The following is a 54,520-nucleotide window of genomic DNA, read 5'->3' on the forward strand; positions in this document are numbered from 1 at the left end:
TTTGCGCCCTTGATCGCGCCGCCGGTATCCTGCGCGATCCATAGGCCATCGGCCACATCGTGTTCGGCGTCGATGAAGACCGGCGCGCCCAGCGGAATGAATTTCGGATCGGCGGCAACGCTGGCACGGGCGCGCACCGGCACGCCCAGCGCACCCAACGGCCCGTCGCCGGTCAGTTCCTGAAAGAAGACCCACGACTTGTTGGTGTTCATCACCGCGTCCGCCTCGTCAGGGTTGGCATGCAGCCAGTTGACGATCCCCTGCATCGTCGCCTCTCCGGGCGCGAAGACGCCGCGTTCGCGCAAGGTGCGCCCGATAGCGACATATTCGCGCCCGTTCTGACCGGCATAGCCGATGCGCAGCACTTTGCCGTCCGGCCCGATCAGCTGGCCCGAACCCTGGATTTGCAGGAAGAAGAAGTCGACCGGATCTTTCGCCCAGCCGATGACGGGCGTCTTTCCGTCCAGCGCACCGGCCACGATCTCGGCCCGCTCGTGATAGGGCACGAACGCGCCGCTATCGTCGATGCGGCCCAGCGGACCACGCCCCTCGCCAGAGTACTCTGGATCGCGAATCAGGTCGGAGGGCATCGCATAGACAGGCACGTCATATCCCTCGCGCCTTTCGCGAACGCCTGCGATCTGCGGTTCGAAATATCCGGTCAGGAATGCCTCGCCCGTCCCGACCTGCGCGGTTTCGAAATAGGCCGCGAAAAATCCCGCCGGATCGCCGCCCCATGCCGGAGCAGCCTCGCAAGCCGGTGTCCAGAACGCGGCGATCCCGCTGGCATCGTTGCGGGCAAGCAGCTTGGGACAGGATTCGATGAACGACAGCCGCGCCGCCTCTGCATCCTCGCGCGTCAGGGCAAGCCCTGTGATCGCAGGCCCGGGCGCCATCCCCGCCTCCACCGCGTTGGTCGGTTCCGGCGACGGCGGCGCTTCCTCCGGAGGCGGCACGGCGCAAGACGCAAGCATCCCCGCGCCGAGCGCGATTGCGATCCGGCGCAGGCCCCGCATCATCGGTGTCGCTTAACCTTCGTCGGTTTCGTCAAGCAGCCAGTCGGGCCGCATCGCGGTGACCTTGCGGCTGAAAGTCCAGACGTCGTGACTTTCGATGGCGTCGTCCAGCGATCCGGCGATCATGTTGCCGTCCTTGTCCTTCGTCATCGCGGCGATATCGGCGGCGAAGCGGACGGTAATGCGTGCCATCGGCGAATCGAAGTCGGCGCTGCTGATTTCCGCCTCGTTGATGCGGATCAGGCGGTTTTCGACCACTTCGCCCGCAGCTTCGCGCGCGTCGATGGCAGCGGCAAAGCTGGCATAGACGTCATCGTCGCAAAGCTGGTTCAGCGTTTCCTTGTCGCCGTTCCAGAACGCTTCGAGGATCATGCCATAGGCAGTCCGCGCCCCTTCGATGAAGGCGGCGGGTGTGAAACGGCGGTCGGCAGAGGCGATTTCGCGGATGGCGCGATGTGCGCCCATCGGCACGCCGGCCAGTGCACGGTCCATCGCCGCGCCCGAAGGGTCGACAACGCGTGCAGGGCCGTTTTCCGACCGGTTTTCGCCCTGCGCGGGGCGGGACGGTTCCGCGGTGCGCGGAAGATGGCCCATCAGCGTCTCTTCCTCATGCTCTGCCCTGCGACCGAGCACCGAATAGAGGCGCAGCCCCAGAAAGGCGGCGATCATGGCGAGTATGACGATTTCGACTATCACTTGGGATCTGTCCCGTTGCGTACGTGTGGCACCATAACAGTGTGTGACACCATTATGGCATCGAAAGGTGAACCTGCCCCAAATAGGCATGAAACACAATTCGACAACCGTCGTAAACCGGTCCGTATCCCGCCACTTTTCGCTTTTCAGGCCGTTCGAGCCGGTTGCCGCCCGCCCGCGCGGGTGCTAACCGCCCAACCATTGCGCGCCGGACCTTGCGCCCTTGCGGTCCAGATATCCGGTGTGCCCGTCCGATAACCCATTCGAAGCGAAAGAAATCATGGCCGACGAAGGCAACATCATCACCGATCTTGGCGACAATGCGAACGCCGGCAACGAACCTAAGCCCAACGGCGCAGACAACCAGCCCGCGATCGGGCTGATCTCGCAGTACATCAAGGACCTGTCGGTCGAAAATCCGAATGCGCCGCGCAGCTACCAGTGGGCCGGCCAGCCGAACGTCGACGTGCAGTTCAACATCAACGCGAATCCGGTCGACGGCGAAGTGCACGAAGTGACGCTGAAGATCACCGTCACGGCCAAGGCGAACGAAGGCACCGCCTATATCGTCGACCTCGACTATTGCGGGTTGATCGGCATGCGCAACGTCGCGCCTGAACAGGGCCACATGTTCCTGTTCGCAGAAGCGCCGCGCATCCTGTTCCCCTTCGCCCGCCGCATCATCAGCGATGCCGTGCGCGATGCCGGATATCCGCCGATGCTGCTCGACCCGATCGATTTCCAGGGCATCTACATCCAGCAGCTGCAGCAGCGCCAGGCCGAGGGCGCGAACCCCGCCGCCGATTTCGGCAGCACCCCGCCCACCGGCGAGGCCTGAGGCATAGATAGCCAGCGGACGCGGCGGGTCGCATGAGCCTCGTCAGGAACGTCGGCACGATCGGGGGGCTGACCGCGCTAAGCCGCGTGTTCGGCTTTGCCCGCGACATGCTCCTGGCCCGCGTTCTCGGCGCAGGGCTGGCGGCAGACGCGTTCCAGCTGGCCTTCATCCTGCCCAACACGTTCCGGCGGCTTTTCGCCGAAGGGGCGTTCTCGGTCGCCTTCGTGCCGATGTATTCGCGCCGCCTGCACGCGGAAGACGGCGGCGGAGAGGAAGCGGCGAACCATTTCGCGCAGGACGTGCTGGCGATCTTCGTCTGGGTCCTGCTGGGCTTCTCCGCCATTGCCATGCTGGCGATGCCGGGCATCGTCTACCTGCTGGCCAGCGAATATCGCGAAGTGCCGGGCAAGTACGAACTGTCGGTGATGCTCAGCCGGATCACCTTCCCGTACCTCGGTTTGGTAAGCCTCGTCGCGATGTTGTCGGGCCTGCTCAACGCGCGGTCCAAATTTGCGCCGGGCGCCTTCGTGCCGGTCTTGCTGAACCTGACGCTGATCTCCGGCCTGGCCGCCGGATACTGGATTGGCCACAACGGCGGCAGCGATGCCGACATCGCGACGGCGCTGGCCATATCGGTGCCCGTCGCGGGCGTGGTGCAGCTTGGCTACATGTGGTGGGCAACGCGCCGCGCCGGCGTGCGGCTGAAAATCACGACGCCGAAGATCACGCCGGAAATAAAGCGTCTGGGCATGCTGATCCTGCCCGCCACTTTCGGCGCCGGCGTTTACCAGATCAGCCAGTTCGTCGACACGTTCTTCGCCACGACCCTGCCGCAAGGGTCGCTCACCCTGCTGAAGCTGGCCGACCGGCTGAACCAGATGCCGCTGGGCATCGTGGGCATTGCGCTGGGCACCGCGATCCTGCCGATGCTGGCCCGCCATATCCAGACCGGCGATATGCGAGAGGCGCAGCGGCTTCAGGCCAATGCGGTGGAAATGGGCACCCTGCTCACTCTGCCCGCTGCCGTCGCGCTGGCGATCTGCGCACCGGCCTTCACCACCGCGTTCTTCGTCGGCGGCAAGATGACGCCGCAGGACGGGTTGATCATGGGCGACATCGTCATCGCACTGGTCGCGGGCCTGCCCGCCTATGTTCTGGTAAAGGTGTTCCAGCCCGCGTTCTTCAGCCGGGAAGATACGCGCACACCCGTCTGGGTCGCGGCGGCGGTGCTGGCGATCAACATCGCGATCAACTTCTACGTCGTGCCGCGCTACGGCATCGTCGGGCTGGCGGCGGCAACGGCGTTCACGGCAACGCTCAACGTGGTCACGCTCTATACCATCCTGCAGATCCGCGGCTGGTTCCACTTCACGGCCAAGCTGGCCGGGCGCATTGCGCGGCAGCTTTTCGCATCGGCAGCGATGGGCGCGGCGCTGTGGTATCTCGTGCCGTTGATGGCCGATCGCTACGGTGGCAACGTGATAGAGCGCGTGTGGTCGCTTTCCGCACTGGTGCTGGCGGGGATGGCCGTGTTCTTCACCGTCGCGTGGTTCGTCGGCGCGATCGACAAGGATCTTGTCGCCCAGCTTCGCCGCAAGCGCCCGGCCAAGCCTGCCAACTAGAGGGTTCAAACCCGCGAATGATGTGATAAGGGCACTGGCCATGGAACGGGTTTCCCTTGCCTATACGCGCCGATGCCCCGAAGCGCTCCTGATCAGGCCGCGCCGCTTTGCGGTACGCGGCCGGGCGGCCTGGCGATGGCTTGGTTGGACATACTGAGGCGTTGATGCGCCCGCCGCTTTGCATGCGGCCCCACCTTCCTGACCAGATTTCCAGAAAGTCCCAAAGCCATGCGTATCGTTTCGGGCATACAGCCCACCGGCAATCTCCACCTCGGCAACTACCTCGGTGCCATCCGCAACTGGGTGCGGATGCAGGACGAGATCGCCGAAAACGGCGGCGAATGCTTCTTCTTCCTTGCCGACCTTCATGCGATCTCGATGCCGCACACGCCGGCCGAGCTTACCGCGAACACCCGCGAGATGGCCGCCGCGCTGCTGGCCTGCGGTGTCGACACGGCAAAGTCCGTCCTGTTCAACCAGGCGCAGGTTCCCGCCCATGCGGAACTGCAATGGCTGCTGAACGGAACGGCGCGCATGGGCTGGCTGAACCGCATGACCCAGTTCAAGGACAAGTCGGGCAAGAACCGCGAGGGGGCTTCGGTGGCGCTGTTCACCTACCCCGTGCTTCAAGCTGCCGACGTCCTGCTCTATCAGGCGACCCACGTTCCCGTGGGCGACGACCAGAAGCAGCATCTCGAACTGGCCCGCGACATCGCGCAGAAGTTCAACAACGACTTCTGTGAAGAGGAAGCGCCCGTCTTCACCCTGCCCGAACCGTTCATCCCGCCAGAAGCTGCGCGCATCATGTCCCTGCGCGACGGCACTGCGAAGATGAGCAAGTCGGACCCGTCGGAAATGAGCCGCGTGAACCTCTCCGACGATGCGGACGAGGTGATGAAGAAGATCAAGAAGGCCAAGACCGACCCCGAACCCCTGCCTTCGGAAGAAGCCGGGCTGGAAGGCCGGGCCGAAGCGAAGAATCTCGTCGCGATCTACGGCGCGCTTTCGGGCCAGTCCGTGGCGCAGGTGCTGGGCGAATATGGCGGCGAGGGGTTCGGTAAGTTCAAGCCCGCGCTGGGCGAACTGCTGGTCGAAACGCTGCGCCCGATCAGCGAGCGTTTCAACGAGCTGAAACAGGACACGCCCGAACTGGACCGACAGCTGGCCACCGGCGCTGCCAAGGCACGCGATGCGGCCGCAGGCACTCTTGCGAAGACGTACGAGGCGCTTGGCCTTTTGCGCTGAGCCCTTTCAGGCTTGCCGCGCTCTGCAACGGGCGCGGCAAGCTATTCAAAATCTGTGCCATTCTGACATTTGTTAATCCGGATATTCAAACCCGGTTCATGGCCTTTGCGCCATAAGACGTGCATTATTCGCGTTGCCCTGACCGAATCATCGGTCCGCAATCTTGACTGCAATGCAGACGGGCAACGCCACGTTTTGGAGGGTTTGAAATGAAGTTCAATGCCATGCGCGCGATGAAGCTGGCTGCGGCTCCGCTGCTTATGGCCGGACTTGCCGCCTGCGCCACCCCGTTCAACGCGGACGTGTCGCGTTTCCAGACGCAGTTGCCGGCACCGGCGGGCCAGACCTTTGCCGTCGTCGCCGACGATCCGGCGCTGGCCGGCGGGCTCGAGTTCGCGCAATACGCCGACTATGTCGAGGCGGAGATGGCCGAGCTTGGCTATACGCAGGCTTCGCCCGAAAACGCCGACCTGCTCGTCCGCTTCGACTATGGCGTCGACAGCGGGCGCGAGAAGGTCGTGACCACCGGGTATGGCCGCGACCCGTTTTGGGACCCGTGGTACGGACCTTATAGCCGCTATGGTTTCTATCGCCCGTATTACCGCCATTCCGCGTGGGGCTACGGCTGGTACGATCCGTTCTTCGACAGCGGGCCGGACGTGCGCAGCTACACCATCTACACCAGCGGCATCGACATGAAGATCGACCGCCGCGTCGATGGCGAGCGTCTGTTCGAAGGCAAGGCCGAGGCCGTGTCGCGCTCCAACCGCATGCAGTACCTCGTACCCAATCTGGTAGACGCGATGTTCACCGACTTCCCAGGCCGTTCGGGAGAGACGTTGCGCATCTCGATTGCACCGGAAGATCGCGAAAAGAAAGTGAAGAAGGTCAACTGAACCTTGTGGGTCGGGAAGCAATTTCCCGGCCCATTTCGATTTTCGAGTTTCCCCGGGGCAGGCCGCCACGCCTGTCCTACGACTGTCCGGTCGCATAAGAGCCTCCACCCGTGAGGCCACCGAGATTTGAGGGGCGACCGGGCCTTTTTCGGCCCAATCCGGTCTATTCGGGCCTGATCGGCTCCACGCTGGCCGCGCCGAATCCGGTGGAACCGAAACCACCTTCGCCGCGCACCGTCTCGTCCAGTTCGTGGACTTCCAGCCAGCTTGCCCGCACGACGGGGCTGAGCACGGCTTGCGCGATCCGGTCGCCGCGCAGGATCTCGTATGGCTCCAGGCCGAGGTTGACGAGAATCACCTTCAGCTCGCCACGATAGTCGGAATCGATCGTGCCCGGCGCATTGGCAACGGTAATGCCGTGTTTGAGGGCAAGGCCCGAACGCGGGCGGATCTGCACTTCGTAACCATCGGGGATCGCCATCGCGATGCCGGTGGCGACCGCAGCCCGCCCGCCGGGTTCCAGCACGCGATCTTCGGCAGAGACGACATCCATCCCCGCCGCGCCGTCGGTGGCATATGCGGGAAGCGGCAGATCGTCGTTCCCCTCCAGCCGCTTTACGGGAACGGGTACGGGCTGGCGGTCATGCATTGGCGATTTCCTTGGCAATCCTGTCGATCAGTGCTGCGGCGACGCGCGGCTTTGGCATGGGTTCCAGGCTTTCGACACCCGATGCGGTAACGATATGCACGGTATTGGCATCGCCGCCCATCACGCTTTGCCCTTTGGCACCCGAAACGTCGTTGGCCACGATCCAGTCCGCACCCTTACGCTCCCGCTTGGCCGTGGCGTGATCGACCACGTGCTCGGTCTCTGCCGCAAAGCCGACCAGCAGGCGCGGGCGGCTCTGCGATTTCGCCAGCGTGGCAAGGATGTCCGGATTCTCGGCCAGCGCCAGCGGCGGGACCTCGCCCGAACCGTCCTTCTTGATCTTCTGCCCCGAAGCATCGGCGGCGCGCCAGTCGGCAACGGCGGCAACCATGATTGCAATGTCCGCGGGCAGCGCGGCTTCGACCGCAGCCAGCATCTCTCGCGCGGATTCCACGTCCACACGGTCCACCCCCGGCGGCGTTTCCAGCTGCACCGGCCCGGCCACCAGCGTAACCCGCGCCCCGGCGGCGGCAGCGGCGGCGGCAATGGCGAAGCCCTGCTTCCCGCTCGACCGGTTGGCGATATAGCGCACCGGATCGATCGGTTCGTGCGTCGGCCCGGCGGTGACGAGAACATGCTTGCCGTAAAGCCCGCGATGGGCCTCCGGCGCGAAATCGGGCTGGCCGGCCAGCGGATCGGGTGCGTGAAAGCTTCGGATCGCGGCCATCACCGCTTCCGGTTCGGGCAGGCGCCCAGGTCCGAATTCGCCACAGGCCATCGGTCCTTCGTCCGGTTGCATCACGCGAATGCCGTCTTCGCGAAGCTGTGCGACATTTCGCTGCGTGGCCGGATGCTCCCACATCTTCACGTTCATCGCGGGCACGGCCAGCACCGGCTTGTCGGTTGCCAGCAGCAGCGTCGTGGCAAGGCCGTCGGCCACGCCGGTGGCCATCTTGGCCAACAGATCCGCCGTCGCCGGGCACACGACGACAAGGTCGGCTTCGCGGCTGAGCTGGATATGGCCCATTTCCGCCTCGTTCTTCAGATCCCAGAGCGTCGTGTGAACGGGGTTTTCACTCAGCGCAGCCAGCGTCATCGGCGTCACGAACTTCGCCCCGCCCTCGGTCAGCACGCAAGTCACTTCGCCGCCTTCCTTCCGGATCAGGCGCACCAGTTCGCACGACTTGTAGGCGGCAATGCCGCCGCCGATGATCAGAAGTATCTTGTTTCCTGCGTCCATGGCCTACGTTCTGCCTGCCGCCGCCCCGCGTCGCAAGGACAAGATCAGGTCTGCAAAGCCGCGCGGTGCCAGCGCCAGACCCACCAGCGGCAGCGGCAGGGCAAGCGCTGCCCAATACCAGTTCCCGGCCCGCGCAAAGAGGGCCATCATAACGACCAGACCGATCAGCCAGAGCGCGGCGAACCAGCCCGTGCGCCCACCCGTAGACAGGAAGCCGAACAGGCCCAGCACTGCCACCGGCCCCGAAATCCACGCTGGTGCAAGCACCAGCATCGTCAGCATATGCAAGCCCTCGAAATAGACTGCAGGCCCACTCATCCCGGACCAGCCCGGACTGGCCAGATCGCCTGGCAGCCGTATTGCGGCCACTGCATCGGCATGCGCGGCAAGGCCCACCGCAAATAGCACGAGCACCGCGCCCAGCATCGCCACCTCGCGCCAGCGCCGCGCGAAAATTGCGAAGGCCACCCACAGCAGAACGAACGGCAAGGCGAGTTCGCGAATAAAGAGAGCCAGCGCCGCCAGCAAAAGCGCCGGCCACCAGCGCCCCGGCCGCCATAGCGCCAGGGAGAGAGAGAGCAGCAGACCGGCCCACATATCGTGCAGCAGGCGGATGTCAGGGTTGATCAACGCTGCCCCCGCCACCAGCACGAGGAGGACGGTCGCGACCCGTTCGCCCGCGCTGTCCGCCCTGGCCGACCAGGCAAAGGCATTGGCAAACAACAGCAGCATGGTCACCGCCAGCACACCGGCATCGCCGGCAAAGGCGTAGAACCACGCGAGCGTGGGCAGACGGACCACGAAGAATGGGCGCATGGGATAGTTCGCCGCGCGATGTTCGTTGGCGGCAGCGGCGTGGTAATCGTCGCCTGCGGCCACCCTGTTGCCGATGCGGCGATAGAGATCGAGATCGCTCTTCCCACTCTCGCCAGTGTCGGCCTGCGACGCCGCAACCGGCAAGTCAGGAGCCGCAATGTCGGCACCCGGCATCGCCGCGCTTGCAATCGTAAGCACGGCCAGAAACACCAGCACCACGGCGGCCAATACCGGCCGAATGCCGCGAAACGGGCGCTCTGGCCAATACATTGCCGGCCCGCCCCCGCGCTTCAGCCGAGCCACCCGGCCAGCATCGCGCCATAGACCGCGCCTGCGCCAAGGAATGCGGAAAGCAGGTACGGCAGGATCGATTCGTCCTGCGGCTTTTCCTTGCGTTCCCAGATCAGTTCGATCTCGCCCAGCGGCGGCGGTTCGGGCGCGCCGCCCTTAGCCGGGAAGCGGTCTTCTATCCGGCGGATCAGGTCGGGAATGCGCAGCAGCGTTTGGGTATCGTTGCGGATGCGGTCCGCGATTGCGGCTTCCGGTCCCAGTTCGTCGCGGATCCATTCGCGCACATAGGGCGCGGCCGTGTCCCACAGGTTGATCGACGGGTCGATCTGCGTCGCGATCCCTTCGACCATAACCATCGTCTTCTGCAGCAGCAGCAGGTGCGGCTGCGTCTGCATGTCGAAATCGCGCGTGATCGCGAACAGGCCGTCCAGCATCTGGCCGACCGAAAGCTCGCTCACCGGCTTGCCGCGCATCGGTTCGCCCACCGCGCGCAGGGCCGTCGCGAACTCGTCGACGTTGTGATAGCTCGGCACGTATTGCGCCTCGAAATGGATTTCGGCGACACGGCGGTAATTGCCGGTGGTCAGGCCGTAGAGAATCTCTGCCAGCCATGCCCGCGCGCGCCGGTCGATGCGGCCCATGATGCCGAAATCGATGGCGACGATGGTGCCGTCGCCGCGCACGAACAGGTTCCCCTGATGCATGTCGGCGTGGAAAAAACCGGCGCTGATCGCCTGCCGCAGGAACGCCAGCACCAGCCGCTGGGCGATGGAGGGCAGATCGTGCCCTGCCTCTGCCAGCGCTTCGCGGTTCGAAATCTTGATGCCGTCGATCCACTCGATCGTCATCACCCGACCGTTGGTGCGGTCCCAGTCGACCGTCGGGATGCAGTAGCCGGGAATGGCGTGCATCACTTCGGAAAGCTCGGATGCCGAAGCCGCCTCGCGCCGCAAGTCCAGCTCGCGCAGGGTCCAGCGCTTGAAGTTGGCGATGACGAGACGCGGGCGCAATCGCTTGGCCTCTCCGCCCAAAGCCTCAAGGTGCGCGGCGGCCCACTCGTATGTCTCGATATCGCGGGCGAACTGTTCGCGGATGCCGGGGCGCAGGACCTTGACCGCGACAGTCTTGCCATCGGTCGTCACCGCCTTGTGTACTTGCGCGATGGAGGCCGCGCCGACCGGCACCGGATCGATATGCCCGTAAAGACTGTCGATCGGGCGTTCGAAGCTACCCTCGATGGACTTGGCGATCTCATCGAAATCAACCGGCGGCAGCGAATCCTGCAGGCTCAGCAGGTTGCGCGCCGCATCCTCCCCCACGATGTCGGGGCGGGTCGCCAGCGTCTGGCCCAGCTTGATCGCGGCGGGGCCGATGGCCTGAAAGGCGCCTGCGAAATCGGGCTCCTTCGGCTGTACCGTGCCCAGCCGGGCAAGGCGGCACAGGCGGCGGACCTGATCAGGCGTCTCGGGATGCTGCTCGATAGGGCGCAACGCGCCGTGACGGGCAAGGATGCGCCCCCATTTCAGGAGCCGGAAGATATGCGTCGAATGGCGGGTCATGGGTTCGGGATCAGACCTTCCAACCCGAATGGATCGCGACAAGGCCGCCCATGATCGGCTCAACCTTCGTCTGCGTGAAGCCGGCGGCACGGATCATCTTTTCGAATTCCGGCATCGCGGGGAAGCGGCGGATCGATTCGATGAGGTAGCGATAGGAATCGGCATCGCCCGCGATCTTCTCCCCGATCACCGGCACCAGCTTGTGCGAATAGACGTCGTAGACTTCCTTGAAGCCCGGCCATTGCGTGGTCGAAAATTCAAGGCAGAAGAACCGCCCGCCGCGGCGCAGAACGCGATAAGCCTCTGCCAGTGCGCGGTCGATGTGGGTGACATTCCGGATGCCGAAGGCGATGGTGTAGGCATCGAACGAACTGTTCGCGAACGTCAGTTCCTCCGCATTCTGGCGCGACCAGACGAGCGTATCGATGCCGCGTTTCACCGCACGTTCCAGTCCGACGTCGAGCATGTCCTGGTTGATGTCGGACACGGTGATCTGCGCGCCGCGCGCTTCCATGCGGAAGGCGATGTCGCCGGTCCCGCCCGCCATGTCGAGGATCTGCTCGCCGCTGCGCGGCTTCACGCGCCGCACGAAGCGATCCTTCCAGAGGCGATGCATCCCGCCCGACATCGCGTCGTTCATCACGTCGTACTTGCTCGCGACGGACGAGAAGACATCGCCGACGCGGCGGGTCTTTTCGGCGGGATCGACTTCCTCGTAACCGAAGGAGACGGTGTCGGACGAATTTGCGGGATCGCTCATGGGGACAAGCCTCTAGGGCCGGATGGCCTTCAGGAAAAGTAACTTGTGGGCAGCGCGCCGGTTCCGATGCCGCTTAGCGCTGGCACCTCCGGCAAAAGAAGGTGCTGCGCCCGCCCTGCACGATGCGTTCAACCGTGCCGCCGCAATGGCACGGGTCTCCCTCGTGGCCATAGACCTGCCACTGGGTCGCGAAATAGCCCAGTTCGCCATCGGGCTTGGCATAGTCGCGCATCGACGACCCCCCCGCCGCGATGGATTCGAGCAGGACTTCACGGATCGCGGGGACCAGCAGCTTGAGTTTCGCGTAGCTGACCTTGCCCGCCGCCTTGTCCGGCCGGATGCCTGCGCGATGCAAAGCCTCGCAGACGTAGATATTGCCCAGCCCCGCCACGATGCGCTGGTCGAGAAGCAGGACCTTCACCGGCGAAATGCGCCCCTCAAAGGCGTCAGCGAGATGTCTTGCCGTCAGGTCCTCGCCCAGCGGCTCCGGCCCCATGTCGGCGAAAGGACCAAAGCCTTCGAGATCGTTCGTGTCCCACAGGTCCACCGAACCGAACCGGCGCGCATCATTCAGCGCAAGGACATGCCCCGCCTTCGTCTCCAGAACGAGGTGATCGTGCTTGCCCAGCTCCTCGGGATCGATCCGCCACCGCCCGCTCATGCCGAGGTGGAAGATCATCGTCTGCCCGCGATCCAGATCGACAAGGCCGTACTTGGCCCGCCGTCCCAGCCGCTCCACTTTCGCGCCCGTCATCATCTGGACGAGTTCGGGCGGGAACGGACGGCGCAAGTCCGGACGGTTGAGGGTCACGCGCGTCACGGTCTCGCCCTCAAGATATCGGGCAAGACCGCGTACGGTGGTTTCGACTTCGGGTAATTCGGGCATCGCTGCCTCAGATAGGGATCAGTTGCTATGCCCGGAAGTGGTCAGCTCTCCAGCTGGCGAAGCAGGCTGCGCACGTCGCCGTCCATGTCGGCATCGCGGGTGCGCAGGTCCTCGATCAGACGGACCGCGTGGATCACGGTCGAGTGATCGCGGCCGCCGAACTTGCGGCCAATCTCGGGGTACGAACGCGGGGTCAGCACCTTGGCGAGATACATCGCGACCTGGCGCGGACGCACGACGGCGCGGGCGCGGCGCTTGGAGGCCATTTCGCTGCGGTCGAGCCGGTAGAACTGGCAGACCGTGCGCTGGATCTCGTCGATCGTGATGCGGCGGCGGTTGGCCGACAGGATGTCGGTCAGCTGTTCCTCGGCCAGTTGAAGAGACACCGGTTGGCCGGTGAGCTGGGCATAGGCGATCAGCTTGTTGAGACCGCCGACCAGTTCGCGCACGTTGCGGCTGATGGTGCGGGCCAGGAACTCGATCACATCGTCCGGCACGTCGTTCGACGTGAAGCGGGCAAGACGGTGTTCGAGGATCTTGCGGCGCAAGTCGATGTCGGCGGGCTGGATGTCCGCGACAAGGCCCATCGACAGGCGCGAGAGCAGTCGCGGCTCGACACCGTCCAGCGCCTGCGGCGCGCGGTCGGCGGCGAATGCCAGCCGCTTGCCTTCGGCCAGCAGGGCGTCGATCGTGTAGAGCAGTTCTTCCTGCGCCGAAGCCTTGCCGATGATGAACTGGATGTCGTCCACCAGCAGCATGTCGAAGCCGCGCAGGCGCGCCTTGAACTCAATCATCTGGTTCTGGCGCAGGGCCTGCACGAACTCCACCATGAAGCGCTCTGCGCTGCAGTAGAAGATGCGCGTGCCGGCCTTCGCGGCGGCGAACTGGTGGCCGATGGCGTGCAGCAGGTGCGTCTTGCCCTGCCCCGTCGCGGCCTTCAGGTACAGCGGCGAGAACTGCGGCGCTTCCGTCGCGGCCATGCGCTGGGCCGCGTTGTAGGCAAGCACGTTGCCTTCGCCGGTGACGAAGCTGGCGAAGGTGAGCGAGGGATCAAGGCCTGCGGAGCCGAGTTCCGTGATCGCTTCGACGGGGTTCTGCTGGGGGATGTGATCGTTGGCGGCCGCCGGACCGACGCGCAGTTCGGGCAGCTTGCGGCGTCCCGGATGGACCGAGACACGCACGTTGCGCACTTCGCTGCGCGCAATCTTCCACGCCAGCGAAAGGCGATCGACGAAACGGTCGTTGACCCAGTTTGCCGAAAACTCCGTCGGCAGGAACAGGTCCAGCGTACCGGTGTCCTTGCAGAAGTTGCCCACCTCGATCGGGCGAATCCACTGGCTGTAGGCCTGGTGACCCAGATCCTTTTTCAGGCCCGTGCAAATATCCGACCAGTCCGCCGCCAATGCCTCACGATCATCTTCGAACATCTCGCCCGCCTTCTTGTTTTCGGGCGTACGCCCCGCGAGCGAGCCGAATCCCCCCGTCCGTGTCATGCGCATTAGCCTCCGATCCGCAGTCACAATGCCACCTTTCGGACAATCGGCAAAACCCGACTGTCCTCCGCCAACCCCCTTGGCAGGAAAGGAACATCGCGATGTGAAGTTGTGCCGACCATGACCGATGGCCGACGACTCATTTTGTAGGGTTGTGGATGGCTTGGCGGCAAGGGTTGAGACGTAAAAAAAATGAAATAATGGCGCTTGACTCAGTCAAGGGCGCAGAAACGCTCAAATTGCAATTCAAGCCACTGATTTTGAATATTTTTTGATCAATCCAAATTGCGAATCGGCAGAATCCCTTGGGTTTACCGTGCCTGCGTTCATGAGAACTCTGTCATGCTGCATCGCAACAAAAAGGGCCGCCCGGTCCCGGACGGCCCATTCTGACACACTTGCGACACCGCACACGCCGAAAGCGCGTGCGACTCGCAGGTACCCGATCAGAGCGCTGCGACGCGCTTCGTCAGGCGAGAAAGCTTACGCGACGCGGTGTTCTTGTGCATCACGCCGCGAGCAACGCCGCGAGCCAGTTCCGGCTGCGCATTGCTGAGCGCAGTCTTTGCCGCATCCTTGTCACCGTTTTCGATGGCAGTTTCGACCTGCTTCACGAAAGTGCGGATACGGCTCATGCGGTTGCCGTTGATTTCGGCGCGACGCTCGTTGCGGCGGATGCGCTTGCGGGCTTGCGGCGTATTGGCCATGCTCGATCCTTATGTTGCCGCCGATGCGGCTAAAAACTGTTTCAACCTGTTTTGCTTCCCGCGCCGGACTACCGCCGCAAGACGGCAGGGACGAACCGGTTCGGGTGCGAAAATCCCGTGCGGCACAAATGCCCGTAAAGGCACTGTCCCGCAAGAAAGCGCGGCGCATAGCGACCAATGGGCGAATCGTCAAGCAAGGCGGGGTTTTGCCTGCCGGTCGCCGCGAACCCGCCGCCGCTTCCCGCCTGCCTTGCGCAATGCCCCTTGCCCCGCACGAGCGGCAAGGGCAAGGCACGGCCCATGCTGGAACCTCATAGGCTGGACCGTTTCGCACGCCACATCGTGCTTCCCGAAATCGGGGGTGCCGGACAGTTGCGGCTTGCCCGTTCACACGTAGTGCTGATCGGCGCCGGCGGCGTGGGCAGCCCTGCCCTGCAATACCTTGCCGCTGCGGGCGTGGGCCGGATCACGGTGATCGATTCGGACACGGTCGATGCCAGCAACCTGCAACGCCAGACGATCTTTGCCGAAGATGATATCAGCGCGTCGAAGGCGGAAAGCGCGGCGCGGTGGGTGCGCCGATTCGACGCCGCGATCGATGTGACGGCGCATGACCTGCGCATAGATGCGGACAATGCCGCCGGCCTGATCGCGGGGGCCGATGTCGTGCTGGACGGGTGCGACAACTTCGCCACGCGGCTCGCCGTATCGGACGCCTGCGTGGCGAGCGGCATTGCGCTCACCAGCGTCGCGGTCGGGCGTTTCCAGGCGCAGGTAGCGAACTTTGCCGGGCACTTGCCCGATCAGGCCTGCTACCGCTGCTGGGTGGGCGATGCCTTCGATGCCGACGATTGCGACACTTGCGCCGAACAGGGGGTCTTGGGCGCCTTTGTCGGCATGGCCGCATCGCTTGGCGTGATGCAGGCCGCGCGCGTGCTGCTGGAAGGTCATGCCGAACTGGGCGATCCGCAGTGGGGCAAACTGGTCCTGATCGACGGGCTGAAACCTGCAATGCGCACGATCAACGTCGGCAAGGATCTGGCCTGCCGCGCCTGCCCGCAACGCTGACCTGATGGCCCTGTCCCGCCCCCGCCCGCGCTCGACAAGCAGGCGACGGGCCACCATATGAACGCCATGGCCAGCGAAGAAACCCCTCCGCCCTACGAGACATACGAAAGGCTTGAACCCATGGTCCGGCGGGTGCTGGCCCGCAATCCCTCGCCTTTTACCTATACCGGCACGCAGACCTACCTCGTCGGCACGGACGCCGAGCTTGCCGTCATCGATCCCGGTCCGGATGAGGAACCCCACCTAGACGCGCTGATCGCAGCCATCGGCGGGGCGAAAGTCGTCGCCATCGCCTGCACGCATACCCACCGCGACCATTCGCCCGCCGCGGCCCCGCTTGCGGCACGGACCGGCGCGCCGGTGATCGGCTGCGCTCCGCTCGTCCTGACAACAGATGCCCCGCGCGCCGATGCGCCGTTCGACCAGACTTACGCGCCCGACGCAGTACTGTCCGACGGAGAGCTGATTTGCGGCGAGGGATGGACCCTGCGCGCCATCGCCACCCCCGGCCATACGTCAAACCATCTTTGCTACGCGCTGGAGGAGAGCGGCGCGCTGTTCACCGGCGATCACGTCATGGGCTGGTCCACCACCGTCGTCGCTCCGCCCGATGGCGACATGGCCGCCTACATGGCTTCTATGGAACGGCTCTACGAACGGGAGGACCGTGTCTACTATCCCGCGCACGGCCCCGCGGTCGACAAGCCGAAGCAGCTGGTGCGCGGCATGATCGGCCATCGCCGCCAGCGCGAACGCCAGATCCTGCGCCACCTTGGCGACGGCGCCCATGCCATCCCCGAACTGGTCGGCAAGATGTACGTCGGGCTGGACGAGCGGCTGAAGGGCGCTGCCGGACAGTCGGTGCTGGCCCACCTGATCGACCTTCGGAACCGGAATCTCGTCGCATCCCGGGGATCGGAATGGTCGCTGCTCTGAACAGCGTTTGACGATTGCCCGAACCGCGCGGGAAGACTAGATATCCCGCCGGGTCGAGCCAAAAGGCTTATGCGGGGGATTGTATGGCGACATTGGCGGGAAGCGGTCTGCCGCGCTCGGTGGACGAGCAGGCGGAACGGAAATTCTTCATGGTCATGGCCATCGTTATTACGGTGGTCATCGCGGCGGGCTTCTCGACACAACTGGCGATGGGTCGCTCCACTTTCGCTGTGCCGCTGCCCTATCACCTGCACGCCTTCGTCTTCTTCGGCTGGGTCGCGCTCTACCTTGCGCAGAATGTGCTGATCGCGGGGGGCAACGTCCGCCTGCACCGCACGCTTGGGTGGTTGGCAGTGGTCTGGACGCCGGTGATGGTCGCGCTGGGCTTCACCATCATGATCGTGGCGCTGCGCCGGGCCGGCGGGCCGTTCTTTTTCGCCCAGAACGAATTCCTCGTCGCAAACTCGCTGCTGCTCGTGCTGTTCGCGGCGCTGGTGTTCTGCGCGCTGAAAGTGCGCCGCTATTCGGGCTGGCATCGCCGTCTGATGCTCGTCGCCATGGCGTTACTGTCCGATCCCGGCATCGGCCGGTTGCTGCCGATGCCGCTGCTGATCCCCCATGCATGGCGTATCGGCCTGCTTGTCGCGATGGTGTTCCCGCTGGCCGGCATGATCCGCGACAAGCTGCGCCGGGGCGCGGTCCATCCTGCCTACTGGTGGGGCTTGGGCGCGGTCCTCGTCACCCAGATCGTGGCGGATATTATCGCCTACAGCGCGTTCGGCATTTCGCTGACCGAGCAACTGGTGGCCGGAACGCCGGGGGCGGAGCGTCCGATGGAAGCATTCCTGCCGCCCGGTTTTGCCATGTGATTTGCGACGTAATCGCTTGAACTCCAACCGCGCGCAGGCCATCTGCAGGCGCAAGGAATGGAGATTTGCGAAAAATGACCGCGCACGAAAACCTCACCGGCCTCGACCTTCGCGAAGAGATCGAGAAGCTTCGCAAGGAACGCAACGCGGTCATCCTCGCGCATTACTACCAGACGCCCGATCTGCAGGACATTGCCGACTTCGTGGGCGATTCGCTGGAACTTTCGAAAAAGGCGGCGGCCACCGATGCCGATGTCATCGCGTTCTGCGGCGTGAAGTTCATGGCCGATACCGCCAAGATCCTGTCGCCGGAGAAGATCGTGGTCCTGCCCGATCTCGACGCCGGCTGCAGCCTTGAGGATTCGTGTCCGCCGGAAAAGTTCAAGGCTTTCCGCGAAGCGCATCCCGATCACATCGCGCTGACCTACATCAACTGTTCGACAGAGGTGAAGGCGCTATCCGACGTCATCGTCACCAGTTCCAGCGCAGAGACGATCCTTGCCCAGATCCCGCCGGAACAGAAGATCATCTTCGGCCCCGACAGGCACCTTGGCGGCTACCTCAACCGCAAGTTCGGCCGCGACATGCTGCTCTGGCCGGGCGTGTGCATCGTGCACGAAGCGTTCAGTGAAACCGAACTTCTGAAGCTGAAGGCAGAGCATCCCGAAGCGCCCATCGCCGCGCATCCGGAATGCCCGCCGCACATCATCGACCATGCCGATTACGTCGGTTCGACGAGCGGCATCCTGCAATTTGCAAAGACGATGCCGGGGGACAAGCTGATCGTCGCGACGGAGCCGCACATCATCCACCAGATGGAAAAGGCGCTGCCCAACAAGACGTTCATCGGCGCGCCGGGTGCGGACGGCAACTGCAACTGCAACATCTGCCCCTACATGGCGCTGAACACGATGGAAAAGCTCTACATCGCGCTGCGCGATCTGGAGCCGCGCATAGAGATCGAGGAAGGCCTGCGGCTGAAAGCGAAGCAGAGCCTCGACAAGATGATCGAAATGGCATCGGGCACGATCGGCAAGGGCGATCTGGGGCGGGCGTGACGGTCCGGCGCCCTGCGTTCAAATACTTCGAGCCGTGCGCGCTCGATGCCGTGATGACGGCAACGGACGCGCCTTGCGAATGCTGCAACGCGTCGCCGGGGGAACTCTACAGCGGTCCGATCTTCGGATTGCGCGATGTTGAATTGCTCTGCCTCGACTGTATCGCCTCCGGCAGGGCCGCACGTGAACTAGGGTCCAGCTTTGCCGACGTGGGCACGGCGTGGGAAGTCCACAGCGACTTCGACCGTGAAGCCGGTGACGTAACTGCCGAGGTACTGGCGGAACTGGGGGAACGTACGCCCGCTTATTCCAGCTGGCAGAGCCCGGTCTGGCTGTTCCACTGCGGCGATGGCGGCGTGTTTCACGGCGATGCCTCAGAATCCGACGTGGCGAAGGCTTCCACCGAAAGCAGGGCGCATTTCGAACGTAACTTCGGGGTTCCATGGGCCGAAGTGACCGATGGCTATACTCCGAGCGGGCACAACGGCATCTATCGCTTTGATTGCCGCAATTGCGGGATGGTGATGTTCCACTGGGACTGCGATTAGGGGGACTGCGGATAGAGGGGCCGGGATCCGGCACCAACCCGGCCCTCGCGCGTTTCCCTCGCGATGACCGCGCGCCTGATCAGCATCTGGAACCGTATCAACGCCAGTTACTGGTTCTGGCCAGCGACGTTCTGCGTCATCGCGTTCCTGCTGGCGCTGCTGACACTGCATCTCGATCGCAGCGGTGCGGCGGACAGCCTGTCGGACGTTGCCATCATCGTGCCTGCCCGCCCTGACGGGGCCAGCACGATGTTGCAGGTAATCGCCGGTTCGATGATCGGGGTTGCCGCCACGGTCTTTTCCATCACCATTGCCGCCGTCGCCTATGCCAGCGGCACTTATGGCCCGCGCCTCCTCACCAATTTCATGGAGGATCGCGGCAACCAGCTGTCCCTTGCCGCCTTCATCGGCACTTTCGTCTATGCCATCATGGTCCTGCGCGCCGTTCGGGCAGAGGACGAGCGCCCCTCCACCATACAGGACGCGATGGCCAGCACGATGCCGGGCTTCGTGCCGCAGCTATCGCTGCTGGTCGCCACCGCGATGATGCTGGGCGCGATCGCGATGCTGGTATTCTTCCTGAACCACGTACCCAGTTCGATCCGCATCAACGTCGTCCTCGAACGCATCGGCGAACGGTTGATCCGCAAGGTCCGCAGCCGCTTTCCCGAAGACCGCGACGGCGAGGAGGCAGACGTGCCCGAAGGCGGCTTCGAAGTGCCCGCCACGCGCAGCGGCTATATCGAGGTGATCGACTATTCCGGACTGGACGACATTGCCCGCAAGCATGACCTGTCGATCGTGCTGACGCGGCAGGCCGGCGACTTCATCCACCCGACCATCGCGCTGGCCCGCTATTGCGGCAAGGGCGGCGCGGACAACGATATAGAGGACGCGATTGCCGGCTGCTTCGTCCTGTCGGGCCTGCGCACCCCGCAACAGGACTTGCGCTTCCTGATCGACGAGCTGGTGGAGATTGCCCTGCGCGCCCTCTCCCCCGGTATCAACGACCCCTTCACCGCGATCACCGCGCTGCACTGGCTTGGCGCGGCGACGGCGCAGCTGGGTGTTCGCGAACTGACCCGCGCGCCGGACGATTTCGACCGCGACGACAAGCGCCGCGTCTTTCCCCGCCACCTCGACTTTGCCGATTACGTCGGCATCGGTTTCGGTTCGGCCCGATCCGCCGTGGCGGCCAGCCCGAAGGCGGCTCTGGCCATGTACGATGCGCTGGAAAACTGCGCGAAGACGATCCGCCAACCCCGCATAAAGACGATCGCGGCGGAAGGGGACAGGTTGCTGGCGCAAGTCCGCACCGAATTGCACGGCCCCGATCTCGCCATGGTGGAGCAGCGCTACGATACCTTCGTGAAGGCGATTACCTAGATCCCTGCCCTAGATTCCGGCCGGCACTTTCGGTTCTTTTGGTTCGGCAACGCGGGCAATCACCAACGCAGTCGCCATCAGCGCCATGCCCAGCACGTCGCCCGCCGAAAGCGTCTCGCCAAACGCGATCCAGCCGGAAAGCGCCGCGACCGCAGGCTGGGTCAACAGCGCCAGCCCGATGACCAGCGGGCGGAACCAGCCCAGCGCCCAGACCAGAATCCCCTGCCCCACGATCTGGCTGCAGAACGAAAGCAGCAGCAGCGGCGTCCAGTCGCGCGGCATTATCACCTCGCCCAGCAGCAACGCACAGGCCAGCAGAGTCGGCGTCGCCGCGATGGAGGAGACGAGCAGCAAGCGCCACGATCCCATCTTCCCGCGAACATGGCGCAGCAAGAGGATGTAGACCGCGTAGAGCAGCCCCGCGAGAATGCAGAACAGGTCTCCGATGAAGTTGTTCGTGCTGATCTCCAGCGATCCACTCATCAACAGGCCCGCGCCCACCAAGGCGGTCAGGATCGCGAGCATCTCGGAATTGTAGGGCGCACGCCGCGCCAGCAGCAGGCCCCAGCCGATAACGATCACGCTGCCCGAATTGCCGAACACCGTCGAATTGCCGATGCGCGTCATTTCGATGCCGAGATGCCAGCTTGCGACATCAAGCCCGAAGGCCACGCCCGCAGCCAGCGCCAGCCACAGCACGATCCGTTCCGGCAACTTCGCCGCCCCGCCTTCGCGCCACGCCAGCAGGGCAATCAGCGGCAAGGCCAACGCCAGCCGCCAGAACCCCGCCGCGACCGGCCCCGTATCGGCAAGCCGCACGAACAACGGCCCCAGCGCCAGCGCAGTGTTGCCAAGCAGCAGCAGGCCAAAGCGCCATGGCCCGGCAGGTTGCGAATAAGTCATGGGTGTCGCTATGCGCCGCGCTTTCGCGCGATCAGCCCTCGTCCGGCTCGCCAGTTTCGGCAGGCGCTTCGTCAGCCGGAGCGTCACCCGCCCCGTCGTCCGTGGCCGCCGCATCGGTCGGCGATTCGCCGCCAGCGCCACTTGCGGCTTCGGGTTCCTGCTGCTGGCCCTGGGAACGCAGCTGGTCGAACGCGATCATGTCGTCGCTGATCGATCCTTCCAGCACTTCGCCCTCGGCCTGACGTGCATCGTCGGTCTTCGCCGCCTGATCGCCGCAGGCAACCACGGCAAGCGCCAGCGAAGCGGCGATCAGCGGGCGGAAAGTGGCAATGCGCATTCTGTTCGGGTCCTCAAGCATTCCGGTTCACGTCCGGCGCGGGGCACGGGCTGCCCAGCCGTTCGAAAAAGGCATCGGCATGGGCGGCCAGCGCCGCATCCCATTCAACGGCGGACACGGTCTTGCCCAGCCGTTCCATGCTGGTGACACCGTATTCGGAAATTCCGCAAGGGACGATGCCGGTAAAATGCGACAGGTCGGGCGCGAGATTGACCGAGAAGCCGTGCATCGTCACCCAGCGGCGCACACGCACGCCGATCGCGCCGATCTTCGCTTCGCGCCCGTCGATATCGCGGGTCCAGATGCCGATGCGCCCCTCGGCCCGCCAGCCCTCCACGCCGAAGTCGGCCAGCGCGTCGATGACCCAGCCTTCCAGCGCATGGACGAAGCCGCGCACATCGCGCGCACGGCGGTTCAGGTCGACCAGAACGTAGCCGATCCGCTGGCCCGGCCCGTGATAGGTATATTCGCCGCCCCGCCCCGCCGTCACCACGTCGAAGCGCGGGTCGAGCAGGTCTGCCTGTTTCGCGCTGGTCCCCGCGGTATAGACCGGTGGATGTTCGAGCAGCCAGACGAGGTCACTCGCCGTCCCTTCGCGGATGGCGGCATTGCGCTCCTGCATGGCTTCCAGCGCCTCGCGATAGGGCACGAGTTCGCTTTCCCGCCGCCATTCGACTGCAATCGGTGCGTTTTTCGCGTCTGAAGGTGCGCTGCCTGTCATGGTCACGTTGCGTGGCGACAAACGGCGTGCCAATCAAGAGGGCATGAACCGAAACGACAACGAACCTGCTTCCCCCGCGCCCAGACCGGGCTTCGACCCCGCCCGCGCGTGGAGCGAGGCGACCGCCATGTTGAAGGCGAACAAGGCGATCCTGCCTGTGCTGGCCGGCCTGTTCTTCCTTGTGCCCCAGGTGCTGATGACCGCGCTGCTGCCCGACGTGCCCGCCAACCTTGAAGGCGAGGCCGCGACCGAAGCCGCGCTGGAGATATTCGCCGCGTGGTGGCCGCTGGTGCTGGCCATGGCCCTGTTGCAGGCAACGGGTATGCTGGCGATCATCGTCCTGCTGGCCGACCGCGCCCGCCCCACCGTGGCAGAGGCGCTGCGCAAGGCGGCGAAATCGCTGCCGGTCTATATCGCGGCGACGCTTGTGCTGGTTGCCGGTGTCGGGCTGACCGCCCTGCTGATCGCGATGCCGCTAGCCATGATCGGCGGGGAAAGCGGCGCCGCGGTTGCCATTGTGCCGATCATCGCCGCCGGCCTGTGGGTGAATGTCCGCACGCTGGTGCTGGCACCCGTCATCGCGGCGGAGCGGGAGGGCAACCCGTTCGACGCGCTGAAGCGCAGCTGGGCCATGACGACGGGACGGAGCGCGCGCATCCTGTTCTTCGTGATGATGTTCGTGCTTGCCGCGCTGGTCGTCTCTGTCGTCACCACGGCAGTGCCGGGCGCAATCCTTGTAACCACGCTGGGGCAGGAGACGGGCCGCGCCATCGTCGGCCTGATCGAAGGGTTCGTGTCCGCCGCCGTCATGCTGGCGTGGACCGCGCTGATCGTTGCAATCTACCGGCAGTTGGCGCGTTAGGGCCAACCGCCCTGCGCGTCAGGCGACGGCAACCGCCTTTTCCCGCACCGGCTCTGCCTCCACCGCGGCAACCGGCTCTGCGTCCTTCCAGCCCCAGAACAGCTTGCAGGGCAGGACATTCAGTAGTTCGAAACCGGCCGAAATCCGTGCAAAGCGCCGCGCCATGAAATCGCGCGCCTTGGCAGAGAACTGGTAGACGAGGAAAGCCCCGCCCTCGCGCAGCACATCGTAAGTCGCGTCCACGATCTGCGGGCCGACCCCTTCGGGCAGGGTCGAGAACGGCAGGCCGGACAGGACATAGTCCGCCCCGTCGTGGCCGTGATCCTTCACGATCCGCTGCACATCCGCCGCAGAGCCATGCACGGCGGTGAAGCGCGGATCGTCGATCGTGCGCTGCAGGTATTCGATGTAGAGCGGATTGGTGTCGATCACGATCAGCGCGCCGCCCGGCGGCAGGCGATCCAGCACCGGCTGGCAGAACGTACCGACGCCGGGGCCATATTCCACGAACAGGCGGCAGCGGTCCCAGTCCACAGGGTCCAGCATCTTGGCAATAGTGTAGCGCGATGACGGGATGATCGAGCCGACCATGACCGGATGTTCGACAAAACCGCGGAAGAAGACGCCCCATTGGCCCAGCTTGCCGGGCTTGTACCGCTTACCGTTCATGCCGCGCTTCTTCAACGGCGTGGCATCGCCTTGCGCCAGTTCAGGTCCTGTCATCTGCGCGAGCAACCTCTCGTTTGCACTCAAGGCGCCGATGCGTGGCAAATTGCTTACGGTATTGCAAGTCCATGACAAGACTTGTCCGGTTGCAGGTACCCGTGGCTACGGTCAAAGGATTTCGTGGACCTTATCCTGCGGACGGCACAGCCGCACGCCCTTGTCGGTTTCGACCAGCGGGCGTTCGATCAGGATCGGATCGGCATGCATCGCGGCCAGCACGGTGGCATCGTCGGCATCGGGCAGCCCGCGTTCTTCCGCATCTGTTCCGCGAATGCGCAGGCCCTGCTGCGGGGTGATGCCGGCATCCTTGTAAAGCTGCGCCAGCTTTTCGGCACCGGGCGCGGTCTTCAGGTATTCGATCACGGTAACGTCGACGCCCGGCGTCTCTTCCAGGATGGCCAGCGTCTTGCGCGATGTGCCGCACTTCGGGTTGTGCCAGATCGTGGCCTTCATTCGCTTGTCTCCGTCTTGGCGGGTTCTGGTTCGATGGCCGGCACGTCCAGCGCCGCCTCTGCCGGATCAAGGCCGGGCACGGGCAGGCTGTCCAGCCGTTCGCGGCTGCGCATGGCGCGTCCCGCACGTTCGATGGCGCGCACGATGCGCGGACCCGCGCCGCAGGGGCACAGGTTGGGAATGGCCGATGCGATATCCTCGCGCGTGGCGCGCGGGTTCTTGGCCAGCAGGGCGGCGCCGGCCATGATGAAGCCGGGCGTGCAGAAACCGCACTGCACCGCGCCTTCTGCGGCCATCGCCTGCTGCAGCGGATGCGAACGGTCGCCCGACAAAGCCTCTATCGTGGTGACGAAGCGGCCCTCCACCTCGTCCAGAGAGACGAGGCAGGAACGGATCGCCTCTCCGTCGATGATCACGGTGCAGGCCCCGCAGTCGCCGTTGCCGCAACCGTATTTCGCGCCGGTCAGGTTCGCCGCATCGCGCAGCGCCCACAGGAGCGGGGTATCCCCGTCCATCAGGAAATGCACCGGGCGGTCGTTGACGGTCAGGCGGGTCATCTTCGGCGCGCTGTCTAGGCCAAGCTCAGGCTGCCAGCAATCCCCGTCGGGTCAGGTCCGATTCCAGAGTGGACGCATCGTGGAAATGGTGGACCTGCCAGCCCAGCTTCGCCGCCGCGTCGATATTGGCGGCATTGTCGTCGATGAACAGCGTGCGCGCCGGATCGATGCCGAAGCGGCTTGCGGCAAGGTGGAAGATCGCCGGATCGGGCTTCACCAGTTTCTCCGTGCCGGAAACGACGACATCGCGGAACCGTTCGAACACCGGCTGGGTATCGCGGAACGGCTGCCAGAAGGCGTGGGCGAAGTTGGTGATGGCAAACAGCGGCATGCCTGCCGCGTCCAGACGCTCCACCAGTGAAAGGCTGCCGGGAACGGGGCCGGGAATGCTTTCGTTGAAGCGGGTGGCATAAGCCTGGATCAAGTGCGCGTATTGCGGGTACTGCGCGGTCCGCTCTGCCACCATCTCTTCCAGATCGCGGCCCGCGTCATGCTGGAAATGCCATTCCTCGGTAACGACGTTGCCGACGAACCATTCAAGCTCTTCCCGATCGTCGATCAGCTTCGCGAACAGGCACCGCAAGTCCCACCGGAACAGCACCCGCCCGACATCGAAAACCACCGATTCGATCATGGAGCCCGTTCCTTGAACTACACACACGAAAACGCCGCCCGAACGGACGGCGTCAAATCACAAATAGTCGCAACAGATTGTGCCGGATTCCGCTTTGGGGTGGAGCGAGAATGGCTGCATCCGAGAACCGGCGCGCAGCGACCTTATGGTCGTGAGCACCGGAAGCGCAGAGATGTGGCCGTTCGCAGCCCGCCCCGAAGCGGAAGGCGGTGCAATCTCAGCCCTGGCGGGCTTTGAAGCGGCGATTCGTCTTGTTGATGACGTACGTGCGGCCGCGACGGCGGATCACGCGGTTGTCGCGGTGGCGGCCCTTGAGCGACTTGAGGCTGTTGCGAATCTTCATGTTTCTTGTTCCGTTGCGCAGATCGTGGTTTGGGGGCCGCGATCACCAGATGGCGCGCATCCCTTCAAATTCAAGGCTGGGCCGTTAGGGGGAGCCGCCTGTGAAGTCAAGCGATTCACCCGCGAGATCAGGCCCCTTTCCGCACCTTGTCCCTCGGTTCAACTTTCTCCGGCGCGAATCCCCGTCAGCTTCTTTTCCCAGGCCAGCGCATGGCCGATGATTTCTTCAAGGTCGGCATGGCGGGGCTGCCACTGCGTCGTCGCCCTGATCCGGCTGTTGTCGGAAACGAGACTGGGCACATCGCCCGCGCGGCGCGGCTCTGCCCGGCGGGGGACCGGCTGGCCGACGACCTTGTCGACAGCGTCCAGCACTTCCAGCACAGAATAGCCGCGGCCATAGCCGACGTTCATCGTCAGGCTGCGTTCGGGCTGTTCCATCAGCGCCTCCAGCGCGTGGACGTGGGCATCGGCCAGATCGGATACGTGGATATAGTCGCGCACGCCCGTACCGTCGGGCGTGGGATAGTCGCTGCCGAAGACGGCCACGTGGTTGCGCTTGCCCAGCGCCGCCTCCACCGCGACCTTGATCAGGTGCGTCGCCCCCGCCGTCGACTGGCCCGAACGCGCCCGCGGATCGGCGCCCGCGACGTTGAAATAGCGCAAGACGCAATGGTTCATCGGGTGTGCGCGGCTGACATCGGCAAGAATGCGCTCGGTCATCAGTTTGCTCATGCCATAGGGGTTCACCGGCACCAGCGGATCATCCTCGGTCAGCGGCTTCAGCTCCGGCTCGCCATAGACGGTGGCGGTGGAGGAGAAGATGAAATGCTTCACCCCCGCATTCACCGCCGCTTCCATCAGGGTGCGGCTCTTGGCCGTGTTGTTCTCGTAATACTTGAGCGGATTTTCCACCGATTCGGGCACGATGATCGAACCGGCGAAGTGCAGGATCGCCTGCGTCCCCTGCTCGGCAAAGATGCGCGCCAGCAGTTCCGTATCGGCAATGTCGCCGCGATAGAGCGTCACGCCGTCGGGGATCGCCCATTCGAAGCCGGTCGACAGGTTGTCGATCACGGCCACCGGCCAGCCCTTGTCCACCAGCGCCAGAACTGCGTGGCTGCCGATGTATCCTGCACCGCCCGTAACCAGAACCGGTATCGTCATTGGACCAGAATTTCCCCGTGCCTCTAGTATCTTGCCTCCTGCCTAGCCCGATCGGGCCTGCGCGGTAAGGGGCATACGCCACCCTTCCCCCGCTTGATCCACACATATCCGGCAGCGCAATGACTTGATTTGACGCCCCTGATCGCCCAGCTTTCACCATCGTTATGCGCCGGACCTTCGGCGAGGGAGACAACATGAACGCAAGAGCGCCACTGATCGCAGCAATGGCTCTCACCCTGTCGCTGGCGCTTGGCGCTTGTGCGGCACCGACCGGCCCGGTCGAGGTTTCGCGGTTTCACGCACCGGAAAAGATGGCGCTGCTGGGCCGCGGCTCCATCGCGGTGGAAGCGGCACCGGGGATCGATGCCGATTCGCTGGAACTGGCCAGCTACCGCGCCGCCGTTGCGCGCGAGCTGGTGAAGCAGGGATATACCGAGGCGAAGGCCGGCGAAGGCAGCCAGGTCGCCGAAGTGCGCCTGCGCCGCGGATCGTTCCAGCCGATGCGCGACGGCAGCCCCGTCAGCGTGGGTGTCGGCGGGTCGACCGGCAGCTATGGATCGGGCGTTGGCGTCGGCGTCGGCATCGACTTGTCCGGCACGCCGCCGGAACAGGTGGCCACCGAACTGGCCGTCGTCATCCGCCAGCGGCTGACCGGCGAACCGCTGTGGGAAGGACGCGCGACCTTTACGGTGAAGGCAAGCTCTCCGCTGGCCGAAACGCAGCTTGCCGCGCCGCGCCTTGCCGAAGCGATGTTCGTCGATTTTCCCGGTGTGTCCGGCGAAACGTACGAAGTGAAGTAGGGAGCGGGCGCCGGCATGGAACCGAAGATCGTCATCGACGCCGCCTTCGACAGCGGCAACATCGAGGTTTCGACCGTCAAGGGGGCCGAAGCGCGCCTGACCATCCGCAAGGACAAGGACAGCGATTTCTTCCAGTGGTTTCATTTCCGCGTTTCGGGCGCGGGCGGGCGCATGCTGACGCTGAAGATCACGGGCCTTAACAAAAGCGCCTATCCCGGCGGCTGGCCCGGCTATCGCGCCTGCGTTTCGGAAGACCGCGCGGACTGGCTGCGCGCCGATACCGACTGGGATGCGCAGGAAGGCGAAGGCACGCTGACCATGCGGCACCAGCCCGCCGGCGACATCGCGTGGTTCGCCTATTTCGCGCCCTATTCGATGGAACGGCATCACGACGTGGTCAGCCGCGCGGCGCTGGCACCGCATGTCCGTCACCGCGTGCTGGGGCAAAGCGTGGACGGCCAGCCGATCGACTGCCTGATCACCGGCACGGGGGAGAAACAGGTCTGGCTCTATGCCCGCCAGCATCCCGGTGAATCGATGGCCGAATGGTGGATGGAAGGCGCGCTGGACATGCTGGCCGATGCCGCCGATCCCGTGGCGCAGGCGCTGCGCGAAAAGGCGACGTTGCACGTTGTCCCCAACTGCAACCCAGACGGATCGCTTCGCGGGCATCTTCGCACCAATGCGAAGGGCGTGAACCTCAACCGCGAGTGGAACGACCCCTGCGTCCTCAATTCACCCGAAGTACTGGCGATCCGCAACGCGATGGATGCCAGCGGCGTCGATTTCGCGATGGACGTCCACGGCGACGAGGCGATCCCGCAGGTCTTCATGGCGGGGTTCGAAGGGATACCCGGTGTGACGAAGACGCAGACGGGCGGATACGACCGCTTCCTCGCCCTGCTGCTGGCCGAAACGCCCGATTTCCAGACGAAGATGGGCTACCCCACCGCCGCGCCGGGCAAGGGCAACCTGACGATGTCCACCAATCAGGTCGCGCACCGCTTCGGCTGCGTGGCAATGACGCTGGAAATGCCGTTCAAGGACCATGACGACGCCCCCGATCAGCGCGCGGCGTGGAGCCCGCAGCGGTCGAAGGCGCTGGGCCGCGCGTGCCTTGCATCCATCGACAAGTGGCTTGGCGGAGCCGATCCGCGCGCCTGACGTCCGTGCGTTAAGGATTTGGTAGGATTTCGGGTCCATTATTTCCCAATGGCCCAGAAGATCGCCCGCGCAGTCGCCTATCCGCTCCACAACCGTGGTGAGACGGTGATGAACGTCGCACGCTTCGCGATCGTCACGGGTTCGGCGCTGGCCGTTATCATGGCCGGCCCCGGACTTCCTTTCTAAGACCGTCCTAGCCAACCCCACCCGACATTTCCGGTTTTGCAAGCAGGCGCATCGTCGGCTAACGCGCGCGGATGCCTGATACGCCCCTCGCCCTCGCGAAACGCCTGATCGCCTGCCACAGCGTGACCCCTGCCACCGGCAGTGTGTTCGACGCCCTGGAGGATATGCTCGCCCCGCTGGGGTTCGATGTTCTGCGCACCGTTGACGGCGATGCCCCCGACGGGCCGGTCGAAAACCTGCTCGCGGTGCGCAAGGGGCCTGCCGATAAGGGCCACTTCGCGTTCGCCGGCCACCTTGATGTCGTGCCGCCGGGCGAAGGGTGGAGCAGCGATGCGTTCGAACCGGAAATCCGCGGCGACCTGCTCTACGGGCGCGGCGCGGTCGACATGAAGGGTTCGATCGCCAGCATGGTGGCCGCCGTGGCCGAAATCCCCGCCGATGCCGGCACGATCAGCTTCATCATCACCGGCGACGAGGAAGGCCCCGCCCGCCACGGCACTGTCGCCATCATGGAACACATGGCCACGCGCGGCGTGAAGCCGGACTTGTGCCTTGTCGGCGAACCGACCAGCGTTCACCGGCTGGGCGACATGATGAAGATCGGCCGGCGCGGTTCGGTGAACATCTTCCTTGGCGTCAACGGTACGCAGGGGCACGTCGCCTACCCGCATCTGGCCGACAATCCCGCGCCAAAGCTGGTGCGGATGCTGGCAGAGCTGGACGCGCTGGTGCTGGACGAAGGGACCGACTGGTTCCAGCCCTCCAACCTTGAAATTACCGAGATGGTCATCGGCAATCCGGCGCACAATGTGATCCCCACGAAGGCAGAGGCGCGCATCTCCATCCGCTTCAACGACCTGCATAGCGGGGCCAGCCTGTCCGACATGGTCACGCAGATCGCCGAAAAGCACGGCGGTTGGGCGCGGCCCGTGATCAGCGGCGAACCGTTCCTGACGGAGCCGGGCGCTTTCTCCACCATGCTGGCCGACGCGATCCGCGCCGAAACCGGCGTGGAACCCGAACTGTCGACCAGCGGCGGCACGTCCGACGCGCGCTTCCTGAAAAACCTGTGTCCGGTGATCGAATTCGGCCTGAACAACGCCACGATGCACAAGCGGGACGAGGCGGTGGCGGTGGACGATCTCGACACGCTGGCCCGCATCTACAAGCGCGTGGCAGAGGCTGCTCTCGCCGGCTGACCTTGCGCAGGCGGTGCGGGGCAGGCACAAAGCCCTGTTCCCAACCGCATAAGGGTCGCTGAATGCTCCGTTTCTGGTTCGCCATCCCCCTTTGGCAGCGCGTCGTCGGCGCGCTTTTGCTGGGCGTCGCGCTCGGCCTGTTCTGGGGGCCGAAGGCGGAGAGCATCAAGTGGATCGGCGATTTCTTCATCGCGTCGATCAAGATGCTGGTCGTGCCGCTCATCTTCTTCAGCCTGGTATCGGGCGTCACCGCCATCGGCGACTTGCGCAAGTTGGGCGCGGTGGGTGGCCGCGCATTGCTGATCTTCCTTGTCACCAGCCAGTTCGCGGTGTGGCTGGGCCTGGGCCTTGGCACGATCTTCGCGCCCGGCGTGGGGCTGGACCAGAGCCGGATCGAGATGGGCGCCGTGCCCGAACCGAAGACCGAAGGGTGGCGGGAAATGATCCTGTCCATCGTGCCGACCAGTCCGGTGCAGGTCATGGCCGATGCCAATGTCCTGCCACTGATCGTCTTTGCGCTGCTGATCGGCATCGGCATCCTGATGGCGAAGGAAGAAGGCACGCCATTGGTGCGCGTGTTCGACGCAGGATCGGTCGTGATGCAGAAAGTCACGATCCTCGTCATGGAGCTTACCCCCTTCGGCGTCTTCGCGCTGATGGCGTGGGTCGCGGGCACGTTCGGGGTCGATGCGCTGGTGTCGCTGGCGAAGCTGGTCGCGCTCAATTACGGGGGCTGCTTCATCCTGATCGGGGTGGTCTATGTCGGCATCCTGAAGTTCGTTGCCAAAGTGCCGGTGGGTGCATTCTTTCGCGGGATGATCGATGCACAGGCGGTCGCCTACTCCACCGCATCGTCCAGCGCGACACTCCCGGTCACGCTGCGCTGCCTTGAACGCAATGTCGGCGTCAGCCCCTCCGTCGCCAGCTTCACGGCATCACTGGGCGCGACCATCAACATGGACGGCACCGCCATGTACCTCGGCCTTGCCACCGTGTTCGGCGCGCAGATCTTCGGTGTGCCGCTGGACATGACCGACTACCTGCTGGTGGCGGTGACGGCGACCCTCGGCTCCGTCGGCGCGGCGGGGATTCCGGGCACCGGCCTCATCATGATGACGCTGGTCTTCACCGGCGTCGGCGTGCCGCTTGAAACCATCGCCTTCGTGGCGGGCGTGGACCGGATCATGGACATGATGCGCACCGTGACGAACGTGACCAGCGACGCGACCACCGCGACGACGGTGGCGGCGCTGACGGGCGAACTGGATCGCGGGGAGCTGGTCAGCGCGGATGATGTTTGAGGGGTTTTTGTTTTAGCCCCTCAAACGCCGGGCGCGGGCCATCCGGCCCGCTTGGCTTCCTCGCATAAGCTCGGGCGGCCGTTCGGCCTTGCGGGTGTCGCTGCGCGCCCCGAGTTGCTCACGCTACCTTATTTGATGCTCAATCTTCTTTCTCGTCAGCGGCGAAGGCATACAACACTGCCCAACCGATCGCTTCAGCGACCAAGATGGCGATAGCCGCTGTGGTTTCACCGAGCAGCCACAAGGCCAAGGCCAAGACCCCACCGAGAACCAGTGTACTCGCGGCAGGGCTCAACTTCTTCACACCCGCCCCTTCGGCTTCTCCAGCACCTTCTTCCTGAACCCGCACAAATCCACCACCGGACAGCGCCAGCACTCCGGCGTCCTTGCCTTGCACACATAGCGTCCGTGCAGGATCAGCCAGTGATGCGCGCCCAGCCGGAACGGGGCGGGCACGCGTTTTTCCAGCTTCGCCTCGACCTGTTCGGGCGTCTTGCCCTTGGCCAGACCGGTACGGTTGCCGACGCGGAAGATGTGGGTGTCGACCGCGAAAGTCTCCTGCCCGAACCAGCAGTTCAGCACCACGTTCGCCGTCTTGCGCCCCACACCGGGCAGCTTGACCAGTTCCTCGCGGCTGTCCGGCACTTCACCGCCATATTCGTCGACCAGCAACTGGCTAAGCGCGATGACGTTCTTCGCCTTGGAATTGAACAGGCCGATGGTCTTGATGTGCTCGCGCAGCCCCTCCTCGCCCAGATCGAGCATCTGCTGCGGCGTCTGCACCTTGGCGAACAGCGCGCGGGTCGCCTTGTTCACGCCAACGTCGGTCGCCTGCGCCGACAAGGCCACCGCGACGACAAGCTGGTAGGCATTGCCATATTCCAGCTCGGTCTGCGGATCGGGATTGTCCTCCGCCAGCAGGCGAAAGAATTCGAAGATCTGGTCCTTGGTCATCGCCTTGGGGTCATTGCCTTGGGGTCATCGCCTGATGGATCAAAGACCCAAGACTTGCGGCATCGTGTAGCGCCCGGCGGGCTTGCCGATCAGCCAGCCCAGCCCCTTTACCGCGCCGCGCGCGAAGATCGCTCGGTTTTCGGCCAGATGCGTCAGCGCCAGCCGTTCCTCCGGCCCCGCGAAATAGACGGTGTGCTCGCCCGCAACCGTACCGCCGCGCAACGATGCAAAGCCGATTGCCCCGTCGGCGCGACTGCCGGTGATGCCGTCGCGCCCGCGTTCGGAATGGGCGGCAAGCTCGATGCCCCGCCCTTCCGCCGCCGCTTCGCCCAGCAGCAGCGCCGTGCCCGATGGCGCGTCGACCTTCATGCGGTGGTGCATCTCCACCACCTCGATATCCCAGTCGTCGCCCAGCCGCGAAGCCGCTTCGCGCACCAGATGCGCCAGCATGGTGACGCCGAGCGAGGTATTGCCGGTCTGCAGCACCGCGATACCGGCCGCCGCGCGGTCGATCGCCTCGTGATTCTCCGGCTCCAGCCCCGTCGTGCCGACCAGCACCGGAATGCCCGCCGCAATGGCCGCATCCAGCGTCGCCTGAAGCGCGGCGGGGGCGGAGAAATCGACCAGAGCATCGCTTTTCGCCGCCAGCTCGGCCACGTCACCGTGTCCGCGATCGACGCCGCCAGCGACTTCGTGCCCGCCATCGCGGATCGCCGCTGCCAGCGCGTGTCCCATGCGTCCTTCCGATCCGACGATCCCGATCCGTGCCATATCCGTCTATCCGTGCCTTTACCCTGACTTGAGGGCGTGCTTCATGGGGGACATGACAGCCAGGCGCAACGAAATCCGCAACATCGTGATCCTGACCGGCGCGGGGGTTTCCGCAGAGAGCGGGATCGACACTTTCCGCGATGGCGGCGGCCTGTGGGAACAGCACCGCGTGGAGGATGTCGCCACGCCCGAAGCCTTCGTCCGCGATCCCGAGCTCGTCCTGCGGTTCTACGACATGCGGCGCGAAGCGATCCAGACCAAGCAGCCCAACGCCGCGCACGATGCGCTGGCAAGGCTGGACCGGGAGTGGGATGCCAAAACGGGCGGCGAACTGCTCATCGTTACCCAGAACGTGGACGACCTGCACGAACGCGCGGGGGCACAACGCGTGCTCCACATGCATGGCGAACACCTCAACGCGTGGTGCACCGCCTGCGACATACGTAGCCGGTGGACCGGCACGCTGATCGACCGTCCCGGCTGCCCCCAATGCGGCGAAAAGGCGCTGCGGCCCGACGTCGTCTGGTTCGGCGAAATGCCGTACCGCATGGACGAGATTTTCGCCGCCTTGCGCAATGCGGACCTGTTCGTTTCCATCGGCACGTCGGGCGCGGTCTATCCAGCGGCGGGCTTCGTGCAGAACGCCAACGACCTTGGCGCGCGGACGCTGGAACTGAACCTTGAACGCAGCCAGGGCTCCCACTGGTTCGACGAGACGCGGCTCGGCCCTGCCGGAACCATCGTGCCGCAATGGGTGGACGAGATGCTGGAGGGCTGATCGCAAGAGCCGGGGCTGAGGCCGGGGCCGGGGTTGCGGTTGCTGCGCTGCAGCATTAAAGGCTCCGGCGTGATTCGCCCTGCACCCACCAACTGCGACACGCCTGCGCTCTCCAGCGAAGCGCCTGCCGTGCCGATGCAGACCCCCGTCCGCGCGCTGGCGCGGGCGTTGTGGGTGCTGGTGGTGTTCGCCCTGCTGGCATTGTCGCTGTCCTCCACCCGGCTTAGCGCAAACGATGCGCGTGACAACGCGAAGCCGGCGATTTCGCAACAGGATTGCGTGGTCGCTCCGTCGCGGACGGAATCGTCGGCGCGCCTTGCTCCGTTACCCAAGTGGACAGGCCGCGGGCCGGTGCGCCATGTCTCCATCCTCGTCCCGCTGGACGACGGGGAGCCTGCCACCCTGCTGTTGCCGGCATCGCCCCTGCGGCCTGCCGAACACGTTCGCCCGCCCCTGCGCGCACCGCCCTTCGCCTGAGCAACCACTGGCCGGAACCGATCCGGCCTTTCGCGTTTCTCAGCAAGGATAACCCCATGAAAGACATGAAGGAGGCCCATGCTTTGGGCCCCGACCGCGTGCGCGCGGAAGAACTGCTCGCGCGGTATGCAGGCCTGACCGAAGGCGAGCGGGCCGAACTGGTCATGCTGTTCAGGAAGAAACTATCGGCAATGGATGTGGCGATGATCGCCAGCGCCGACGATCTCGCCCCCGGCTATCGCCAGTTGAAAGCCGACCATCTCGAAAGGGTGACCCCGCGCGACTTCGTGAACGTCGCGCTGATGGTGGTGGCGCTGGCAGGGCCGGTGCTTGCCATCGCCTACTGGTACAGCTGACCCGAAATGCGCCAGGCGGGCGGACGGAGTCGCTCTTGCCGCTCGCCTGGTCTAATGTCCGTTCGTTCGAAACGGGGGCATGATGATGCAGAGTTCTGTTCGCTGGATCGTGACGGGGATTGCTGCTGCATGTGCGGTTTTGCCGTCCGGCCTTTCGGCGCAAGCCGGCTATGATGTCACCGAAGCACCCACGCCAGATGACAGCGCGAGGCGGGTCGTGAACAAGCTCTACCTCGATCTGTCAGGCATCCTGCGGCCCGGACACAAGGGACAGCCGGACAACCCGCTCTGGCCGCAACACCTGTCGCGGCGGACCGAAGCGTTGCTGAACCGGCTGGAAGCGCGCGAAGGCAGCCGCGTCTTCGATTACGACTGGCTTTGCCAGTGCACGAAGGACGAGAAATTCCGCGTTCCCGTCAGGATCATGGTGGAGGACAGCACGGATAAGAAAGCGCGACTGCGGGTAGGCATGCGCTTTCCCGGCGGCGACGTGCGGCACGTGACGCTGACCATGGTGTACGAGGACGGCTGGAAGATCGACGACATCCGTAACGAACGGGTGCGCGATTTCAGAACGGAGATCGATCACGCGATCACACGGCTGTCGCGTTAAGACCTGCCGCGTTACACGCTGTCCGAAACCTCTGTCCTACACGGCGGCGCATGGTCAATATGCGCGCCGCTCTTTCGCAATCGTTGAATATCGCAGCCCCGCCTCATCGAAGGGGCCGGCGCGCGGGTAAAGTGTAACCCGTCGCCCCCACGCAAAACCCCGCGCAAACGCGTGGTTTGCGCGGGGTTTGTCACGGGTGACAGGGTGTCACCTTTGTAACCCGAAAGTGGCTTTCGATCAGCCCACGACTTCGGCAGCGGCCAGCACCGCCAGTGTCAGCACGTCAGGCGCAATGGAAGTCATCGGAGCGATCTGCACCGGCTTTTCCATGCCGATCAGCATCGGACCGATCGTGCTGGCCCCCGCCAGTTCGCGCAGCAGCTTGGCCGACAGGTTCGCAGACTGCAGCCCCGGCATGATCAGCACGTTGGCCGGTGCCGACAGGCGGCTGAACGGATAGAGCTTCATCACCGTGGGGTTCAGCGCGGCATCGGGCGCCATCTCGCCCTCGTACTCGAAATCCACGCCTTCCTCGTCAAGGATTTGAACCGCTTCGCGCAGATTTTCCAGCCAGCGTCCCGCCGGATTACCGAACGTGGAATAGGACAGGAAAGCAACACGCGGTTCGTGGCCCAGCCGCCGTGCGACCTTGGCCGTTTCTTTAGCGATATGGGCCAGCATCTTCGCGTCGGGACGCTCGTTGATGGTCGTGTCGGCCAGGAACACGGTGTAGTTCTTGCCCACCATCAGGTGAACGCCGAAGGCCACTTCATCCGGCTTGGGATGAAGGACGAGGCTGATTTCCTTCATCGTCTGCGCGAACGGACGGGTCAGGCCCGAAATCAGCGCATCGCCCTTGTCCAGCGCCAGCAGGAGCGAGGCAAAGACGTTGCGGTCCTGGTTGACCATGCGGCGCACGTCACGTTCGGTATGGCCGCGGCGCTGCAAACGCTTGTACAGATAGTCGACCATTTCCGGGACATATGTGGAATCGGCAGAGTTCTGGATCTCGAAGCTGTCGATATCCTCTACCGCCAGTTCACGCAGCTTCTGCTTCACCTTCTCGGTCCGGCCGACAAGGATCGGCTCGCCATAACCGAAATCGCGGAACTGGATCGCGGCGCGCAGCACGACGTCCTCTTCCGCTTCGGCAAAGACGACGCGCTTGGGATTGGCCTTCGCCCGTTCGTAAACGCTGGTCAGCGCCGAAGTCGTCGGGTTCAGCCGCGCCTTCAGCTTCAGCTTGTACTCTTCCAGATCGGCAATCGGCGCCTTCGCAACGCCCGAATCCATCGCCGCCTTGGCAACAGCGGACGAAACGACTTCCATCAGGCGCGGATCGAACGGCGCGGGGATGATGTAGTCGCGCCCGAACTGGTGGTTCACACCATAGGCCACGGCCACTTCCTCCGGCACGCGTTCGCGCGCCAAAGCGGCGATTGCCTGTGCGGCGGCAACTTTCATCTCCTCGTTGATCGCCGTCGCCTGAACGTCGAGCGCGCCGCGGAAGATGAAGGGGAAGCCAAGCACGTTGTTGACCTGGTTCGGATAGTCCGATCGGCCGGTCGCGATGATCGCGTCGGGGCGAACGGCATGGGCATCGTCAGGCGTGATTTCCGGCGTGGGGTTGGCCATCGCGAAGATGATCGGCTGGTCCGCCATGCCCTTCACCCACTCCGGCTTCAGCGCACCTGCGGCTGACAGGCCAAGGAAGACGTCGGCACCGTGCAGCGCCTCTTCAAGGCTGCGCGCATCGGTCTGCACCGCATGGGCGCTCTTCCACTGGTCCACATTGTCGCGGCCCGGATAGATCGGGCCGGAACGGTCGCAGACGATCACGTTTTCGTGCCGCACGCCCAGCGCCTTGATCAGCGCGGTGCAGGCCAGCGCCGATGCGCCGGCCCCGTTCACCACCATCCGGATGTCTTCCATCTTGCGGCCGGTGAGGTGGCATGCATTGATAAGACCCGCCGCCGCGATGATCGCGGTGCCGTGCTGGTCATCGTGCATGACCGGAATGTTCATCTTGTCGCGCAGCGCCTGCTCGATGATGAAGCATTCGGGGGCGGCAATGTCTTCCAGATTGATGCCGCCGAAGCTCGGCTCCATCAGCGCAACGGCGTTGATGAAGGCTTCGGGATCTTCGGTATCAAGCTCGATATCGATGGAATCGACGTCGGCGAACCGCTTGAAGAGGACCGACTTGCCCTCCATCACCGGCTTCGACGCCAGTGCACCGAGATTGCCGAGACCGAGGATGGCCGTGCCGTTCGAAATGACGGCGACGAGGTTCGAACGCGCGGTGTACTTCGCTGCATTGGCGGGATCGGCGGCTATCGCCTCCACCGGGGCAGCCACGCCGGGCGAATAGGCAAGCGAGAGATCGCGCTGCGTCGCCATCGGCTTGGATGCGATGATCTCGATCTTACCGGGGCGGATAGTCTCGTGGTAAAAGAGCGCCTCACGCTCCGTGAACGTCACTTTGGACTTGCTGTCCTCATCTGCCAAATGGGCCTCCCATACGCAATCTGGTCAAATCATCCCGCTATCAGGGCCTATAGCGTCATCTCGGACAATGGATAGGCCCGTCTGACCGATCTTTGCGCATCGGGGACAATGATGTGCGGCCGCTTGGCCGAATCGGGCAGTGCTGGCTAACCCCCTCGCCATGGCTGGCGGCTCCACCCCGATGATGCAGCAGTACTTCGCGCTGAAGGAACAGGCGGGCGATTGCCTGCTGTTCTATCGCATGGGCGACTTCTTCGAACTGTTCTTCGAAGATGCAAAAAAGGCGGCAGGCGTGCTGGATATCGCGCTGACATCGCGGGGCGAAAACGATGGGGAGCCGGTTCCGATGTGCGGCGTGCCCGTCCATTCGGCGGACAGCTATCTCGCTCGCCTGATTCGCGCCGGATGCCGGGTTGCCATCGCCGAACAGGTGGAAACCCCGGCAGAGGCGAAGGAACGCGCACGGAGCGAAGGCCGCGCGTCGAAAGCGCTGGTGCGGCGCGACATCGTCCGTTTCGTGACCGCGGGCACGCTGACAGAGGATACCCTGCTCGAATCGCGGCGCGCCAACGTGCTGGCGGCGCTCGCTCCCTTGCGGGACGAGGTGGGGATTGCCGCGATCGACATCTCGACCGGCGAGATGGCACTCGAATGCGTGGCCCCCGAAGGGATCGCCGCGGCCTTGTCGCGCATCGGCCCTGCCGAAGTGGTCGTGCCGGAAAGCTGGCCCGAAGACATGGGCACCCTGCCCGAAGGCAGCATCGAACGCCCGCGCACGGCCTTTGCCAGTGACGAGGGCGAGGCGAAGCTGAAGGCGATCCACGGCGTCGCTACGCTGGACGCCTTTGGTGATTTCGGACGGGCGCACCTTGCCGCTGCCGGCGGGCTGATCGCCTATCTCGAACATGTCGGGCGCGGCGACTTGCCGCTGATCCTGCCGCCCCGGATACGCGAAGCCGGCGGGCACCTTGCCATGGACGAGGCGACGCGCAGCAGCCTTGAAGTCACGCTGTCGGCCAGCGGCACGCGCAAGGGCAGCCTGATCGATTGCATCGACCGCTGCCTGACCGGCGCGGGCGCTCGGATGCTGGCAGAAGACCTGTCCGCCCCGCTGGCAGATGCAGGGGCGATCCGGGAACGGCTGGAAGCGGTCGGGTGGCTGTATGACGATGCCCTGCTTCGCGAAGACCTGCGCCGTGCCTTGCGCGCCCTGCCCGATGTCGGCCGTGCGCTGGGGCGGATCGTTGCCGGGCGCGGCTCTCCGCGCGATCTGGGCCAATTGCGCGACGGGTTGGGCGAAGCGCGGATGTTGCACGAAACGCTGCAACGTATCGAGGGTCTGCCCGCCCTGTGCCAACGCCTTCTGCCGCTGCTTGCCGGGCATGGCGCTCTGGTCGAGTTGCTGACCCGCTCCCTTGTCCCCGCGCCGCCGACGGAACGCGGCTCCGGCGGATACATCGCGGAAGGGTACGACGCGGCGCTGGACGAGTTGCGCACGATTGCGAAAAACGGACGGCGCGCTGTCGCCGCGCTGGAAGCGAAGTACCGCGACGAGACCGGCATCGCCACGCTGAAGATCAAGCACAACGGCGTGCTGGGCTATTTCATCGAAGTGCCCGCCCGCCATGCCGACAAGCTGATGGAGGCGGACAGCGGGTTCACCCATCGGCAGACGATGAAGGACGCGGTGCGCTTCAACGCGCTTGCCCTGCACGAAGAGGCAAGCCGCATTGCGGAAGCCGGCGGACGATCGCTCGCCGCAGAGGAAGCGCACTTCGAGGAACTGGTCGGACATGCCATCGCAGCCAGGGAAGCTATCGCCGCCACGGCACAGGCGCTGGCCCGCATCGACGTAACCGCAGGACAGGCCGAACGTGCAGCAGAGGGCGGCTGGGTGCTGCCCGAGATACGCGAAGATACCACCCTTGCCGTGATCGGCGGGCGACATCCCGTGGTCGAGCAGGCGCTGGCGGCGGGCGGCGAGCGCTTCGTCGCCAACGACTGCACCTTGGCGCAACAGGACCGGCTATGGCTGATCGGCGGCCCCAACATGGGCGGCAAGTCGACCTTCCTGCGCCAGAACGCGCTTATCGTCCTGCTGGCGCAAGCCGGCGGCTTCGTACCCGCACAGTCCGCCCGCATCGGCATCGTCGACCGCCTGTTCAGCCGTGTCGGCGCATCGGACAACCTTGCGCGCGGTCGCTCGACCTTCATGGTGGAGATGGTGGAAACCGCCGCCATCCTTTCGCAGGCAAGCGACCGCAGTTTCGTCATCCTTGACGAGGTGGGCCGCGGGACCAGCACTTACGACGGGCTGGCACTCGCATGGGCAGTTGCCGAATCGGTGCACGAAACCGTGCGCTGCCGCTGCCTGTTCGCGACGCACTACCACGAGCTTTCGCGCCTTGCCGAAACATGCGACGCGCTGTCGCTGCACCATGCCCGCGCGCGCGAATGGAAGGGGGAACTCGTCCTCCTCCACGAACTGGCGGAGGGGCCGGCCGATCGCAGTTACGGGCTGGCCGTGGCGCGCCTCGCAGGGCTTCCCGGCCCTGTTATCAAGCGGGCGAAGACGATCCTCGACAAGCTGGAGAAAGGCCGCGCCGAAACCGGCGGACTGGGCGCTGGGCTTGGCGACCTACCCCTGTTCGCCGCCGCGGCAGAGGCAGAGGAGGAGCAATGCGACACGCTTCGCGAAGCGCTTCGCGAAGCGCTGCGCGATCTCGACGTCGATGCGCTTTCCCCGCGAGAGGCGCTGGAAAAGCTCTACGAGTTGAAGCGAGAGGCAGGACAGGGCGCCGACTGAACGAGGGGCAGTCCGGCCTTTGCGGAACCAGCCGCCCGCCCGCCTGTTGTTCCGACAAGATGTCTCAACAATCAGCACAAGAAAAATTCGACCGCACCGAACTGGCCGAAGATCGCACGATCATGACGGTCGAGCGGACATTTGCCGGTTGGATGCGCACCTCTTTCGCAGCCATAGGCATCGGGCTGGCGTTCGAGGCGCTGTTTGGCGAACTGGATCCACCGTGGCTTGCCCGCGTGATCGCGACGATCTTCATCCTGCTTGCCGCGTTTCTCGCCATCACGGCAGAGCGCAGGGCATGCCGAGCGGTGGCACGTATGAAGGCGCATACAGTGGACGCCCCCGATGCGCCGCACTTGCGTTACGTGGCATGGGCTGTCGCGGCGGGTACCCTGATCCTAGCAGTCTCGATCTGGCTGATGCACAATGCGGAGCTTCCCTCCGCCCTCCCCGGCGGCTAACACCGCGCGATGCAGTTCGACGATCTCCTCCTCCGCTATTTCGGCACGACAGACATGGACGCCATCACGCCCGCCGTCCGCGAAGCCGGGATCGAAAAGATGCGCGTCGACCTGGGGCTGGAGCGTGATGAGGCTAAGCGGTTCGCCATCTGGTCGCTGCTGGCGATGAATGACGCCGCGCCCGACATCGACGTGACCTTCAAGGACAAGGGCGAGCAGGAAGCGGCGCGCAACCTCCTCGACCTCGTCATCGCGGCAAAGGGCGGTTAGCTGTCCGAATTGGACGGCTCGCCCTTCATCACGTTGGCCTTGCCGTATTTGGACGTGTTGTCGTCCATGTTCGGCTCTCCGCGATAGGCCGACATGTCGATGCCGCCCTTTTCCATCTGCTTCATGTGATCGACAAGATCCTCCGCATCGTCCTGTGATGTGATCGATCCAGGTGCCTTCTCGCTATCCTCAAGACCAAAGTTGCTGGTCGCCCTGCCGATCGCCTCGTCGGCGATGGTCTGGGCTTGCGCAGCCTCGTCATGCTGTTCGTCGTTGAAAGTTTCGGGCGCGAGCGTCTCTTTGGTGGCCACGGCAAATTCCTTTTGCTGTTTGCCTTGATTACGGGTGGGTCAAGGCGCGGTTCCCGGTGGCGAGATGCATTGTGCGAGCCGTGCGGCAAAATAATACAATTTTGCTGTTGCGAGTCATTCGCATATTCAATACCGAGGCTCCCGGGCACCATCCAGTGCCGCCAACAGGGAGCATGCATGTCCGCCATCCATATCGCTATTGCGACGATCAAGCCGCGCGGGTTGCTGACGTTGGCTGCTCTGGCCACGTTTTCGGGAACAGCCCATGCTGCTGCCCAGACGATGCCCGACAGGTTGTCGGTCGCGGACATGTTCATGCAGGCGGACTGGGTGGTGAAGTTGGTCATGCTAGGCCTGATTTTCGCCTCAATTGTGACGTGGACGGTCTTTGTCGCCAAGCACCGGGAACTGTCAGCGCTGGGCAGGCGTGAGAGCACGCGGCTGGCCGCACTGAGCGGACTGCGCGGGATCGGCGATGCCGATGGCGATACCAACCTGTCGACCAACCCGCTCGTCATCGCCGCGCGTGAGGAAATCGCGCTTTCCGCCGATGCGCTGGGCGATCGCGACGGGGTGAAAGAACGCGTACTCTCCCGCCTCGAACGGCATGAAGCGCACTGCGCCCGCCGCATGACGCGCGGCATCAATATCCTCGCCACGATTGGCGCGACCGCACCCTTCGTCGGCCTGTTCGGAACCGTCTGGGGCATCATGAACGCCTTTGTCGGCATTGCCGAAAAACAGACGACCAACCTTGCTGTCGTCGCCCCCGGCATTGCCGAGGCGCTGTTGGCGACGGCCATGGGGCTGATCGCCGCCATCCCTGCCGTGATGATCTACAACCACTTCTCTCGCATGGTTGCCGCCAACCGTGCGCGGATAGCGGATTCCAGCGCGGTCGTCATGCAGATCGTCAGCCGCGACCTTTCGCGCGGCACGGCGGGCTGATCGCCATGGCCTTCCGCCTGTCCGGCTCCGATGCCGAAGAACTCCCGCTCAACCACGATATCAACGTCACGCCCTTTATCGACGTCATGCTCGTGCTGCTGATCATCTTCATGGTCGCCGCACCGCTCGCTACGGTGGACGTGAAGGTCGAACTGCCCGTAGCCAATGCCGATCCTTCGCAGCGGCCCGACGAACCGGTCTACCTCACCATCGAGGAAAGCGGTCGGTTGACTGTCAACGATCGGCCGGTCGAACTGGCCAACCTCGGCGCGGAAATTGCGGGCGTATCGGGCGGAGACATTGAACAACGGGTATTCCTGCGCGCGGACAAGGCCGTGCCGTACGAGCGGATCATGGATGCCATGAACGCGCTCCGCTCCGCCGGATACCTGCGCGTTGCCCTGATGGGTGCGGAAGGCGGCACTGCGTCGTGACGGGACTTCACGCATTTCCTGAAGACAAGCGCGCATGGACCGTCGCCGCCGTCGGCGCGCTCGTTCTCCATGGCGGTGCGATCGCGGCCATCGTCGCCATGACGGGCAAGACGGCAGCAATCGCCGAAGATCCGGTTATGGTTGTTGAACTCCCGCCGCCCGGTCCTGCCGAGATGGCGACGAGTCCGACGGTCACAGCCACCCAACAAGTGCAACCTGTCCAGGCCGTGGCAGAACGGCTGCCCGACTACGTTCCGCCGGAAGTCGACATCCCTGAAACATCGGCGCCACTGCCGACGGACCCGGTTCGCATTCCGACGCCGCTCAGAGTTCCCGCGACGCCCCAGCCGCAACCGCGTATCGCCGCCGCCACGCCGCCGCCACCTGCAGCCGCCGTAGCACGCGAAGTTCAAGGTTCCGGCGAGGCACCGGGCATGGACCCGCGCGCCAAGAAGAAGGCCGCCGATTACTACAGCCTGCTGATGGCCCACCTGCAGCGCAAGAAGCGCTATCCTTCCGAGGCGAAGCAAGCACGACAGCAAGGTGTGGTGACCGTGCGTTTCACGATTGACCGCAGCGGCAACGTGACAGCCAGTTCGATCAAGCAGAGTAGTGGGCACACCCTGCTCGATCGGGCAACGCTCGATCTGATGCAGCGCGTCTCCCCCCTGCCGCCGATCCCGCGCGAGATGCAGCGCGAAAGCCTGACCATCGCGCTCCCCATCGATTACGCGCTGAGCTCGAAGTAGCCGGCGCACCAATCAACGACAAAAAAGCCATACCAGAGGAGTTATTCGCTAATGCGTCGCACTACCAATATTCGCCGTCCCGTCTCCCTTAGACAGCGCGCGACCCTTGCTGCCGGTGTATCCGCCGTGCTGCTGGCCCAGCCCGCCTTCGCGCAGGATGCCGAGGAAGAGGAAGTTCAGCTCGATACGCTGGAAATCAAGGACCACACCGCCGATTCCAACCCTTACACCGTGGAAGGCGCGCCGTATAAGGCTCGCATATCGGGCGACGTGCGCCGCACCAAACCGCTGGCCGAAACGCCCGCAACGATCACCGTGCTGACCGAAACGCAGATCGAGGAAGCGGGGACGACCGATCTGAAGAACATCGTCGCCATGCAGCCGGGCGTCACGATCGGCACGGGCGAGAACGGCAACGCATTCGGCGACCGCTACATCATCCGTGGTGAGGAAGCGCGCAGCGACGTCTTCGTCGATGGCCTGCGCGATCCCGGCATGACCACGCGCGAAAGCTTCGCGGTCGACCAGATCGAGATCACCAAGGGGCCGAGCGCGACCTTTGCGGGGCGGGGGGCAACCGGCGGCGCGGTGAATTCGATCACCAAGCAGGCCAGCACCGACTACAACTTCAACCGTGTCGACCTCGGCATCGGAACAGACGACTACTACCGCGCCACGCTCGATTCCAACTGGCGCCTGTCGGATGCGGTCGCCGTGCGCGCCAATCTGCTCTACGCGCAGCAGGACATTCCCGGCCGCGATCCGGCAGATCGCGAACGCTGGGGCGCGGCGATTTCCGGCACGGCACATATCTCTGACAGCGTTCGTGTATTGCTCGACTATTACCACCTGACCGCGAACGACAAACCCGACCTCGGCTCATACGTCACGCCCAGCACGGCGGACGGATACGGGCAGCCGCTGGATGACATCCCGTCCTTCACGCAGAACGAGGATTTCCTCGATTCCGATGTCGACACCTTTACCGGGCGGATTTTCATTGAGCCGTTCGAAGGCTTCAGGATCGTCAACCTCACCCGCTACGGCGAAACGTCCAACGGATACGTCACGACCGGCGCGCGCGGCGGCGAAGATGGTGTGGAAATCGGGCTGTCGACCCATCAGGGGTGGCAGGAAGTCGAATACTTCGCCAACCAGTTCAACGTGATGGGCGAATTCGCCACCGGCTCGCTGCGCCACAACGTGATCGTGGGCAGCGAATACTCGGACCAGAAAGTCGTTAACGGCACGTACGGCTACACCATCAACGGCGAGAGCAATTGCGAGGGTCGTCGCGGCCCAGGCTATTGCATTACCGACGATAGCGGCGCGATCATCGTGGACGATATCTCCGGCTTCCTCGACCGCGACATCGTGCGCGGCGATGCCGACAGCCGCTGGCACGTCGAAACCCTGTCGTTCTACGCGATGGACACGATCGACCTCGCCCCGTGGCTTTCGGTCAACGGCGGCGTTCGCCTCGATGCGTTCGATTATTCGAACATTGTCACAGGGCGCGATGCTAGCGTCACGAACTACACCTACTCCGACGAGCTGTGGAACGGCCATGCCGGCGTTTCCGTAAAGCCGCTGGAAAACCTGATGCTGTATGCCAACTGGGGCACTGCGAAGAACATCAATGGCGGCGAATCTGATCTGGGCGCAAATTGCGGCTATGGTGGCCTGTGCATTACCGACGATACGGACCTCAATAGCGGCCGTCCCGAAAGCACCACTAGCTATGAAATCGGCGCCAAGTGGGACCTGTTCGACAGCCGCCTGCTGCTGACGGCCGCCGCATTCCACGTGACCAAGGACGACGTCTACGAAATCGCCAGCGGCAGTTCCGGCTATGACCAGGAAGGCAACATCAACACCGGCAAACACCGCGTTCGCGGTATCGAGCTTGGCCTTGTCGGCAACGTCACCGACCGCCTTTCGGGCCAGATCGCGCTGACGGTGATGGATGCCGAGGTGCTGGAAAGCTACGATCCGGCGAACGTGGGACTGACGCTGGCCAACTTCGCCGACACGCAGGCGACAGGGCAGATCCGTTATCAGGCGACCGAAGCCTTGGCCTTTGGCGGAACGGTCACCTACAAGAGCGAAATGTTCGCAGGCCAGCCCGACACGGCGGCTTCGTTCAACACGGAAGCCGGGCGCTACAGCTATCGCGTGCCCAGCTACGTGACGGGCGATGTCTTTGTCAGCTACAAGATCAGCCCGAACTATTCGGCCCGCATCAACGTGACGAACGTAACCGACGAGGATTACTACACCGCCGCCTATCGCAGCGGCGCTTTCCTCTACAAGGGTGACGAACGCCGCGCGACGCTGACGCTGACCGGCAAGTTTTGATCGCCAAACCGGGGCGGCGTTCGCGCGCCGCCCCGTTCATTTAAACGGAAGCCCGCCATGCTGATCGTGATCGAAAACCTGCTGGATTCGTCGGAAGTCGCTGCATTCCGCGAGCGGCTGGCCGCAGGGCAATGGGTCGACGGGGCCGACACGGCGGGCAGCCGCTCTGTCGCGGTGAAGCAGAACCTGCAATTGCCGCATACCGATCCCGTGGCGCGGGAACTGGGCAACCGGATACTGGCCAAGCTGGGCAACCATCCCGAATTCGTCTCGGCCTCGCTTGCCGAAACGATCTGGCCGCCGGTCTTCAACCTCTATCAGGACGGCGGGCATTACGGCACGCATTCCGATGCTGCGCTGATGCGCCTGCCCGATGCGAACCTGACGATCCGGTCGGACTTGTCCGCCACGATCTTCCTGTCCGATCCGGACAGCTACGACGGCGGTGAACTGCTGATCGAGGAAAGCTTCGGTGCGCAGGCGGTAAAGCTTAACGCGGGTGACATGGTGCTCTACCCGTCCGGCAGCCTGCACCAGGTCACGCCCGTCACGCGCGGGCAGCGCATCTGCGCGATCACGTGGATGCAAAGCGCCATCGCCAGCGGGGAAGCACGCGCGCTGCTCTACGATCTCGACCAGTCGATCCGCGCCCTTTCCCCGACCCGCGCGGCGGACGATCCGGATATCGACCGGCTGGTCCACGTCTACCACAACCTCGTGCGCCGCTGGGCCAAACCGTAATGCTGCAACGCGTCCGTTCCCGCCGGATCAGGCCGGCACGCATGGCGTTCTGGCTTGCGCTCGCCGTGCCTGCCACACTGATGATCTCCGCGCTTGCGCAAGGGGAACTGGCGATGGACCTGCTTCACCCCAGCGGCGAACTGTCGTTGCGGCTGCTGGTTATTGCCCTGCTGCCCGGCCCGTTGATCGAGTTTTTCGGCGCAAACCGTTTCCTGCGCGGGTGGCTCGCCCTGCGCCGCAATTTCGGGGTCGCCGCCTTTGGCTATGCGGCGTTGCACCTCGTCTTTTACGGCATCGATATGGGCGCAATCGCCCCGATCATCGCCGAATTCACCCTGCCCGCGATCTGGACCGGCTGGCTGGGCTTTGCCCTGATGCTGGCCGCCGCCTCGATCAGCAACGATGCGGCGATGGCCGCACTGGGCCGGCGCAAGTGGAAGCGGGTGCAACAGGGCGCCTATGTCGCGCTGTTGTTCTCGCTTGCGCATTGGGTGCTGCTCGACTGGTCGTGGATACCGGCCGTCGTCCACGTCGCCCCCGTCATTATCGCCTGGGCCTTGCGCTTCGTCGCGCGCGCCCGCCGCAAGTCCTCCGTGAAAGGAACCGCATGACCCGCAAACTAATCGCCTCCGCTCTTGCCGCGACGGCCCTGTTCGCAGCTACCCCTGCGCTCGCCGATGGCGACATCGCCTGCAAATCCGGGCCGAAGGACAAGTGGCAGCCCGTCACCAAGCTGAAGAAAGCCGCATGGATGGAAGGCTGGAAGATCATCAAGACCGAGATCTCGGGCGACTGCTACGAAGTCTATGCCCACACCGAATCAGGTCAGGTGGTAGAGGCATTCTTTCACCCGGTGACACTGGAAAAGCTGGTCGTTATCCGTCGCGGCAGTGAAATTTACCGCAAGAAGGGGTTTACCGGTTAACGGTTCGCCCCCGGCACCCACAGCACATCGCCCTTGCCACCGTCGTTCGCGTCGCGCGCCAGCACGAACAGCAGGTCGGACAGGCGGTTGACGTAAGTCAGCGCAGCGGGATTGACCGGCTCCGCCCCCGCCAGCGCCGTGATCGCACGCTCTGCCCTGCGCACAGAAGCACGCGCGACATGCAGCCGCGCCGAAGCCTCGCTACCACCCGGCAGGACGAAACTGGTGAGCGGAGCAATCGTCTCGTTTGCGCTATCGATCTGCGCCTCGATCCATTCGGACTGTGCAGCAACCATGCGCAGCGTCATTTCGCCGGGCGTGAAGTCTTCGCCCGGAGTGGCAAGGTCGGCGCCAAGGTCGAACATGTCGTTCTGCACGCGGGTCAGTGCATCATGCACTCCGCCCGCATCCAGCGCACAGATGGCAAGGCCGATGGCCGAATTCGCCTCGTCCACCGCGCCGATCGCTTCCATACGGGCGGCGTGTTTGGGCAGGCGCGAACCGTCGACGAGGCCCGTCGTCCCGTCATCGCCGGTGCGGGTGTAGATCTTGTTGAGTTTGACCACGTTGCGATCAGGAAGCGAGCGCGAGCAGTAGCATGGCGACCACCACGGCAGCCGCCTGGTACTTGATGCGCGCGATCATCGCGCGGTTCTGGCGCAGCTGCATTTCCGTCACGCGCTCGTCCCCGCCCTCAAGGTCCATCTTCGTGCTTTGCAAAAAGGCGACGATCCCGCGCACGAGCGAGACGACGACCATGATCATGAGCGCGACGAGCAGAATGATTGTTATGACTTTCATGCCGCCCCGTTAGGCCTTTTCGGACCGATTTGCGAGTCCCGACAAGGCCAGCCCTTGCGGAAACCGCCCGGCCCGCAAGTTCGCGGCCAGTTGCGATCCGTCCTCTCCCGCCAGCCTGCGATCGGCAAGAGAAGGCGAGCCGCGCCGCTTCGCCAGCTTCTCCCCGCTCTCGTCCAGCAACAGGGCGTGATGGTGCCAGCGCGGAACCGGCAGGCCAAGCAATGCCTGTAACAACCGGTGTACGTGGGTCGAGGCGAAAAGGTCCGCGCCCCGCGTCACCAGCGTTACGCCATCGACGGCATCGTCCAGTGTGACGGCGAGGTGATAGCTGCCCGGCGCATCCTTGCGCGCCAGAACGACATCGCCGAACAGTTCGGGCCGGGCCATCTGTTCGCCGGCCAGTTCGTCGAACCATGTCAGCGGACCTGCTTCGGCAACGGCCTTCGCCATGTCGAGCCGCCACGCGACAGGGCCGTCCGGCTCGAAGCGCGCATGACGGCAGGTTCCGGGATAGACCGGCCCGTCCGGCCCGCTCTCGCGCGATGCCTGCGCGATCTCGGCGCGGGTGCAACGACACGGATAGACCAGTCCGCGCGCCTTCAACCCCTCGATCACTGCGGCATGTGCCGCGATGCGGTCCGACTGGCGGATCGCATCGCCATCCCGTTCCAGCCCGAGCCACGCCAGATCAGCCAAAGCCGCCTCGGCAAATTCCGCCCGACTGCGCGCGCCATCGATATCCTCGATCCTCACAAGAAAGCGCCCGTCCCTCTCGCGCGCCAGATCGTGCGCGACGATCGCGGACAGGGCATGGCCAAGGTGCAGCGGCCCGTTGGGGCTGGGTGCGAAGCGGGTGACGGTTTCCATCGCGCCACCGATAGCGCCGCGCGGCTTGGGAGGACAGCTTGTGGACGCGCGGTGGAGAACCCTGTGCATGCAATTGTGGAAACCCTGTGTGTTCCCCTCTTGCCCTTCTGCGCGCGAGATGCTGATTTCATATCGCGATGCGTCATCAACCGGTCATGCTCGCCTGTAAAAGCGCGAACTGCGGTCCTCGGGCTGACCATGAGCCGGTGGACGTCGGCAAAGTGCTGTCAGGGGGGCGTGCAACGCGATGTTCCAACAGGGCCTGATCGAAACAAGGGCAAGGCTTTCGAGTGCGGACGACGATCCGACGAGAAAGCTGAACAATTGCCCCGCGTTGGTCCTGAACGCCGACTATACTCCGCTATCCTATTACCCGCTCAGCCTCTGGCCGTGGCAGACCGCGATCAAGGCCATCTTCCTCGACCGCGTTGATGTCGTCGCCAGTTACGAACGACTGGTCCACTCGCCCAGCTTCGACATGCAGATCCCGTCGGTGATCGCGTTGAAGCAATATGTGAAGCCATCGGAATTCCCGGCCTTCACTCGCTTCAACCTGTTCCTGCGCGACAGGTTTTCCTGTCAGTACTGTGGCAGCCCGCACCACCTGACGTTCGATCATGTCGTCCCGCGCAGGTTGGGCGGCATCACCAGTTGGGAAAACATCGTCACCGCCTGCGCGCCGTGCAACATGAAGAAGGGTGGGCGCACGCCGAAACAGGCGCACATGGCCCTGCAAGTGCCACCGATCCGCCCGACCAGCTGGCAATTGCAGGAACGTGGCAAAGGTTTCCCGCCCAACTATTTGCATGAGACGTGGCGGGACTGGCTTTACTGGGACATCGAACTCGAGGAGTAGTGCTGGCCGGCGGGGGATTCACCACATCGCGGCCTGCAAATCGTCTTTGTCGCGGGTTAGATCCAGCCCTGCAGTTCGTTGCGGATCAGGGTTTCCAGCATGGTCATGCCTGCCTCGCCGTCGTTGAGGCAGGTCAGCGCGGTGTAGCTTTCGCCGCCTGCGGCAAGGAACGTGTCGCGGCCTTGCAACGCGATTTCCTCCAGCGTTTCAAGGCAATCCGCCGAAAAGCCCGGCATGGCGACGGCCATCGATTTCGTGCCCGCCTTCGCTTCCGCCTCGATCGTCGTGTCGGTCGCGGGCTCCAGCCACTTCGCCTTGCCGAAGCGTGACTGGAACGTGGTGTCTACCCGCATGGCGGGAAAGACCGGCGCCAACGCCTCTGCCAGCAGACGAGCGGTCTTGCGGCAATGGCAGTGATAGGGATCGCCGAGGTGCAGCGTGCGTTCCGGCATGCCGTGGAAACTGAGCAACAGCACTTCGGGCACCGCAGGCAGTGCGCCGATCTGTGCCGTCAGGTCGGATGCGAGCGCGGCGATATGGGCGGGCGCATCGTGATAGGGCGGTAATGTCCTGATCGCCGGCTGCCAGCGCATGGCGGCAAGCGCCGTGCCCAGCGCATCCACCGCGGTCGCGGTCGTCGCTGCCGAATATTGTGGGTAGAGCGGTGCGAACAGGATCCGGTCGTGGCCGGCTTCCTTCAGCGCCGTGATGCGATCCGCGATCGACGGATTGCCGTACCGCATGGCCCAATCGACTGTAACGCCGTTGCCCAGCCGCGCCTGCAACCCTTTTGCCTGCCGCGCTGTGATCGCTGCCAGCGGCGAGCCACCCTCGCCCCAGACCAGCGAATAGGCATGGGCCGACTTTTTCGGCCGGGTGTTCAGCACGATCCCGCGCAAAATCGGCTGCCACAGCAAGGCAGGCAGTTCCACCACGCGCTTGTCCGACAGGAATTCGCGCAAGTAGCGTTTTACCGATGGCGCATCGGGCGCATCGGGCGTGCCGAGATTGACCAGCAGCACGGCAACACGCCCTACCGGCGCGTCGGGGTGATCGGCGGGTCTGGCCATCGCGGATGTCGGCGAGGTTTCCATCAGTCGTAACTTTCCGCATCGACGACGGTCCCGTCAGGCAGGACCGAGGGTTCCGGCTCCGGTATCGGCGTCTCCGCCGCGTCAGCAGTTGCCGCATCGGCGGCAACCGGCGCAGCCGCAGCGGGCGCCAGCGTGACTTGCGCAATCGGGATCGGCAGGTCGCGAAACCGCTTGCCGGTGGCAGAGTGAAGCGCGTTCGCCAACGCAGGCGCAACCGCCACCGCGCCGATCTCGCCCGGATCGAACGGCGGTGCATCGTTCTGCGAAAATCCCACGCTGATATCCGGCAGACGCTTCAGGCCCGGCAGACGCAGATCGGCCAGCGTGCGTTCGCGCGGCAGTCCGCCGTCGTAGGATACGCCAAGGCCAAGGGCGGCATTCATACCGAAGATCAGCCCGCCCTCGATCTGCTGCAGCGCCAGCTCGTAATGAACGATCCGCCCGATGTCGCACCACGCGGCGATGCTGGACACTTCCACGCCATCCTCCCCCGGCCGCGCGCGTACGACGACGGCAATGCGCCCACCGCCATCCTCGCGCCCTGCAGGGTCCAGCATCTGCCAGCAGGCTATGCCCTGCGCCGTTCCTTCGCTGCCGCCATCCCATTCGCCAAGCTGGGCTGCACCCTGCAGGCATTCCGCCATGCGCGGATTTCCGCCCAGCATCGCCATGCGATAGGCGAGCGGCTCTTCTCCGGCCTGGCCCGCAATCTCGTCGATGAAGGATTCGGTGAAGAAACAGGCCCGCACTTCGGCGTTGCCCCGCATGCGACCGGACGGAAGGCCGGTATCGGCGGACAGGCTGTCCACCCGCAGGTTCGGGATTGCGTAGAGCGGGGCCATGCCGAACAGGTTGGCCGGATCGTGCCGCCCGTTCGCGCGGTCATAGGCCTGTTCCGCGCTCGCACCTTCGAACAGGCGACCGAACATCTCGTGCGCACAAGGCTGGGCGGCGATGCGGGCATGCCAGGCGTGAACGGTACCCTGCGGGCCGGTGATCGCCTTGATCTCGGCAATCGCGGGCGGGCGCGGCAGGGCGGTCAGGTGCTCTTCCAAACGGCTGTAGACAAGCTGTACCGGTCTGCCCACGGACTTGGCGATGGCCGCCACTTCGCGCGCGATGCGGTGGTCAAGCCGTGCATCGAAACTGCCGCCCGCGCCTACGGGATAGAGCACCACATCATCGATATCGAGGCCGGCCGCGGCCGCCGCAGCCTCCCGCGCCTGTTCCGGTGCCTGCGCCGCCATCCACAGTTCCAGCCGCCCGCCAAGGTAGCGCGCCGTCGCGCTCGCCGTCTCCAGCGTGCCGTGCAGGGCAGGCGCCATCGTGTAGCGGGCCGAGATCGCACCCAGCCCCTCCAGCGCGACCTCGGTCTGCCCGCGATCGAACATCGTCTCGGCAGTGCCGCCTGCCAGCGCCTCGTCCAGCCCTTGCGCGATTGTCACGTCTTCGGGCGCGCTGCGGCCGGGCTTGAAAGACGGCTGCATCAAGGCCAGCGCCTTTTCCGCGGCCCAGCGGCTGGACCCGATGGCGGCAAGCCAGCCGCGCCCTTCGGTGCGGGCGATATAGCCGGTAACCTTGCGCGCCGCATTCTCGTCAAACCCATCCAGCACGCTGTCGGCAAGGGGGCCGTGCGCGATCGCGGCGTAAACCATTTCCGGCAAACGGATGTCGCCGGCAAAGCGATAGGAACCGTCAATCTTCGACGGGCCGTCCAGACGCGGATAGACTTCGGGGCCGGAAACCAGATCGGGCGCGTTGTCGCTTGGCGGATCGGGGCGCAGCAGTGCCGGACTGGGCGGTGAAAACCGTGCTGCCTCGTCCGCCAGTTCGCCGAAACGCAGTTCCTTGTCGCCGTGAACGATGAACCCGGACTGCGCCTCGCACTCCTCGAACGCCACGCCCCAACGCTCTGCCGCCGCCATGGCAAGAACCGCGCGCACGCCAGCCGCAGCTTCGCGTATCGGCATTTCGTAGGCAGCAATACCAGTACCCGCCGCCGTTGCCATCAGGCGCGTCTGGTTGGCGAAATTCTCGGCAAGGAAATCATCCGGGTCATCGGCGAGCGAAGGGAACCACGTGTCGCGCAATCCGCCCCAGTGGGCCGCCAATACCGGATCAGCATAGGCCGGGCTGATCGCCGCCGGCTCCACCGCGACCTGACGCCAGTCAGCGCCCAGCTCCTCGGCCGCGATGCGGGGTAGCAGGGTCGTGACGCCCTGCCCCATTTCCAATTGAGGCACCGCGATCGTGACGATGCCGGTTCGCGCGATCTTGATCCACGCGTTGAACGCGCTTTCGCCCTCTCCCGCCGAAAGCGGGATCGGAAAGCTGCGCGGCAGCAGCGCATAGGCAGCGATCAGTCCGCCACCGGCAGCAGCCCCGACCAGAAGCTTGCGCCGCGAAAGCTTCACGCGCCCGCCACCTCTGGCGTCATCGCCCTGTCCAGCCATGCGCCGACCTTGCCGGCAATATCCGCGAAATGCTGCCCCACCGGCCCGTCTTCGGCAGCGG

61 protein-coding genes (2 of these 61 running past the window's edge) are annotated in these 54,520 nt (G+C 64.6%); 31 read left to right on the plus strand and 30 right to left on the minus strand.

All coding sequences use genetic code 11. From position 1 onward, the window contains the following. Positions 1-1,019: the 5' portion of a murein transglycosylase A gene (gene mltA, locus A7A77_RS10335; protein ID WP_066557304.1), read on the minus strand. Its footprint begins 121 nt before the window's first position; 1,019 of the gene's 1,140 nt are visible here — the first part of the coding sequence; it begins with the start codon at positions 1,017-1,019; the stop codon falls past the left edge of the window. 9 nt (positions 1,020-1,028) lie between these two features. After that, positions 1,029-1,712: a Tim44/TimA family putative adaptor protein gene (locus A7A77_RS10340; RefSeq protein ID WP_066557307.1), complete on the minus strand. Its 684-nt coding sequence runs from the start codon at positions 1,710-1,712 to the stop codon at positions 1,029-1,031. 280 nt (positions 1,713-1,992) lie between these two features. On the opposite strand from A7A77_RS10340, the gene secB reads away from it, so the two are divergent. The 4 genes from secB (at position 1,993) to A7A77_RS10360 (ending at position 6,313) form a co-directional block, all read left to right on the plus strand. Continuing rightward, complete coding sequence (secB, locus tag A7A77_RS10345) at positions 1,993-2,550, plus strand: protein-export chaperone SecB (protein ID WP_066557619.1); 558 nt, start codon at positions 1,993-1,995, stop codon at positions 2,548-2,550. 32 nt (positions 2,551-2,582) lie between these two features. Beyond that, on the plus strand, positions 2,583-4,172 hold the full coding sequence (gene murJ, locus A7A77_RS10350; RefSeq protein ID WP_066557310.1) for a murein biosynthesis integral membrane protein MurJ: 1,590 nt from the start codon (positions 2,583-2,585) through the stop codon (positions 4,170-4,172). A gap of 228 nt (positions 4,173-4,400) precedes the next feature. Further along, positions 4,401-5,417 carry a tryptophan--tRNA ligase gene (gene trpS / locus A7A77_RS10355; RefSeq protein WP_066557313.1) on the plus strand — a complete coding sequence of 339 codons (1,017 nt, stop codon included), beginning with the start codon at positions 4,401-4,403 and terminating at the stop codon, positions 5,415-5,417. A gap of 209 nt (positions 5,418-5,626) precedes the next feature. Continuing rightward, positions 5,627-6,313 (plus strand): DUF4136 domain-containing protein, encoded by a 687-nt coding sequence (locus A7A77_RS10360; protein WP_066557316.1) that lies wholly within the window; start codon positions 5,627-5,629, stop codon positions 6,311-6,313. A 163-nt stretch (positions 6,314-6,476) separates the two neighbouring features. Here A7A77_RS10360 and dut read toward each other — a convergent pair whose 3' ends face one another. From dut to rpsT, 8 genes are all read right to left on the minus strand, one after another. Continuing rightward, the gene (gene dut / locus A7A77_RS10365) at positions 6,477-6,962 is read right to left on the minus strand and encodes a dUTP diphosphatase (protein ID WP_066557319.1); all 486 of its coding nucleotides are present in this window, start codon (positions 6,960-6,962) and stop codon (positions 6,477-6,479) included. Then, entirely contained in the window at positions 6,955-8,202 is a 1,248-nt protein-coding gene (coaBC, locus tag A7A77_RS10370) for a bifunctional phosphopantothenoylcysteine decarboxylase/phosphopantothenate--cysteine ligase CoaBC (RefSeq protein WP_066557322.1), read from the minus strand. Before coaBC ends, dut begins: the two co-directional genes overlap by 8 nt. Positions 8,203-8,205: 3 nt before the next feature. After that, positions 8,206-9,288, minus strand: coding sequence for a hypothetical protein (locus A7A77_RS10375; protein WP_066557621.1), 1,083 nt, complete (start codon positions 9,286-9,288; stop codon positions 8,206-8,208). A gap of 20 nt (positions 9,289-9,308) precedes the next feature. Continuing rightward, a complete protein-coding gene (gene ubiB / locus A7A77_RS10380) occupies positions 9,309-10,868 on the minus strand; it encodes a 2-polyprenylphenol 6-hydroxylase (RefSeq protein WP_066557325.1) in 1,560 nt (519 codons plus the stop codon). Positions 10,869-10,878: 10 nt separating this feature from the next. Beyond that, positions 10,879-11,628, minus strand: coding sequence for a class I SAM-dependent methyltransferase (locus tag A7A77_RS10385; RefSeq protein ID WP_066557328.1), 750 nt, complete (start codon positions 11,626-11,628; stop codon positions 10,879-10,881). A gap of 73 nt (positions 11,629-11,701) precedes the next feature. Next, positions 11,702-12,514 (minus strand): bifunctional DNA-formamidopyrimidine glycosylase/DNA-(apurinic or apyrimidinic site) lyase, encoded by an 813-nt coding sequence (gene mutM / locus A7A77_RS10390; protein ID WP_066557331.1) that lies wholly within the window; start codon positions 12,512-12,514, stop codon positions 11,702-11,704. A gap of 41 nt (positions 12,515-12,555) precedes the next feature. After that, complete coding sequence (gene dnaA / locus A7A77_RS10395; protein ID WP_172799891.1) at positions 12,556-13,941, minus strand: chromosomal replication initiator protein DnaA; 1,386 nt, start codon at positions 13,939-13,941, stop codon at positions 12,556-12,558. A 512-nt stretch (positions 13,942-14,453) separates the two neighbouring features. Continuing rightward, positions 14,454-14,714 carry a 30S ribosomal protein S20 gene (gene rpsT / locus A7A77_RS10400; protein ID WP_066557336.1) on the minus strand — a complete coding sequence of 87 codons (261 nt, stop codon included), beginning with the start codon at positions 14,712-14,714 and terminating at the stop codon, positions 14,454-14,456. A 300-nt stretch (positions 14,715-15,014) separates the two neighbouring features. Here rpsT and A7A77_RS10405 point away from each other — a divergent pair, with 300 nt between their 5' ends. The 6 genes from A7A77_RS10405 to A7A77_RS10430 all read left to right on the plus strand — a co-directional run bounded on the left by A7A77_RS10405 (position 15,015) and on the right by A7A77_RS10430 (position 20,579). Next, a complete protein-coding gene (locus tag A7A77_RS10405; protein WP_172799886.1) occupies positions 15,015-15,782 on the plus strand; it encodes a HesA/MoeB/ThiF family protein in 768 nt (255 codons plus the stop codon). A gap of 66 nt (positions 15,783-15,848) precedes the next feature. After that, positions 15,849-16,718: an MBL fold metallo-hydrolase gene (locus tag A7A77_RS10410; protein WP_066557340.1), complete on the plus strand. Its 870-nt coding sequence runs from the start codon at positions 15,849-15,851 to the stop codon at positions 16,716-16,718. Positions 16,719-16,801: 83 nt separating this feature from the next. Beyond that, the gene (locus A7A77_RS10415; RefSeq protein WP_066557343.1) at positions 16,802-17,587 is read left to right on the plus strand and encodes a hypothetical protein; all 786 of its coding nucleotides are present in this window, start codon (positions 16,802-16,804) and stop codon (positions 17,585-17,587) included. A gap of 74 nt (positions 17,588-17,661) precedes the next feature. Beyond that, positions 17,662-18,645 (plus strand): quinolinate synthase NadA, encoded by a 984-nt coding sequence (gene nadA / locus A7A77_RS10420; protein ID WP_066557346.1) that lies wholly within the window; start codon positions 17,662-17,664, stop codon positions 18,643-18,645. Next, positions 18,642-19,193, plus strand: a complete 552-nt coding sequence (locus A7A77_RS10425) for a CbrC family protein (RefSeq protein ID WP_066557349.1) — start codon at positions 18,642-18,644, stop codon at positions 19,191-19,193. Before nadA ends, A7A77_RS10425 begins: the two co-directional genes overlap by 4 nt. Positions 19,194-19,256: 63 nt before the next feature. Beyond that, positions 19,257-20,579: a DUF2254 domain-containing protein gene (locus A7A77_RS10430; protein ID WP_066557357.1), complete on the plus strand. Its 1,323-nt coding sequence runs from the start codon at positions 19,257-19,259 to the stop codon at positions 20,577-20,579. A gap of 9 nt (positions 20,580-20,588) precedes the next feature. Here A7A77_RS10430 and A7A77_RS10435 read toward each other — a convergent pair whose 3' ends face one another. Genes A7A77_RS10435 through lipB form a run of 3 tightly spaced genes read right to left on the minus strand, consistent with a single transcriptional unit; the run spans position 20,589 to position 22,540 of the window. Further along, a complete protein-coding gene (locus tag A7A77_RS10435; RefSeq protein ID WP_066557364.1) occupies positions 20,589-21,482 on the minus strand; it encodes a DMT family transporter in 894 nt (297 codons plus the stop codon). Positions 21,483-21,513: 31 nt separating this feature from the next. Continuing rightward, positions 21,514-21,819 carry a hypothetical protein gene (locus tag A7A77_RS10440; RefSeq protein WP_066557366.1) on the minus strand — a complete coding sequence of 102 codons (306 nt, stop codon included), beginning with the start codon at positions 21,817-21,819 and terminating at the stop codon, positions 21,514-21,516. Between the two features lie 13 nt (positions 21,820-21,832). After that, positions 21,833-22,540: a lipoyl(octanoyl) transferase LipB gene (gene lipB, locus A7A77_RS10445; RefSeq protein WP_066557375.1), complete on the minus strand. Its 708-nt coding sequence runs from the start codon at positions 22,538-22,540 to the stop codon at positions 21,833-21,835. Positions 22,541-22,583: 43 nt separating this feature from the next. Here lipB and A7A77_RS10450 point away from each other — a divergent pair, with 43 nt between their 5' ends. After that, positions 22,584-23,402 carry a hypothetical protein gene (locus tag A7A77_RS10450; protein ID WP_156500519.1) on the plus strand — a complete coding sequence of 273 codons (819 nt, stop codon included), beginning with the start codon at positions 22,584-22,586 and terminating at the stop codon, positions 23,400-23,402. Between the two features lie 18 nt (positions 23,403-23,420). Here A7A77_RS10450 and A7A77_RS10455 read toward each other — a convergent pair whose 3' ends face one another. From A7A77_RS10455 to galE, 6 genes are all read right to left on the minus strand, one after another. Beyond that, positions 23,421-24,125, minus strand: a complete 705-nt coding sequence (locus A7A77_RS10455; RefSeq protein WP_066557637.1) for a class I SAM-dependent methyltransferase — start codon at positions 24,123-24,125, stop codon at positions 23,421-23,423. A gap of 111 nt (positions 24,126-24,236) precedes the next feature. After that, a complete protein-coding gene (locus A7A77_RS10460; RefSeq protein ID WP_066557383.1) occupies positions 24,237-24,581 on the minus strand; it encodes an arsenate reductase family protein in 345 nt (114 codons plus the stop codon). Next, positions 24,578-25,138 (minus strand): (2Fe-2S)-binding protein, encoded by a 561-nt coding sequence (locus A7A77_RS10465; RefSeq protein ID WP_066557385.1) that lies wholly within the window; start codon positions 25,136-25,138, stop codon positions 24,578-24,580. Before A7A77_RS10465 ends, A7A77_RS10460 begins: the two co-directional genes overlap by 4 nt. Before the next feature lie 25 nt (positions 25,139-25,163). Beyond that, positions 25,164-25,772 carry an HAD-IA family hydrolase gene (locus tag A7A77_RS10470; RefSeq protein WP_066557387.1) on the minus strand — a complete coding sequence of 203 codons (609 nt, stop codon included), beginning with the start codon at positions 25,770-25,772 and terminating at the stop codon, positions 25,164-25,166. Between the two features lie 217 nt (positions 25,773-25,989). Then, positions 25,990-26,115: a type B 50S ribosomal protein L36 gene (gene ykgO, locus A7A77_RS10475; RefSeq protein WP_004210176.1), complete on the minus strand. Its 126-nt coding sequence runs from the start codon at positions 26,113-26,115 to the stop codon at positions 25,990-25,992. 158 nt (positions 26,116-26,273) lie between these two features. Continuing rightward, positions 26,274-27,278 carry a UDP-glucose 4-epimerase GalE gene (gene galE / locus A7A77_RS10480; RefSeq protein WP_066557388.1) on the minus strand — a complete coding sequence of 335 codons (1,005 nt, stop codon included), beginning with the start codon at positions 27,276-27,278 and terminating at the stop codon, positions 26,274-26,276. Positions 27,279-27,472: 194 nt separating this feature from the next. Here galE and A7A77_RS10485 point away from each other — a divergent pair, with 194 nt between their 5' ends. The 5 genes from A7A77_RS10485 (at position 27,473) to A7A77_RS10500 (ending at position 31,928) form a co-directional block, all read left to right on the plus strand. Then, positions 27,473-28,078, plus strand: coding sequence for a DUF4136 domain-containing protein (locus A7A77_RS10485; RefSeq protein WP_066557646.1), 606 nt, complete (start codon positions 27,473-27,475; stop codon positions 28,076-28,078). 15 nt (positions 28,079-28,093) lie between these two features. Further along, positions 28,094-29,242: a M14 family metallopeptidase gene (locus A7A77_RS10490; protein ID WP_066557390.1), complete on the plus strand. Its 1,149-nt coding sequence runs from the start codon at positions 28,094-28,096 to the stop codon at positions 29,240-29,242. Positions 29,243-29,290: 48 nt separating this feature from the next. Further along, complete coding sequence (locus A7A77_RS17870; protein ID WP_156500520.1) at positions 29,291-29,428, plus strand: hypothetical protein; 138 nt, start codon at positions 29,291-29,293, stop codon at positions 29,426-29,428. A gap of 71 nt (positions 29,429-29,499) precedes the next feature. After that, positions 29,500-30,627, plus strand: coding sequence for a succinyl-diaminopimelate desuccinylase (gene dapE / locus A7A77_RS10495; protein ID WP_066557392.1), 1,128 nt, complete (start codon positions 29,500-29,502; stop codon positions 30,625-30,627). A gap of 62 nt (positions 30,628-30,689) precedes the next feature. After that, entirely contained in the window at positions 30,690-31,928 is a 1,239-nt protein-coding gene (locus tag A7A77_RS10500; RefSeq protein WP_066557396.1) for a dicarboxylate/amino acid:cation symporter, read from the plus strand. Between the two features lie 139 nt (positions 31,929-32,067). Here A7A77_RS10500 and A7A77_RS17875 read toward each other — a convergent pair whose 3' ends face one another. From A7A77_RS17875 to dapB, 3 genes are read right to left on the minus strand one after another with little or no spacing between them, the layout of a single operon-like run. After that, a complete protein-coding gene (locus tag A7A77_RS17875; protein ID WP_172799887.1) occupies positions 32,068-32,232 on the minus strand; it encodes a hypothetical protein in 165 nt (54 codons plus the stop codon). Continuing rightward, positions 32,229-32,882: an endonuclease III gene (gene nth, locus A7A77_RS10505; protein WP_066557400.1), complete on the minus strand. Its 654-nt coding sequence runs from the start codon at positions 32,880-32,882 to the stop codon at positions 32,229-32,231. Before nth ends, A7A77_RS17875 begins: the two co-directional genes overlap by 4 nt. Before the next feature lie 39 nt (positions 32,883-32,921). Next, the gene (gene dapB, locus A7A77_RS10510) at positions 32,922-33,653 is read right to left on the minus strand and encodes a 4-hydroxy-tetrahydrodipicolinate reductase (protein WP_066557402.1); all 732 of its coding nucleotides are present in this window, start codon (positions 33,651-33,653) and stop codon (positions 32,922-32,924) included. Between the two features lie 43 nt (positions 33,654-33,696). On the opposite strand from dapB, the gene A7A77_RS10515 reads away from it, so the two are divergent. From A7A77_RS10515 to A7A77_RS10530, 4 genes are all read left to right on the plus strand, one after another. Next, positions 33,697-34,431 carry an NAD-dependent deacylase gene (locus tag A7A77_RS10515; protein ID WP_082836054.1) on the plus strand — a complete coding sequence of 245 codons (735 nt, stop codon included), beginning with the start codon at positions 33,697-33,699 and terminating at the stop codon, positions 34,429-34,431. A 69-nt stretch (positions 34,432-34,500) separates the two neighbouring features. Beyond that, complete coding sequence (locus A7A77_RS10520) at positions 34,501-34,908, plus strand: hypothetical protein (RefSeq protein WP_066557407.1); 408 nt, start codon at positions 34,501-34,503, stop codon at positions 34,906-34,908. A gap of 56 nt (positions 34,909-34,964) precedes the next feature. Next, on the plus strand, positions 34,965-35,264 hold the full coding sequence (locus A7A77_RS10525; RefSeq protein WP_066557409.1) for a hypothetical protein: 300 nt from the start codon (positions 34,965-34,967) through the stop codon (positions 35,262-35,264). Positions 35,265-35,349: 85 nt separating this feature from the next. After that, positions 35,350-35,877 carry a hypothetical protein gene (locus A7A77_RS10530; RefSeq protein ID WP_156500522.1) on the plus strand — a complete coding sequence of 176 codons (528 nt, stop codon included), beginning with the start codon at positions 35,350-35,352 and terminating at the stop codon, positions 35,875-35,877. Between the two features lie 237 nt (positions 35,878-36,114). On the opposite strand, the gene A7A77_RS10535 is transcribed toward A7A77_RS10530, so the two are convergent. Beyond that, on the minus strand, positions 36,115-38,385 hold the full coding sequence (locus A7A77_RS10535; protein ID WP_066557414.1) for an NADP-dependent malic enzyme: 2,271 nt from the start codon (positions 38,383-38,385) through the stop codon (positions 36,115-36,117). A gap of 160 nt (positions 38,386-38,545) precedes the next feature. Here A7A77_RS10535 and mutS point away from each other — a divergent pair, with 160 nt between their 5' ends. Genes mutS through A7A77_RS10550 form a run of 3 tightly spaced genes read left to right on the plus strand, consistent with a single transcriptional unit; the run spans position 38,546 to position 41,922 of the window. Continuing rightward, entirely contained in the window at positions 38,546-41,191 is a 2,646-nt protein-coding gene (gene mutS, locus A7A77_RS10540) for a DNA mismatch repair protein MutS (protein WP_245638451.1), read from the plus strand. A gap of 59 nt (positions 41,192-41,250) precedes the next feature. Then, positions 41,251-41,652 (plus strand): YidH family protein, encoded by a 402-nt coding sequence (locus tag A7A77_RS10545; RefSeq protein ID WP_066557416.1) that lies wholly within the window; start codon positions 41,251-41,253, stop codon positions 41,650-41,652. A 9-nt stretch (positions 41,653-41,661) separates the two neighbouring features. Continuing rightward, positions 41,662-41,922 (plus strand): hypothetical protein, encoded by a 261-nt coding sequence (locus tag A7A77_RS10550; RefSeq protein WP_066557425.1) that lies wholly within the window; start codon positions 41,662-41,664, stop codon positions 41,920-41,922. Here the strand turns inward: A7A77_RS10550 and A7A77_RS10555 are convergent. Beyond that, positions 41,919-42,233, minus strand: a complete 315-nt coding sequence (locus tag A7A77_RS10555) for a hypothetical protein (protein WP_066557427.1) — start codon at positions 42,231-42,233, stop codon at positions 41,919-41,921. The genes A7A77_RS10550 and A7A77_RS10555 overlap by 4 nt on opposite strands. Positions 42,234-42,410: 177 nt before the next feature. Between A7A77_RS10555 and exbB the strand changes: the two genes are divergently transcribed. From exbB to A7A77_RS10590, 7 genes are read left to right on the plus strand one after another with little or no spacing between them, the layout of a single operon-like run. Further along, positions 42,411-43,181, plus strand: a complete 771-nt coding sequence (gene exbB, locus A7A77_RS10560; protein WP_156500523.1) for a tonB-system energizer ExbB — start codon at positions 42,411-42,413, stop codon at positions 43,179-43,181. A gap of 5 nt (positions 43,182-43,186) precedes the next feature. Further along, positions 43,187-43,615, plus strand: coding sequence for a TonB system transport protein ExbD (gene exbD, locus A7A77_RS10565; protein WP_066557430.1), 429 nt, complete (start codon positions 43,187-43,189; stop codon positions 43,613-43,615). Then, the gene (locus A7A77_RS10570; RefSeq protein ID WP_066557432.1) at positions 43,612-44,364 is read left to right on the plus strand and encodes an energy transducer TonB; all 753 of its coding nucleotides are present in this window, start codon (positions 43,612-43,614) and stop codon (positions 44,362-44,364) included. Before exbD ends, A7A77_RS10570 begins: the two co-directional genes overlap by 4 nt. A gap of 51 nt (positions 44,365-44,415) precedes the next feature. Then, complete coding sequence (locus A7A77_RS10575; protein ID WP_066557435.1) at positions 44,416-46,722, plus strand: TonB-dependent receptor; 2,307 nt, start codon at positions 44,416-44,418, stop codon at positions 46,720-46,722. A 57-nt stretch (positions 46,723-46,779) separates the two neighbouring features. Further along, the gene (locus A7A77_RS10580; protein ID WP_066557439.1) at positions 46,780-47,463 is read left to right on the plus strand and encodes a Fe2+-dependent dioxygenase; all 684 of its coding nucleotides are present in this window, start codon (positions 46,780-46,782) and stop codon (positions 47,461-47,463) included. A 41-nt stretch (positions 47,464-47,504) separates the two neighbouring features. After that, positions 47,505-48,074, plus strand: coding sequence for a ferric reductase-like transmembrane domain-containing protein (locus A7A77_RS10585; protein WP_066557653.1), 570 nt, complete (start codon positions 47,505-47,507; stop codon positions 48,072-48,074). Then, the gene (locus A7A77_RS10590) at positions 48,071-48,388 is read left to right on the plus strand and encodes a PepSY domain-containing protein (RefSeq protein ID WP_066557443.1); all 318 of its coding nucleotides are present in this window, start codon (positions 48,071-48,073) and stop codon (positions 48,386-48,388) included. The genes A7A77_RS10585 and A7A77_RS10590 overlap by 4 nt, the downstream gene beginning before the upstream one ends. Here A7A77_RS10590 and A7A77_RS10595 read toward each other — a convergent pair. From A7A77_RS10595 to gluQRS, 3 genes are read right to left on the minus strand one after another with little or no spacing between them, the layout of a single operon-like run. Beyond that, positions 48,385-48,954, minus strand: coding sequence for a cob(I)yrinic acid a,c-diamide adenosyltransferase (locus A7A77_RS10595; RefSeq protein ID WP_066557446.1), 570 nt, complete (start codon positions 48,952-48,954; stop codon positions 48,385-48,387). The genes A7A77_RS10590 and A7A77_RS10595 overlap by 4 nt on opposite strands. Before the next feature lie 7 nt (positions 48,955-48,961). Beyond that, the gene (locus tag A7A77_RS10600) at positions 48,962-49,189 is read right to left on the minus strand and encodes a hypothetical protein (RefSeq protein WP_066557450.1); all 228 of its coding nucleotides are present in this window, start codon (positions 49,187-49,189) and stop codon (positions 48,962-48,964) included. A gap of 9 nt (positions 49,190-49,198) precedes the next feature. Beyond that, complete coding sequence (gene gluQRS, locus A7A77_RS10605; RefSeq protein WP_066557454.1) at positions 49,199-50,056, minus strand: tRNA glutamyl-Q(34) synthetase GluQRS; 858 nt, start codon at positions 50,054-50,056, stop codon at positions 49,199-49,201. A 247-nt stretch (positions 50,057-50,303) separates the two neighbouring features. On the opposite strand from gluQRS, the gene A7A77_RS10610 reads away from it, so the two are divergent. Then, on the plus strand, positions 50,304-50,912 hold the full coding sequence (locus A7A77_RS10610; protein WP_066557461.1) for an HNH endonuclease: 609 nt from the start codon (positions 50,304-50,306) through the stop codon (positions 50,910-50,912). A gap of 56 nt (positions 50,913-50,968) precedes the next feature. On the opposite strand, the gene hemH is transcribed toward A7A77_RS10610, so the two are convergent. The 3 genes in view from hemH to A7A77_RS10625 are tightly spaced (each overlapping or abutting the next) and all read right to left on the minus strand, a layout consistent with a single transcriptional unit that may run on beyond the window. After that, positions 50,969-52,006 (minus strand): ferrochelatase, encoded by a 1,038-nt coding sequence (gene hemH / locus A7A77_RS10615; RefSeq protein WP_245638448.1) that lies wholly within the window; start codon positions 52,004-52,006, stop codon positions 50,969-50,971. Then, positions 52,006-54,459 (minus strand): molybdopterin cofactor-binding domain-containing protein, encoded by a 2,454-nt coding sequence (locus A7A77_RS10620; RefSeq protein WP_066557465.1) that lies wholly within the window; start codon positions 54,457-54,459, stop codon positions 52,006-52,008. Before A7A77_RS10620 ends, hemH begins: the two co-directional genes overlap by 1 nt. After that, positions 54,417-54,520, minus strand: the 3' end of a protein-coding gene (locus tag A7A77_RS10625) for an Mrp/NBP35 family ATP-binding protein (protein ID WP_082836070.1). 949 nt of this gene lie beyond the right edge of the window; only the last 104 of its 1,053 coding nucleotides appear in the window; its start codon lies beyond the right edge, outside the window; its stop codon occupies positions 54,417-54,419. The genes A7A77_RS10620 and A7A77_RS10625 overlap by 43 nt, the downstream gene beginning before the upstream one ends.

It is taken from the genome of Croceicoccus bisphenolivorans (assembly GCF_001634625.1).
Lineage (GTDB): Bacteria > Pseudomonadota > Alphaproteobacteria > Sphingomonadales > Sphingomonadaceae > Croceicoccus > Croceicoccus bisphenolivorans.

Excerpts from the sequence above, each read along its gene's own strand:
- secB (WP_066557619.1), top strand. The coding sequence starts at position 1,993 with ATGGCCGACGAAGGCAACATCATCACCGATCTTGGCGACAATGCGAAC.
- murJ (WP_066557310.1), top strand. The coding sequence starts at position 2,583 with ATGAGCCTCGTCAGGAACGTCGGCACGATCGGGGGGCTGACCGCGCTA.
- trpS (WP_066557313.1), top strand. The coding sequence starts at position 4,401 with ATGCGTATCGTTTCGGGCATACAGCCCACCGGCAATCTCCACCTCGGC.
- A7A77_RS10360 (WP_066557316.1), top strand. The coding sequence starts at position 5,627 with ATGAAGTTCAATGCCATGCGCGCGATGAAGCTGGCTGCGGCTCCGCTG.
- dut (WP_066557319.1), bottom strand. The coding sequence starts at position 6,962 with ATGCATGACCGCCAGCCCGTACCCGTTCCCGTAAAGCGGCTGGAGGGG.
- coaBC (WP_066557322.1), bottom strand. The coding sequence starts at position 8,202 with ATGGACGCAGGAAACAAGATACTTCTGATCATCGGCGGCGGCATTGCC.
- A7A77_RS10375 (WP_066557621.1), bottom strand. The coding sequence starts at position 9,288 with ATGTATTGGCCAGAGCGCCCGTTTCGCGGCATTCGGCCGGTATTGGCC.
- ubiB (WP_066557325.1), bottom strand. The coding sequence starts at position 10,868 with ATGACCCGCCATTCGACGCATATCTTCCGGCTCCTGAAATGGGGGCGC.
- A7A77_RS10385 (WP_066557328.1), bottom strand. The coding sequence starts at position 11,628 with ATGAGCGATCCCGCAAATTCGTCCGACACCGTCTCCTTCGGTTACGAG.
- mutM (WP_066557331.1), bottom strand. The coding sequence starts at position 12,514 with ATGCCCGAATTACCCGAAGTCGAAACCACCGTACGCGGTCTTGCCCGA.
- dnaA (WP_172799891.1), bottom strand. The coding sequence starts at position 13,941 with ATGTTCGAAGATGATCGTGAGGCATTGGCGGCGGACTGGTCGGATATT.
- rpsT (WP_066557336.1), bottom strand. The coding sequence starts at position 14,714 with ATGGCCAATACGCCGCAAGCCCGCAAGCGCATCCGCCGCAACGAGCGT.
- A7A77_RS10405 (WP_172799886.1), top strand. The coding sequence starts at position 15,015 with ATGCTGGAACCTCATAGGCTGGACCGTTTCGCACGCCACATCGTGCTT.
- A7A77_RS10410 (WP_066557340.1), top strand. The coding sequence starts at position 15,849 with ATGGCCAGCGAAGAAACCCCTCCGCCCTACGAGACATACGAAAGGCTT.
- A7A77_RS10415 (WP_066557343.1), top strand. The coding sequence starts at position 16,802 with ATGGCGACATTGGCGGGAAGCGGTCTGCCGCGCTCGGTGGACGAGCAG.
- nadA (WP_066557346.1), top strand. The coding sequence starts at position 17,662 with ATGACCGCGCACGAAAACCTCACCGGCCTCGACCTTCGCGAAGAGATC.
- A7A77_RS10430 (WP_066557357.1), top strand. The coding sequence starts at position 19,257 with ATGACCGCGCGCCTGATCAGCATCTGGAACCGTATCAACGCCAGTTAC.
- A7A77_RS10435 (WP_066557364.1), bottom strand. The coding sequence starts at position 21,482 with ATGACTTATTCGCAACCTGCCGGGCCATGGCGCTTTGGCCTGCTGCTG.
- A7A77_RS10440 (WP_066557366.1), bottom strand. The coding sequence starts at position 21,819 with ATGCGCATTGCCACTTTCCGCCCGCTGATCGCCGCTTCGCTGGCGCTT.
- lipB (WP_066557375.1), bottom strand. The coding sequence starts at position 22,540 with ATGACAGGCAGCGCACCTTCAGACGCGAAAAACGCACCGATTGCAGTC.
- A7A77_RS10450 (WP_156500519.1), top strand. The coding sequence starts at position 22,584 with ATGAACCGAAACGACAACGAACCTGCTTCCCCCGCGCCCAGACCGGGC.
- A7A77_RS10455 (WP_066557637.1), bottom strand. The coding sequence starts at position 24,125 with ATGACAGGACCTGAACTGGCGCAAGGCGATGCCACGCCGTTGAAGAAG.
- A7A77_RS10460 (WP_066557383.1), bottom strand. The coding sequence starts at position 24,581 with ATGAAGGCCACGATCTGGCACAACCCGAAGTGCGGCACATCGCGCAAG.
- A7A77_RS10465 (WP_066557385.1), bottom strand. The coding sequence starts at position 25,138 with ATGACCCGCCTGACCGTCAACGACCGCCCGGTGCATTTCCTGATGGAC.
- A7A77_RS10470 (WP_066557387.1), bottom strand. The coding sequence starts at position 25,772 with ATGATCGAATCGGTGGTTTTCGATGTCGGGCGGGTGCTGTTCCGGTGG.
- ykgO (WP_004210176.1), bottom strand. The coding sequence starts at position 26,115 with ATGAAGATTCGCAACAGCCTCAAGTCGCTCAAGGGCCGCCACCGCGAC.
- galE (WP_066557388.1), bottom strand. The coding sequence starts at position 27,278 with ATGACGATACCGGTTCTGGTTACGGGCGGTGCAGGATACATCGGCAGC.
- A7A77_RS10485 (WP_066557646.1), top strand. The coding sequence starts at position 27,473 with ATGAACGCAAGAGCGCCACTGATCGCAGCAATGGCTCTCACCCTGTCG.
- A7A77_RS10490 (WP_066557390.1), top strand. The coding sequence starts at position 28,094 with ATGGAACCGAAGATCGTCATCGACGCCGCCTTCGACAGCGGCAACATC.
- A7A77_RS17870 (WP_156500520.1), top strand. The coding sequence starts at position 29,291 with ATGGCCCAGAAGATCGCCCGCGCAGTCGCCTATCCGCTCCACAACCGT.
- dapE (WP_066557392.1), top strand. The coding sequence starts at position 29,500 with ATGCCTGATACGCCCCTCGCCCTCGCGAAACGCCTGATCGCCTGCCAC.
- A7A77_RS10500 (WP_066557396.1), top strand. The coding sequence starts at position 30,690 with ATGCTCCGTTTCTGGTTCGCCATCCCCCTTTGGCAGCGCGTCGTCGGC.
- nth (WP_066557400.1), bottom strand. The coding sequence starts at position 32,882 with ATGACCAAGGACCAGATCTTCGAATTCTTTCGCCTGCTGGCGGAGGAC.
- dapB (WP_066557402.1), bottom strand. The coding sequence starts at position 33,653 with ATGGCACGGATCGGGATCGTCGGATCGGAAGGACGCATGGGACACGCG.
- A7A77_RS10515 (WP_082836054.1), top strand. The coding sequence starts at position 33,697 with ATGGGGGACATGACAGCCAGGCGCAACGAAATCCGCAACATCGTGATC.
- A7A77_RS10525 (WP_066557409.1), top strand. The coding sequence starts at position 34,965 with ATGAAAGACATGAAGGAGGCCCATGCTTTGGGCCCCGACCGCGTGCGC.
- A7A77_RS10530 (WP_156500522.1), top strand. The coding sequence starts at position 35,350 with ATGCAGAGTTCTGTTCGCTGGATCGTGACGGGGATTGCTGCTGCATGT.
- mutS (WP_245638451.1), top strand. The coding sequence starts at position 38,546 with ATGGCTGGCGGCTCCACCCCGATGATGCAGCAGTACTTCGCGCTGAAG.
- A7A77_RS10545 (WP_066557416.1), top strand. The coding sequence starts at position 41,251 with ATGTCTCAACAATCAGCACAAGAAAAATTCGACCGCACCGAACTGGCC.
- A7A77_RS10550 (WP_066557425.1), top strand. The coding sequence starts at position 41,662 with ATGCAGTTCGACGATCTCCTCCTCCGCTATTTCGGCACGACAGACATG.
- exbB (WP_156500523.1), top strand. The coding sequence starts at position 42,411 with ATGTCCGCCATCCATATCGCTATTGCGACGATCAAGCCGCGCGGGTTG.
- exbD (WP_066557430.1), top strand. The coding sequence starts at position 43,187 with ATGGCCTTCCGCCTGTCCGGCTCCGATGCCGAAGAACTCCCGCTCAAC.
- A7A77_RS10575 (WP_066557435.1), top strand. The coding sequence starts at position 44,416 with ATGCGTCGCACTACCAATATTCGCCGTCCCGTCTCCCTTAGACAGCGC.
- A7A77_RS10580 (WP_066557439.1), top strand. The coding sequence starts at position 46,780 with ATGCTGATCGTGATCGAAAACCTGCTGGATTCGTCGGAAGTCGCTGCA.
- A7A77_RS10585 (WP_066557653.1), top strand. The coding sequence starts at position 47,505 with ATGGCGTTCTGGCTTGCGCTCGCCGTGCCTGCCACACTGATGATCTCC.
- A7A77_RS10590 (WP_066557443.1), top strand. The coding sequence starts at position 48,071 with ATGACCCGCAAACTAATCGCCTCCGCTCTTGCCGCGACGGCCCTGTTC.
- A7A77_RS10600 (WP_066557450.1), bottom strand. The coding sequence starts at position 49,189 with ATGAAAGTCATAACAATCATTCTGCTCGTCGCGCTCATGATCATGGTC.
- gluQRS (WP_066557454.1), bottom strand. The coding sequence starts at position 50,056 with ATGGAAACCGTCACCCGCTTCGCACCCAGCCCCAACGGGCCGCTGCAC.
- A7A77_RS10610 (WP_066557461.1), top strand. The coding sequence starts at position 50,304 with ATGTTCCAACAGGGCCTGATCGAAACAAGGGCAAGGCTTTCGAGTGCG.
- hemH (WP_245638448.1), bottom strand. The coding sequence starts at position 52,006 with ATGGAAACCTCGCCGACATCCGCGATGGCCAGACCCGCCGATCACCCC.
- A7A77_RS10620 (WP_066557465.1), bottom strand. The coding sequence starts at position 54,459 with ATGGCTGGACAGGGCGATGACGCCAGAGGTGGCGGGCGCGTGAAGCTT.